The organism is Nocardiopsis oceani (genome assembly GCF_054777395.1).
In genome coordinates this window covers 1-57,671 of record NZ_BAAHAR010000032.1, presented here as the reverse complement: position 1 = coordinate 57,671, position 57,671 = coordinate 1, and the positions used below count along the sequence as shown (strand labels likewise).

43 protein-coding genes (1 of these 43 running past the window's edge) are annotated in these 57,671 nt (G+C 70.9%); 27 read left to right on the top strand and 16 right to left on the bottom strand.

Annotated elements, in window-relative coordinates:
- Positions 1 to 967, top strand: partial view of an ornithine--oxo-acid transaminase gene (gene rocD / locus ACYVDG_RS19900; protein ID WP_460755170.1) — the 3' portion only. Its footprint begins 308 nt before the window's first position; only the last 967 of its 1,275 coding nucleotides appear in the window; its start codon lies beyond the left edge, outside the window; the stop codon is at positions 965 to 967.
- Between the two features lie 111 nt (positions 968 to 1,078).
- On the opposite strand, the gene ACYVDG_RS19895 is transcribed toward rocD, so the two are convergent.
- Entirely contained in the window at positions 1,079 to 1,765 is a 687-nt protein-coding gene (locus tag ACYVDG_RS19895) for an ArsR/SmtB family transcription factor (protein WP_460755167.1), read from the bottom strand.
- 65 nt (positions 1,766 to 1,830) lie between these two features.
- On the opposite strand from ACYVDG_RS19895, the gene ACYVDG_RS19890 reads away from it, so the two are divergent.
- Positions 1,831 to 3,165 carry an isocitrate lyase/PEP mutase family protein gene (locus ACYVDG_RS19890; RefSeq protein WP_460755164.1) on the top strand — a complete coding sequence of 445 codons (1,335 nt, stop codon included), beginning with the start codon at positions 1,831 to 1,833 and terminating at the stop codon, positions 3,163 to 3,165.
- On the opposite strand, the gene ACYVDG_RS19885 is transcribed toward ACYVDG_RS19890, so the two are convergent.
- Positions 3,162 to 4,610 (bottom strand): SGNH/GDSL hydrolase family protein, encoded by a 1,449-nt coding sequence (locus ACYVDG_RS19885; protein ID WP_460755160.1) that lies wholly within the window; start codon positions 4,608 to 4,610, stop codon positions 3,162 to 3,164. The genes ACYVDG_RS19890 and ACYVDG_RS19885 overlap by 4 nt on opposite strands.
- Before the next feature lie 50 nt (positions 4,611 to 4,660).
- Positions 4,661 to 5,920, bottom strand: a complete 1,260-nt coding sequence (locus tag ACYVDG_RS19880) for an 8-amino-7-oxononanoate synthase (protein ID WP_460755157.1) — start codon at positions 5,918 to 5,920, stop codon at positions 4,661 to 4,663.
- Between the two features lie 275 nt (positions 5,921 to 6,195).
- On the opposite strand from ACYVDG_RS19880, the gene ACYVDG_RS19875 reads away from it, so the two are divergent.
- The 5 genes from ACYVDG_RS19875 (at position 6,196) to ACYVDG_RS19855 (ending at position 11,966) form a co-directional block, all read left to right on the top strand.
- Positions 6,196 to 7,560, top strand: a complete 1,365-nt coding sequence (locus tag ACYVDG_RS19875) for an adenosylmethionine--8-amino-7-oxononanoate transaminase (RefSeq protein ID WP_460755153.1) — start codon at positions 6,196 to 6,198, stop codon at positions 7,558 to 7,560.
- Positions 7,557 to 8,318 carry a dethiobiotin synthase gene (gene bioD, locus ACYVDG_RS19870; protein ID WP_460755150.1) on the top strand — a complete coding sequence of 254 codons (762 nt, stop codon included), beginning with the start codon at positions 7,557 to 7,559 and terminating at the stop codon, positions 8,316 to 8,318. The genes ACYVDG_RS19875 and bioD overlap by 4 nt, the downstream gene beginning before the upstream one ends.
- A 134-nt stretch (positions 8,319 to 8,452) precedes the next feature.
- Entirely contained in the window at positions 8,453 to 9,256 is an 804-nt protein-coding gene (gene fabI, locus ACYVDG_RS19865; protein WP_460755147.1) for an enoyl-ACP reductase FabI, read from the top strand.
- Positions 9,257 to 9,697: 441 nt separating this feature from the next.
- On the top strand, positions 9,698 to 10,543 hold the full coding sequence (locus ACYVDG_RS19860) for a hypothetical protein (protein WP_460755144.1): 846 nt from the start codon (positions 9,698 to 9,700) through the stop codon (positions 10,541 to 10,543).
- A 232-nt stretch (positions 10,544 to 10,775) separates the two neighbouring features.
- The gene (locus tag ACYVDG_RS19855) at positions 10,776 to 11,966 is read left to right on the top strand and encodes a hypothetical protein (RefSeq protein ID WP_460755141.1); all 1,191 of its coding nucleotides are present in this window, start codon (positions 10,776 to 10,778) and stop codon (positions 11,964 to 11,966) included.
- Here ACYVDG_RS19855 and ACYVDG_RS19850 read toward each other — a convergent pair.
- On the bottom strand, positions 11,932 to 12,225 hold the full coding sequence (locus tag ACYVDG_RS19850; protein ID WP_460755136.1) for a DUF3291 domain-containing protein: 294 nt from the start codon (positions 12,223 to 12,225) through the stop codon (positions 11,932 to 11,934). The two genes, ACYVDG_RS19855 and ACYVDG_RS19850, sit on opposite strands and share 35 nt — an antisense overlap.
- Before the next feature lie 315 nt (positions 12,226 to 12,540).
- Between ACYVDG_RS19850 and ACYVDG_RS19845 the strand changes: the two genes are divergently transcribed.
- Positions 12,541 to 14,016: an aminotransferase-like domain-containing protein gene (locus tag ACYVDG_RS19845; protein WP_460755133.1), complete on the top strand. Its 1,476-nt coding sequence runs from the start codon at positions 12,541 to 12,543 to the stop codon at positions 14,014 to 14,016.
- A gap of 121 nt (positions 14,017 to 14,137) precedes the next feature.
- Here ACYVDG_RS19845 and ACYVDG_RS19840 read toward each other — a convergent pair whose 3' ends face one another.
- Positions 14,138 to 14,758, bottom strand: a complete 621-nt coding sequence (locus ACYVDG_RS19840; RefSeq protein ID WP_460755130.1) for a superoxide dismutase — start codon at positions 14,756 to 14,758, stop codon at positions 14,138 to 14,140.
- 529 nt (positions 14,759 to 15,287) lie between these two features.
- Between ACYVDG_RS19840 and ACYVDG_RS19835 the strand changes: the two genes are divergently transcribed.
- The 6 genes from ACYVDG_RS19835 (at position 15,288) to ACYVDG_RS19810 (ending at position 26,470) form a co-directional block, all read left to right on the top strand.
- Positions 15,288 to 17,360, top strand: coding sequence for an acyltransferase family protein (locus ACYVDG_RS19835; RefSeq protein ID WP_460755125.1), 2,073 nt, complete (start codon positions 15,288 to 15,290; stop codon positions 17,358 to 17,360).
- Between the two features lie 217 nt (positions 17,361 to 17,577).
- A complete protein-coding gene (locus ACYVDG_RS19830; RefSeq protein WP_460755122.1) occupies positions 17,578 to 18,615 on the top strand; it encodes an O-methyltransferase in 1,038 nt (345 codons plus the stop codon).
- Between the two features lie 115 nt (positions 18,616 to 18,730).
- Entirely contained in the window at positions 18,731 to 20,758 is a 2,028-nt protein-coding gene (locus ACYVDG_RS19825) for a glycosyl transferase family 2 (RefSeq protein WP_460755119.1), read from the top strand.
- A gap of 104 nt (positions 20,759 to 20,862) precedes the next feature.
- A complete protein-coding gene (locus ACYVDG_RS19820) occupies positions 20,863 to 22,467 on the top strand; it encodes a glycosyltransferase family 2 protein (RefSeq protein WP_460755330.1) in 1,605 nt (534 codons plus the stop codon).
- A gap of 236 nt (positions 22,468 to 22,703) precedes the next feature.
- Positions 22,704 to 24,722: a glycosyltransferase family 2 protein gene (locus ACYVDG_RS19815; protein ID WP_460755114.1), complete on the top strand. Its 2,019-nt coding sequence runs from the start codon at positions 22,704 to 22,706 to the stop codon at positions 24,720 to 24,722.
- 140 nt (positions 24,723 to 24,862) lie between these two features.
- On the top strand, positions 24,863 to 26,470 hold the full coding sequence (locus ACYVDG_RS19810; RefSeq protein ID WP_460755327.1) for a glycosyltransferase family 2 protein: 1,608 nt from the start codon (positions 24,863 to 24,865) through the stop codon (positions 26,468 to 26,470).
- A 93-nt stretch (positions 26,471 to 26,563) separates the two neighbouring features.
- On the opposite strand, the gene ACYVDG_RS19805 is transcribed toward ACYVDG_RS19810, so the two are convergent.
- The 4 genes from ACYVDG_RS19805 to ACYVDG_RS19790 all read right to left on the bottom strand — a co-directional run bounded on the left by ACYVDG_RS19805 (position 26,564) and on the right by ACYVDG_RS19790 (position 31,083).
- Positions 26,564 to 27,019 carry a MaoC family dehydratase gene (locus tag ACYVDG_RS19805; RefSeq protein ID WP_460755108.1) on the bottom strand — a complete coding sequence of 152 codons (456 nt, stop codon included), beginning with the start codon at positions 27,017 to 27,019 and terminating at the stop codon, positions 26,564 to 26,566.
- 84 nt (positions 27,020 to 27,103) lie between these two features.
- Positions 27,104 to 28,231 (bottom strand): enolase C-terminal domain-like protein, encoded by a 1,128-nt coding sequence (locus ACYVDG_RS19800; protein ID WP_460755104.1) that lies wholly within the window; start codon positions 28,229 to 28,231, stop codon positions 27,104 to 27,106.
- A gap of 345 nt (positions 28,232 to 28,576) precedes the next feature.
- Positions 28,577 to 29,692, bottom strand: coding sequence for an alanine dehydrogenase (ald, locus tag ACYVDG_RS19795; RefSeq protein WP_460755324.1), 1,116 nt, complete (start codon positions 29,690 to 29,692; stop codon positions 28,577 to 28,579).
- Between the two features lie 161 nt (positions 29,693 to 29,853).
- Positions 29,854 to 31,083 (bottom strand): dihydroorotase, encoded by a 1,230-nt coding sequence (locus ACYVDG_RS19790; protein ID WP_460755101.1) that lies wholly within the window; start codon positions 31,081 to 31,083, stop codon positions 29,854 to 29,856.
- Between the two features lie 402 nt (positions 31,084 to 31,485).
- Between ACYVDG_RS19790 and ACYVDG_RS19785 the strand changes: the two genes are divergently transcribed.
- Together ACYVDG_RS19785 and ACYVDG_RS19780 are read left to right on the top strand one after the other, a co-directional pair.
- Positions 31,486 to 33,732 carry a cytochrome c oxidase assembly protein gene (locus tag ACYVDG_RS19785; protein ID WP_460755098.1) on the top strand — a complete coding sequence of 749 codons (2,247 nt, stop codon included), beginning with the start codon at positions 31,486 to 31,488 and terminating at the stop codon, positions 33,730 to 33,732.
- Between the two features lie 143 nt (positions 33,733 to 33,875).
- Positions 33,876 to 34,793, top strand: coding sequence for a TIGR03621 family F420-dependent LLM class oxidoreductase (locus tag ACYVDG_RS19780; protein ID WP_460755095.1), 918 nt, complete (start codon positions 33,876 to 33,878; stop codon positions 34,791 to 34,793).
- A 64-nt stretch (positions 34,794 to 34,857) separates the two neighbouring features.
- On the opposite strand, the gene ACYVDG_RS19775 is transcribed toward ACYVDG_RS19780, so the two are convergent.
- The 7 genes from ACYVDG_RS19775 to ACYVDG_RS19745 form a co-directional block, all read right to left on the bottom strand.
- Positions 34,858 to 35,376 (bottom strand): DUF3558 family protein, encoded by a 519-nt coding sequence (locus ACYVDG_RS19775; RefSeq protein ID WP_460755090.1) that lies wholly within the window; start codon positions 35,374 to 35,376, stop codon positions 34,858 to 34,860.
- A gap of 191 nt (positions 35,377 to 35,567) precedes the next feature.
- Entirely contained in the window at positions 35,568 to 35,996 is a 429-nt protein-coding gene (locus ACYVDG_RS19770) for a hypothetical protein (protein ID WP_460755321.1), read from the bottom strand.
- A 744-nt stretch (positions 35,997 to 36,740) separates the two neighbouring features.
- Positions 36,741 to 38,066, bottom strand: coding sequence for an HNH endonuclease signature motif containing protein (locus ACYVDG_RS19765; protein ID WP_460755087.1), 1,326 nt, complete (start codon positions 38,064 to 38,066; stop codon positions 36,741 to 36,743).
- An 840-nt stretch (positions 38,067 to 38,906) separates the two neighbouring features.
- Positions 38,907 to 41,897: an AAA family ATPase gene (locus ACYVDG_RS19760; protein ID WP_460755082.1), complete on the bottom strand. Its 2,991-nt coding sequence runs from the start codon at positions 41,895 to 41,897 to the stop codon at positions 38,907 to 38,909.
- Entirely contained in the window at positions 41,897 to 43,054 is a 1,158-nt protein-coding gene (locus ACYVDG_RS19755) for an exonuclease SbcCD subunit D (protein WP_460755077.1), read from the bottom strand. Before ACYVDG_RS19755 ends, ACYVDG_RS19760 begins: the two co-directional genes overlap by 1 nt.
- An 88-nt stretch (positions 43,055 to 43,142) precedes the next feature.
- Positions 43,143 to 43,802 carry an O-methyltransferase gene (locus tag ACYVDG_RS19750; protein ID WP_460755074.1) on the bottom strand — a complete coding sequence of 220 codons (660 nt, stop codon included), beginning with the start codon at positions 43,800 to 43,802 and terminating at the stop codon, positions 43,143 to 43,145.
- 105 nt (positions 43,803 to 43,907) lie between these two features.
- A complete protein-coding gene (locus ACYVDG_RS19745) occupies positions 43,908 to 44,624 on the bottom strand; it encodes a metal-dependent hydrolase (RefSeq protein ID WP_460755316.1) in 717 nt (238 codons plus the stop codon).
- Positions 44,625 to 44,861: 237 nt separating this feature from the next.
- Here ACYVDG_RS19745 and ACYVDG_RS19740 point away from each other — a divergent pair, with 237 nt between their 5' ends.
- The 11 genes from ACYVDG_RS19740 (at position 44,862) to dapB (ending at position 57,279) form a co-directional block, all read left to right on the top strand.
- Complete coding sequence (locus ACYVDG_RS19740) at positions 44,862 to 46,706, top strand: ABC transporter substrate-binding protein (protein WP_460755068.1); 1,845 nt, start codon at positions 44,862 to 44,864, stop codon at positions 46,704 to 46,706.
- Positions 46,703 to 47,773: an ABC transporter permease gene (locus ACYVDG_RS19735; protein WP_460755062.1), complete on the top strand. Its 1,071-nt coding sequence runs from the start codon at positions 46,703 to 46,705 to the stop codon at positions 47,771 to 47,773. Before ACYVDG_RS19740 ends, ACYVDG_RS19735 begins: the two co-directional genes overlap by 4 nt.
- Positions 47,770 to 48,720: an ABC transporter permease gene (locus ACYVDG_RS19730; protein ID WP_460755059.1), complete on the top strand. Its 951-nt coding sequence runs from the start codon at positions 47,770 to 47,772 to the stop codon at positions 48,718 to 48,720. The genes ACYVDG_RS19735 and ACYVDG_RS19730 overlap by 4 nt, the downstream gene beginning before the upstream one ends.
- Positions 48,717 to 49,772, top strand: coding sequence for an ABC transporter ATP-binding protein (locus tag ACYVDG_RS19725; RefSeq protein ID WP_460755055.1), 1,056 nt, complete (start codon positions 48,717 to 48,719; stop codon positions 49,770 to 49,772). The genes ACYVDG_RS19730 and ACYVDG_RS19725 overlap by 4 nt, the downstream gene beginning before the upstream one ends.
- On the top strand, positions 49,769 to 50,857 hold the full coding sequence (locus ACYVDG_RS19720) for an ABC transporter ATP-binding protein (RefSeq protein ID WP_460755052.1): 1,089 nt from the start codon (positions 49,769 to 49,771) through the stop codon (positions 50,855 to 50,857). Before ACYVDG_RS19725 ends, ACYVDG_RS19720 begins: the two co-directional genes overlap by 4 nt.
- A gap of 59 nt (positions 50,858 to 50,916) precedes the next feature.
- Positions 50,917 to 51,819 carry an arylamine N-acetyltransferase family protein gene (locus ACYVDG_RS19715; protein WP_460755049.1) on the top strand — a complete coding sequence of 301 codons (903 nt, stop codon included), beginning with the start codon at positions 50,917 to 50,919 and terminating at the stop codon, positions 51,817 to 51,819.
- A 194-nt stretch (positions 51,820 to 52,013) separates the two neighbouring features.
- Entirely contained in the window at positions 52,014 to 53,252 is a 1,239-nt protein-coding gene (gene egtA, locus ACYVDG_RS19710; protein WP_460755046.1) for an ergothioneine biosynthesis glutamate--cysteine ligase EgtA, read from the top strand.
- Positions 53,249 to 54,607, top strand: coding sequence for an ergothioneine biosynthesis protein EgtB (gene egtB / locus ACYVDG_RS19705; protein ID WP_460755043.1), 1,359 nt, complete (start codon positions 53,249 to 53,251; stop codon positions 54,605 to 54,607). Before egtA ends, egtB begins: the two co-directional genes overlap by 4 nt.
- The gene (gene egtC, locus ACYVDG_RS19700; protein ID WP_460755040.1) at positions 54,607 to 55,359 is read left to right on the top strand and encodes an ergothioneine biosynthesis protein EgtC; all 753 of its coding nucleotides are present in this window, start codon (positions 54,607 to 54,609) and stop codon (positions 55,357 to 55,359) included. Before egtB ends, egtC begins: the two co-directional genes overlap by 1 nt.
- A 65-nt stretch (positions 55,360 to 55,424) precedes the next feature.
- Complete coding sequence (egtD, locus tag ACYVDG_RS19695) at positions 55,425 to 56,399, top strand: L-histidine N(alpha)-methyltransferase (RefSeq protein WP_460755036.1); 975 nt, start codon at positions 55,425 to 55,427, stop codon at positions 56,397 to 56,399.
- Between the two features lie 136 nt (positions 56,400 to 56,535).
- The gene (dapB, locus tag ACYVDG_RS19690; protein WP_460755033.1) at positions 56,536 to 57,279 is read left to right on the top strand and encodes a 4-hydroxy-tetrahydrodipicolinate reductase; all 744 of its coding nucleotides are present in this window, start codon (positions 56,536 to 56,538) and stop codon (positions 57,277 to 57,279) included.
- Positions 57,280 to 57,671 lie beyond the last annotated feature (392 nt).

Below are 57,671 nucleotides of genomic sequence, written 5' to 3'. Positions count from 1 at the left end.
CCCGTGGGTGAGCGCCCTCGCCGACATGGTCGGCAAACAGAAGGTCCTGCCGATGAACACCGGCGCGGAAGCGGTGGAGACCGGCATCAAGGTGGCCCGCAAATGGGGCTACGAAGTCAAGGGCGTCGCGGAGAACCAGGCGACCATCGTCGTGGCCGGCGCCAACTTCCACGGCCGGACCACGACCATCATCTCCTTCTCCTCCGACATGGAGGCGAAGACCGGTTTCGGCCCCTACACCCCGGGCTTCCGCTCGGTGGCCTACGGGGACGCGAAGGCCATCGAGGAGGCCATCGACCACACGACCGTGGCCGTGCTCATCGAACCGATTCAGGGCGAGGCCGGTGTGATCGTGCCGCCCGCGGACTACCTGCCCCGCGTCCGCGAGATCTGTGACGAGAACCAGGTGCTGTTCATCGCCGACGAGGTGCAGTCGGGCCTGGGGCGCACGGGCACCATCAGGGCCTGCGAGCACACCGGGGTCGTGCCGGACGCCTACCTGTTCGGCAAGGCGCTGGGCGGCGGGATCATGCCCGTTTCGGCGATGGTCGCCGACGAGGACGTCCTCGGCGTCATCCAGCCCGGCCAGCACGGCAGTACCTTCGGCGGTAACCCGCTCGCCGGGGCGGTGGGGCACACGGTCGTCCGGATGCTGACCGAGGGCCCCTACTTGGAGAACGCCCGGAAGCTGGGGGAGGTCCTGCGCCGCAGGCTCGACGAGTTCGTCGGCGAAGGGGTGGTGTCGGCGCGCAGCATCGGCCTGTGGGCGGGGGTGGACGTCGACCCCGGACTCGCTTCCGGCAAGGAACTGTGCAAGCGCCTCGCCGAACGCGGGGTCCTGGTCAAGGACACGCACGGGTCGACCGTGCGGATGTCGCCGCCGCTCATCATCAGCGAGGAGGACCTCAACTGGGGACTGGACCGCTTCGGCGAGGTCCTCGCGGAACTGCGGTCCGAGCAGCCGTGACGCGTAGGGGATGAGGCGCAGCAGATGAGGCGCTTCGTCCCTGTGCGGGAAGGCGGGTGCCCCGCCTCGGAGGGATCCGGGGCGGGGCACCCCAGCGTCGGGCGGGATGCTTCAGGCCCGTGCGTGTTCGATCCCGAGCAACCGTTCCAGTGCTTGACCGCCGGCGGGCGTGACGACGACCGCCCGGCTGCTTCTCGCCGGTCGCACCCACAGGCGCTCGTGGAAGACGGCGGCGATGTGTGCGCCAACGGCACCGGCGAGGTGAACGCGTCGTTCAGTCCAGTCGACACAGGCCCGAGTGGCTGGACGACGACCCGGTGCGAACGGGGCTCCCAGGTCCTCGCTGAGCCACGTCATACCTTCGTCCGTGAGCGCCAGCGATTCCGCGACGAGCACGCGCTGTTGGACGAGTGCATCGGTGATGGTGACACCGAGTGCGCCGGCCAAATGGTCGTAGCAGGTCCGCGCGCGGGCGAGCTGTGTATTGACCGAGGCCTCCCGAAGGCCGCGCACGGGCGCTGTCGGCTGGTTTCCGAGGGCGGCGACGGATTCCACTACTTCGGCGATACGCGTTCCCGCCAATTGGACGTAGCGGTGGCGCCCTTGCCGGTGTTCGACCAGCAGACCCGAATCGACCAGGCGGTTCAGGTGCCCTGTAGCCGTCGACGGCGCGACACCGGTGTGGCGCGCGAGCTCCCGTGCCGTCCAGGCCCGACCGTCCATGAGCGCAACCAGGATGCGGGCGCGTGTCCCGTCCGCGAGGGCGGCCGCGACCGAGACGAGGTTCTCCGCTGTCACGAGGCCAAGTGTAGGACGATCACGGTTCGGCGTTCACCGAACTGAAGCGGGCCGATGATGGCCGCATGGGAATCCTCGATGACCCGCGGTTCGCGGTTCCGTCCGTGCCTTACTCGACCGGAGGAATCGCGTGGCTGCGCGCCCACGTTGCACGCTTCTCCGAAGGCGCCGACCACGAGCGTCGGCGCGCGCTGGCCCTCACACTGCTTCACGGGGTCGAGCCCGGATCGCTGCGTCGACCAGGTCACCCGGTGGCGACTCTCGCTGAGGCACTGGGACTACCTCGCGAGGTCGCCGGTGATGTCGACATCGTCGCGGAGGGATACCAGCCACACGATCCCGCGCCACCGGAGGCCGACGCGGCCGTCGCACGTCTCGTCGCGGCGGCCGGCGGCGACTGGGATGAGCTGACCGCGGCCCGGATCGGACTGCTGGTGCAGGCATGTGCCGCGACGCGGTCGCTCATCGCGGGCAACGAACCGCCCGTCCCGGTCACGCGCCGCGTTGCGCCCTCCGGTGAGGAAGTCATCGTTCCTCTCGAAGAACAACCCTTTGGTGCGGGACGGCACGCGTGCCCCGGCCGCGAACACGCACTCAGCCTTGCTGACGGAGCCCTGTCGTTCAGGAAGCTCCATCATGCTGCCGAACCGCTCCTGCTCCCCAACGCCTGGGACTTCGCATCAGCCGCGACCTTCGTCCAGCAGGGTTTCCACGCGGTCGGTACGACCAGTCTCGGGCTTGCCGCTGCGCACGGGCTGCCTGACGCCACGGGGGCCACTTGTCAGGAGACCCTGGCCCTCGCGAGATCGTTGGTCCGCCTGTCAGTCCCGGTCAGCGTCGATGTCGAGGCCGGATTCGGGGCCGACCCTCGAGCGCTCGCGGCCGAGCTGACGACGATCGGCGTCGCCGGCGTCAACATCGAGGACGGGCGTGCCAAGGATCTTGCGGCGATCGAGCAGCAGTGCGCCCTGATTTCGGCCTTCAAGGACTCGGCACCCGAATTGTTCGTCAACGCCCGCGTCGATACGTACTGGCTCCAGGTGCACAAGGAGGAGACGAATCGACGGGCACAGGCCTACGTCGACGCGGGTGCCGACGGCGTCTTCGTCCCCGGCCTCCGCGAACCGGGCGTGATCGACGGCCTCGTCCGATCGCTCGGTGCAACGCCGCTCAACCTCCTGGCCGAGCTACCGTTCCAGCAATTGCGAGACCTCGGCGTCCGGCGGGTGAGCACCGGATCCCTCCTGTTCCGGACCGCGCTGACCCAGGCCGCGAACGCCGTGAACGCCTACCGCAGCGGGGTTGCCGCGCCCACGGCCATGCCGTACGAGGACGTCGAGGAAACGCGAAGGTCGGTCGGCTCCGAGCCGCCGACGGTGGACCCGCACCCCTTGACCTAGGAGTCGGCAGCGTCGTCGTCCTCGTCGCCGTCCTCGTCTTCGTCGTCGGTGTGCACCGGGTCCAGGGGGCCGCCGAGTTCGGTGGTGAGGACATCTTCGTTCGCGTTCTCCAGGATGTCCCTGGACGCGTACAGGACCCGATCCGGCCCCTCCTCGACCTGGAGGCGCACGCGCTCGGCGATCGAGTTCTGGCCCTCGGCGGTGGGGTGGAAGCTCGCACGGTCCACCTGCATGCCCTCGCCCAGCTCACCCAGGACGATCCCGTTCAACCAGGCGTCGTCCTCGGTGACCTCGTAGCCGCTCAGCGCGCTGAAGACGTTGACGTACTCCACGCTGCCGACCTGGCGGGAACCGTACACGTCGCCGTCCACGGTGTAGGCGGTGTCCCGGATCCGGTCGTTGAAGCGCTCGCCGACCGTGTTCAGCCACTCCTGGTCGCTCGGGGACAGGGTGTAGTACATGCTCGACGGTTCCTCGGGGAACAGCCTCGGGTACCCCAGGACCAGGATGCGGGCGTTCGGACCGCGCTCGCGGATCTCGGTGAGCACCTCGGTGAGGGTCTCGTCGAACTCCTCCATCTTCTCGGTGACCTCGTCTTCCTGGTCCGTGCAGCCGGTCCGCTCCAGGAGCGGCATCCGCACGATGCAGGTGCGCAGGACGGGGATGAACCCGAGGTCGTTGCCGCCGATGCCGATCGTCACCAGGGACGTGTGCTCCGTGACGCGCTCGATCTGGGACTCGGGGGTGCCGATCTGTTCGAGCATCTGCGCGCCCCGGTGGGCACTGCACGCGTAGAAGGCCAGCGCACCCTCGAAGGAGAACTCCTCCTCGATGAGGTGGGCGTAGGCGTTGTCCGAGCGCCAGCACTCGCCGGGCTCCGCGGTGCCCTCCTCGTACTCGCCCGCGCCGTCCCCGGAGGAGTAGGAGTCGCCGAGGGCCACGTAGTTGCCCCACAGGGCGGCTTCCTCCGGCTCCATGCGGACCCGCCAGTCCACCTCCTCTTCCTCCGTGACCGGCGGCAGGGGTTCAGTGGGGCACACACCGCCGGTGACGTCGCACCACAGGCGCAGCAGCCCGTCGCGGGTGGTGGGCACGGACAGGGTGACCACCAGGACCAGAACGAGGACGGACGCGGTGACCAGGGTGATCCGCGCACGGCGGCGCCGTTTGGGCGCCTTGCCCTTGGCAGCGGGCTCGGAATTGGACTCGGACTCGGGGCCGTCGGACTCGGGGTTGCCTGCTCCGCCGTCGGAGCCGGACCGGTCGGATGCTGATCCGGGTCCGGATTCCGGGTCGTCGGACTCGGGGGTGTCGGGGTCCGGGTCGGCGGGGTCGTGCTTGAGTCCGAACCAGCCGCGGCGGACCTTTCCGCCGCGCTTCTTCGAGGGAGCAGGGCCTTCGGGGGTTTCCTCGGGCTCCGGGGGCTCACCGTCACGCGCTGACACGGCCGCTTACCGCCTCCCAGGTCAACAGGGCGAGTAGTCCATCCGCCAGACTACCCGGGGCGGTTCGCGGCGAGGACGTCCAGAACGCGGCGGACATCGGCGCCGTCCAGGGTGGCGCGGGCGGTCAGGCGCAGCCGCGACCGGCCGTCCGGGACCGACGGGGGCCGGAAGCACCCCACCCGAACCCCCAGCCCCAGGCAGGCCGCGCGCCAGTCCTGCGCCTCTTCGGGCGAGGGAGCCAGCACCGACACCACCGCGGCGTCCGGCCGGCTCGCCGACAGCCCACGCGAGCGCAGACCTTCGGACAGTTCGAGGGCCCGGGAGCGCACCGCCTCGGCCCTCCCCGGTTCGGCGCGTAGCACGCGCAGGGCCGCCAACGCCGCCCCCGCGGCGGCCGGGGCCAACCCGGTGTCGAAGACGAACGTGCGCGCGGTCTCCACCAGGTGCCGGATCACCCGGCGCGAACCCAGTACCGCGCCGCCCTGCGAACCCAACGACTTGGAGAGGGTCACCGACACCACCACGTCGTCGGCGCCGCCCAGCTCCGAACCGCCCACCGCGCCGCGCCCGCCCGGGCCCACCACACCGAGCCCGTGCGCGTCGTCCAGCAGCAGCGCGGCACCTTGGGCACGCGCCACCCCGGCCAAGGCGTCGACGTCGGTGAGGTCCCCGTCGACCGAGAAGACCGTGTCGCTGAGTAGGAGCCGCCGCCCCCGGCCCTCCGCGAGCAGCTCGGCGGCGCGCTCGGTGTCACCGTGCGGGAACACCGCCACCCGGGCGCCGGAGGCCTTGGCCAACCGGGTGGCGTCGATGAGCGAGGCGTGGTTGTACTGGTCGCAGACGACCAAGGGCGCCTCCACTTCGTCCGCGGCCGGGGTGACCAGCGCCGTCACCATCGCCAGATTGGCCGCGTACCCGGAGGAGAACACCAGGGCGGCCTCCGCGCCGTGGAAGTCCGCCAGCTCGCGCTCCAACTCACCGTGCAGCTCCGTGTCTCCGGTGACCAGGCGTGAACCGCCCGCGCCCGCGCCCCAGATGTGGGCCGCGTCGGCCGCGGCCGCCACCACGTCCGGGTGGCGCATCAGCCCCAGGTAGTCGTTCCCGGCCAGGTCCAGTACATCGTCCGACGGGGGCCTGGGCACCGTGCGGCGCGTCAGCCCGGCCCTGGCCCGGCTCTCGGCTGCCCCGTCCAACCAGGCGAGCGGGTGCCCGGCGGGCAGCGGCCCCGGAGAGGGTTCGGGACTGGGCCTGGTGGCACGCAGGGTCCACGGACGGTGGGCGCTGCGGGCACCGGCGTCGAGGCGTTCCATGCGGGTGCGGGCTCCTCGTGTCGTGGACGGAAAAAGCGGGCGCAAAGCGGGGGTCGGCCCGGCTCGCGGCCGGAAAGCGGGACAGAAAGCGGGTCGACCCAGCGGCGGCCAATCCCGCTGGGGCGACCCGGCCCAACCCATGCCAGGGAGGCGGTTACGACTCTGCCGGTCCGGGGACTGAGAGTCACCAGTGGAAGCCCACAAAGATTCCGCGGCTATTCCTGGCTTACTCGTATGGAGCGCCGGAGCCCGTACGCGGGGAACAATAGGGCACCATGTCCCGAACGAGCACCGAGACGGCCCACCCCGCCCGGATCCGCGCCGCCGACAGCGCGCACCTGTGGCACCCGTACACGACCGTCCCCGCCGCCGAGACCCCCTACGTGGTCACCGATGCCCGAGGCGTCCACCTGACCCTCTGGGCGGACGGCGAGCACCACCGCGTGGTCGACGGCATGTCCTCCTGGTGGTCGGCCATCCACGGGTACCGCCACCCGGAACTCGACGCCGCCGTGCACGCCCAGGTAGACCGGTTCAGCCATGTGATGTTCGGAGGGCTGACCCACGCCCCCGCCGCCGAGCTCGGCGAAGCCCTGGTCGGGATCGCCCCCGACGGCCTGGAACACGTCTTCCTCGCCGACTCCGGATCGGTGTCGGTGGAGGTCGCCATGAAGATGTGCCTCCAGTACCACCGCTCCACGGGCAGCCCCGGCCGCCGCCGCTTCCTCACCTGGCGGGGCGGCTACCACGGCGACACCTTCCACGCCATGAGCGTGTGCGACCCGGACGGCGGCATGCATTCCCTGTGGGGCGACGTCCTGCCCGGCCAGGTGTACGCGGACCCGCCGCCCGCCGGTTTCGACACCGAGCCGGACCCCGGGTACCTGGCGGCCTTCGAGGAGCTGGCCCGCGAGTACGCCGACGAGCTGGCCGCGATCATCGTCGAACCCGTGGTCCAGGGTGCGGGCGGGATGCGCTTCCACCACCCCGGTTACCTGCGCGAGCTGCGGCGGATCGCCGACGCCTACGGGGTCCTGCTGGTCTTCGACGAGATCGCCACCGGCTTCGGCCGGACCGGGGAGCTTTTCGCCGCCGACCACGCCGGGGTCGTCCCCGACGTCATGTGCCTGGGCAAGGCGCTCACCGGCGGCTACATGACGCTGGCCGCCACCCTGTGCACGGCTCGGGTGGCGCAGGGGATCGCCGGGGGAGAGGTCCCGGTGCTCGCCCACGGGCCCACGTTCATGGGCAACCCGCTGGCCTGCGCGACCGCGCTGGCCTCGGTGGAGCTGCTCACCAAGGGCGGCTGGCGGAGCGACGTGGCCCGGATCGAGGCCGGGCTCCGGAAGGGGCTGGCCGCGGCCGAGGGGTTGCCGGGCGTACGCGAGGTGCGGGTGCTCGGCGCGATCGGCGTGATCGAAACGGACCGTCCGGTGCGCACGGGCGAGGCCACCCGGGCAGCCATCGCCGAAGGGGTCTGGCTGCGGCCCTTCCGCGAGCACGTGTACGCGATGCCGCCCTATGTCTGCTCCGACGGGGACGTCGCCGCGATCGCCCGGGGGATGGTCGCCGCGGTCGAGGCGTCGCTGGCGGCCGACGAGGACGCGGGGGAGCGGGGAGACGAGGGGGAGCGGGGATGAGTGTGCTGGTGGTGACCGGTACCGGCACCGAGGTCGGCAAGACCGTGGCCACGGCCGCCGTCGCCGCCCTGGCCGTGGCCGAGGGCCGGAGCGTTGCGGTCCTCAAGGCGGCCCAGACCGGGGTCGGCCCGGGAGAGGAGGGCGACGCCGAGGCCGTGGCCCGCTTGGTCCCCGGCGTCACCGTCGCCGAGACCGCCCGCTACCCGGAACCGCTCGCCCCCGCGCGCGCCGCCGCCCGGGCCGGTCGGGAGGGTCCGGAGGCACGGGAGGTCGCCGACCTCGCCCGCCAGCTGGTCTTGGAACACGACCTGGTGCTGGTGGAGGGCGCCGGGGGGTTCTTGGTGCGGCTGAACGCGGTGGGGGAGACCCTCGCGGACGTGGCGGTGCTGCTGGCCGCCCCTGTTCTGGTGGTCGCCGACCCGAGGCTGGGAACGCTCAACGCGACCGCGCTGACCGCCGAGGCGGTGCGGACCCGGGGCCTCGCCCCGGCCGGGGTCCTGGTGGGCTCCTGGCCGGAGCTGGAGCCGGAGCCGGGCTCGGAGTCGGAGCCGGGACCACCGGGCGCTCAGGTACCGGCGGAGTTGGCCATGCGCTGCAACCTCGACGACCTGCCCGACATGGGTGCGGGCCCGCTCGTCGGCGTGCTGCCCGAGGGCATGGGAGCACTGGCCCCCGGCGCGTTCACCGCCGCGGCCCGCCTGGGCCTGGCCGCGGAGTTCGGCGGGACCCGGTCGGCACGGGAGGGGCCGGACGCCTGACCCGGCCGCACCGCCCTCTGTCGGCCCCCTTCAAAACCCGGGCCCGATTCTTTGTGCCCTTCCACGGCAGACGTGCCCGCCACCCGCCGATACGTTGCCACTGCCAGCCAGTACACCGCCTTCCAGGGGACCCCTTGAACCTGCTCATCACCGGCATCACCACGCAGTCCTCCATCGCCTACGCGATCGCGGAGGAAGCCATGAACCAGGGGCACGAGGTGATCCTGACCAACCCGCCCGGCCGCGCCTTCTCCATCTGCGAGCGCATCGCCAAGCGGCTGCCCAAGGAGCCCGTGGCCGTCCTGCCGATGGACGTCACCGACCCCGAGCAGATCGCCGCCACCGCCGAGGCGATCGGTGAGCACTGGGACCACGTCGACGGCCTGCTGCACGCCATCGCCTACGCACCCGAGTCCGCGCTGGGCGGCAACTTCCTCAACACGGAATGGGAGGACGTGGCCAAGGCGATCCACGTCTCCGGATACTCGCTGTCCGCCCTGACGGTGGGCCTGCGCGACCTGCTCGCCAAGGCCCCCGACGGCGCCGGGGTGGTCTCCCTGACCTTCGACGCCAGCGTGGCCTGGCCGGTCTACGACTGGATGGGCTCGGCCAAGGCGGTCCTGGAGAACTCCGCGCGCTACCTCGCCCGCGACCTGGGCCCGCAGGGCATCCGCGTCAACACGATCTCCGCCGGTCCGATCAAGTCCCTCGCCGGCGGATCCATCCCCGGCTTCTCGCAGATCGCCGACTCCTGGAGCGACAACGCCCCCTTGGGCTGGGACACCAAGGACACCACCGTCGTGGCGGGCCCCGCCCTCTTCCTGTTGTCGTCCGCGGCCCGCGGGATCACCGGCTCGGTCATGCACGTCGACGGCGGCTACCACGCCATGGGCGCCCCGCTCGCCCCCGCCGCTCCCGGGGACGCCGAACAGGCGTGACCCGCCGGGTGCCGAGGTGTCCCCCGGTCCGCTGGGGGACACCGTTGGACCGGTCCTAGCTAAGCTGGGGCACAGGTACCGGGAATCCAGAAGAGTGAGCGGGGCGTCATGCGGCTGACCCTCCCAGACGGGAGCCAGATCCAACTGTCGAATGACATGGTGCAGGCGCTCCGGGGCTCTGTGTCAGTGACGGGTGCGCGCGACTGGAGATCCCTGGACGTGGGTGTCCCGATCGCGACGGCACGGGCGTTGGAACAGCGCGGCCTGGTCTCCCGCTCGCCTGAGGAGCCGTGGTTACTGACTGCCGCGGGGCTGGAGGTGTTCGATGCACTGGAGGCGGACCACGGGTTCGGTGCGCGTGGATCGGAAGATCCACTCATCGAAGTCGGTACCTCGACGCCCCCCAGCGGGACGGTTGCACCCGGGACAGAGCACACACGTGTGACCGTGCACCCGGAGGTCTCCGCCGATCAGGCGCGACTTCTCCAGTGGGCGCTGAAGAAGGGCAAACAGGAGACGCTGGTTCCGACCTTGGTCCCGGCGGAGTACCTCGGAGGCCGCAGGGGCCGGGTGGCTTTGTGCGTTTCCGCCGCCATCGGCACGCTCCTCCTGATGGTGGTTGAAATCGGGGCCGGTCTCATCCTTGGTGCGATCTTCTGGGGCATCGTCGGATGGTCGTACGTCAAGCACAAGCATGCACGTGATCTCGCCATGGCGCGCCTGAGGAGCAACCCCTTCCACATCATCGCTGAGCACAAGGGCCGGTACGCCACCGGGGAGGCGCTCGACGACCAGGCCAGGGGCATGCTCGGTCGGGCGCAGGCGGCGGTCGACTCGGTGCTGGACTCCCCACTCCACCGCGAGGGTCTGCTGTTGGACGAAACCCGCAACCGGGTGGTCCTGACCGATGTGGAGTGGTCGCTGGCCCGCGACCTGTACTCGCAAGCGCCGGTCCGGAACCGCATCGAGAACACTCCGGCGGTCGGTGAGCGCAGTCGGCAGGCGGCCGAGCGGGCCCGCGCCGCCCTGGCCGAGGACTTGGCCCGGGTGGAGGCGCGTATCCGCACACTGGAGTCGTACGCCGACCGGGTGCGTGCGGCCGAGCTAGAGGCACAGGACCGGGAACTTGCGGCCGAACTCGACGCGATCGCGGACCATGCCGAGCTGGTCGGGGCGGGCCGGCCCGAGCACGACGCATCGCTTTCCGCACTGGTCCAGGCCCAGGAGCTCGCCTTGGAGATCGCCGCGCTCAGCGACGGCCGGGAGCCCCAGGAGCCCGCTCAGTAGGGCCGCAACCTTCCGGTCTTGGGACGCGGGCGTGCAGCAACCGGTCCAGTTCATCCCTGAGGCTTTCGCGGGCCCATGACCTCCGACGATGCATCGGAGCGGGGACAGCGGGCACCTGACCCCCACTCTGAGGGGGCATCCCGCCCGCCGGATTCGGGTACACCGTTCCTCAACCGTGCGACCGGACCTCGTAGGGGGCAAGGGAACCGGGCGCCGAAGGGCGGTGAACGGCGTGAGGGTGTTCCTTCTGGACGGGCGCTCCGTCCATCTCTCCGAGCCCATGGGGTGGGTGCTCTGGGGTGCGGTGCCCGTCGGTCCGCGGACCGGGTCCCGCCGACTGGCGGAGGGGACACCCAAGGACACGGCGCGTGCGCTCGAACGCCGCGGCCTGGTCCGGTGGCGGGAGCGGGACGGGCTCTGGGTGGTCACCGAGCACGGCATGAGGGCTCGCGGGGTGCTCCTGCGGATGGCGGAAGAGGCGGCCGACGGAGACCTGGGAGGGACCCCGTTCTCCGGGGAGCTGCCGAGGCGGGAGTCTGTGGACCCCGACATGTCCCGGGACGAGGTCGCCTACCTGCGCGAGTCCCTGGACCTGTCGCGGGCCACCTCGGGGCCTGAGTTGACCAGGGAGGACATCGCGGCCCGGAGCGCGCTCCTCGTGGGCCTCATGACCGTGACGAGCCTGCCCCTGTCGCTGTGGATCTGGTTCCCCGAATCCGCGGGGCTGGTCCTGCTGACGCTCGCCGTCATCGCGGGCCACATGCTGTTCGGCGCCGCCTGGGTGACCCTCTTCCACGAGGTGTGGTGGTCCGTCAAACTCACCCGGGCCCACCGCACCCTCGAGGCGTTCCGCGGCCGCTACGTCAGTGCCGACATGCTGGACCGGCGGGCCAACGACATGCTCGCCCGGGCCCAGCGGGCGGTGGACACCGTGCTGGACTCCCCGATCCACCGGCGGGGGCTGCTGCTGGACGAGACCCGCAACCGGGTGGTCCTGACGGAGGCCGAATGGGCGGTCGCTGACAGCCTGTGCGAACAGACGGAGACCCGCATCCGGCTGAACTCGACCACGACCCTGGGCGAACGGAGCAGACAGGCCGCCCAGCGCGTCGGCGCGGCACTCCTCTACGACGTGGAACGGGTGGAGGCGCGCATCCGCGTTCTGGAGTCCTACGCGGCCAAGGTGCGCAGGGCCGAGGACCAGGAACAGGACCGCCAGCTCGCCGCGCGGCTGGACGGCCTGGCAGACCGGATCATCGTGGACGGCGCCGCCCACGACCAGCAGGACGAAAGCGTGTGCGCCCTCGTCGACGCCCAGCGGCTGGCTTTGGAAATGGCCGGCCAGGGGCCGGACGACGAACTGGGGGCGACCGGGGACACCGACCCCCTCAGGCCGGAGGGGGGACCGGGGAGCCCAGGGTGAAGGCCCTCGGGCCCGGGCCGCGGACGCGCAAGTGCTCGGCGCGCTCCTCGGCCTCCTCCGGAGTGATCCCGGTACCCGCGGTGGACCACCACAGGGTCCGCTCCACCGTAGGGAAGCCGCCGGACCCCGCGCGGAAGGCGAGGAGTTCCCGGTGCGCCTCCTCCACGAAGGACCGCAGGTCCGTGGGGGAGCGCCACAGGCTCACCACGTGTACGTGGTCCCCCTCGTCGGAGAAGCGGACCTCTGCTAAGTGGCCCAAGTGGTCCGCGGCTTGTTCCCGGAGCGCCGCGACGAGGGGCCGGAGGTACCGGCGGTCACCGGTGGTGGTGCGAGACTCCACCAGGACCGGCCACTGGGGGGCGAGGTCCGGTTCCGGTGCGGAGCTACGGATCCTGGCGGCCTTCGTGCGTGCGCCGACGTGGTGGGGGGTGTGGCGGGAAAGCAGGGAACGCATGGGAACTCCTCACGCAAGTGGTCCTTGATAAAGGGTCCATTTTGGCTCTGGTGGTATCTGTGGATCTAGTGCCAGTATCGAAGCCTGGGCCGAGAACGAGTAGAGCCAATGGAGCGAGAAATGGACCCTGTTCGGCGTACCGATGAACTCGTGGACCTCGTGGGCAACTGGTCCAGCGGTACGGGCGCGCTCTACCGGCGCCTGGCCGCATCCCTGCGGGGGCTGGTCGACCAGGGCTCCCTCGTCCCCGGGGAACGCCTGCCCTCCGAGCGCAACCTCGCCACCGCGCTGCGGATCAGCCGCACCACAGTGGTCTCCGCCTACGACCACTTGCGCGACGAGGGAATCCTCGAGAGCCGCCAGGGCAGCGGCACCCGGGTGTGCAGCACCAGGGCGCCCGTGCGCGCGGACGGGTGGACCGCCAACGGCAACGGCAACCCCATGTACCGCAACCTCCTCCAGAGCGACGACTCCGTCATCTCCGCGTCGTGCCTGAACACACCCGCGCTGGGCAAAGTCGAGACCGCGATCCGCGAGATGGTCGCCGAGGACCTGCCCGCACTCATGGCCGAGAGCACCTATTACCCGCGCGGTCTGCCCGCCTTGCGCGAGGCGATCGCCGAGTACTACGAGCACCAAGGCCTACCCACGAACCCCGACCAGATCGTGGTCACCACCGGTGCCCACCAGGCCGTCGCCATGGTTGCGCAGCTCTACCTGCGCAACGGTTCGCCGGTGGTGGCCGAGGACCCGAGCTTCGCCGGATGCCTGGACCTCATCCGCGACCGGGGAGCCACCGTCCACCCGGTTCCCTTGGACGACCAGGGGATCGACGCCAACGGGGTGCGCCGCGCCTTCGCCGAGAAGGCGCCCCACCTGCTGTACGTCATGCCCTCGTACCACAACCCGACCGGCACGATGATGTCCGCGGCCCGCCGACGCGAGCTGGGGGAGATGTCGGCCCGCCACGGGGTGCCCGTCCTGGAGGACAGCGCCTACACCGGGATCCGCGCCGCCGACGAACCCGCTCCGCTGGCCGCGTACGCCCCGCGCGGCGCCGAGATCATCACCGTCGACTCGCTGTCCAAGGTGGGGTGGGCAGGGCTGCGCATCGGCTGGCTGCGCGCCCCCGCCGAGATGGCGCTCCGGCTGAGCCGACGCAAGGTCCTCGCCGACCTGGCCAGCCCCCTGCTGGACCAAGCGGTCGCCGTGCGCCTGCTCGACCGCTACGCCGAACTCGCGCACGAGCGCTCCGAGCAGCTACGCGTCGCGCTGGAGCACATGGAGTCGATGCTGCGCCGGGACCTGCCGGAGTGGGAATGGCGGGCCCCTGACGGCGGCGCCGCCCTGTGGGTCCACCTGCCCGGGGTCAACGCCCGCGCCTTCGCCCAGGTCGCGCTCTGCCACGACGTCGGACTGGTGCCCGGACCCGCGATGTCCTCCTCCACGGGTGACCAGCACGACGAGTACTTCCGTCTGCCGGTGGCCTTCGACCGCGACACTCGGGAGGAGCTGGTGTGGCGGCTGGTCCGCGCCTGGCGCGAACTGCACCGCCACGGGCCGGTCGAGAGTCACCCCGACGTCCTGGTCGTCTGACCCGGCGCAACAGCGACCACCGGGCCGGCCGGCAGCCACCCCCGACACACAGCGAGGGCGGCACCACAACCGTGGTGCCGCCCTCGGCGGTTCCCGCCGCAGCGGTCAGAACCCGGAGGTTCTAGCCGAGCGTGGTCTTGCCCGCGCGGGCAGCGGCGAAGCGCTCCTGGACGTCGGCCCAGTTGACCACGTTCCAGAACGCCTTGACGTACTCGCCCTTGACGTTCTTGTACTGGAGGTAGAAGGCGTGCTCCCACATGTCCAGCATGAGCAGCGGCTGCGTGCCGATGGCGATGTTGGCCTGCTGGTCGTACAGCTGCTCGATGATCAGGCGCTGGCCCAGGGCGTCCCAGGCGAGGATCGCCCAGCCGGAACCCTGGATGCCGGTGGCCGCGGCGTTGAAGTGCGCGCGGAAGGCATCGAAGGAGCCGAACTGGTCGTCGATGGCGGCGCCCAGCTCACCCTCGGGCTTGTCGCCACCCTCCGGGGAGAGGTTCTTCCAGAAGACGGAGTGGTTGACGTGGCCGCCCAGGTGGAACGCGAGGTTCTTCTGGAGCTGGTTCACGGTGCCGAAGTTGCCGGCTTCGCGGGCCTCCGCCATCTGCTCCAGCGTGGTGTTCGCACCGGCGACGTAGGTGGCGTGGTGCTTGTCGTGGTGCAGCTCCATGATCTGGCCGGAGATCCACGGCTCGAGGGCCGCGTAGTCGTAGGGCAGTTCAGGAAGCGAGTATGGCGCAGACATCTCTGACGCACCTTTCCAATGACGCGATTCGTCGGGCTTACCAGCGATGGGATCGCTAGGCAGCAAGCTATCAGCCAGGGGGCCGCACACCCGATGTCAGGCCGTTTGTGCCCGCTTCGGGAATAAACGGGACGGTGTCCGCCAGCGGGTGCTGCCTCTAGGCCACCAACCGAACACCCTCCGGTGTGCTCGGCGCCGCTTCCACTACGGCACCCGTGCCACCCGGTTCCTTCCTTCCTCTTCCCCACCGGCCGCCGTCCGAATCACCACCTTTCACGCGGAAACTCCTGGGTTTTTTCGATCCCGAGGGCGTCCCCGCAGCGGTCTTAGCCTGGCCGGGCCGTCCGTCGGCGCAACCGTCGCCGACCTTCCAAGAAGCGTTGTCCAGGAGTTCGCCCGCCATTCACCGCCGGGGCATCGGGGAAGGCGAGAATTCATCGCCGAATTCGAGTAAGCAAAACGCCTCATAAGTATCGTTCGGCGAATCATCTCCTGGAACTCCGTAGATCTCCCGAGGCCGCCACCGCTCATGCACACCACTTCGCCCGGGGCGCCCGCCGTGAAGGCGCCCGACATCCCGTCCGTAGCCGACACCGCCCGCCCGAACCGGGGCGGGGGAGGCTTCCGACCGGAGATCGAAGGGCTGCGCGCCGTCGCCGTCCTCCTCGTGGCCGTTTACCACATCTGGTTCGGCCGGGTCTCCGGCGGCGTGGACGTCTTCCTGATGCTCACCGGCTTCCTCATCACCGGGTCGCTGATCCGGGGCATGGAACGCGACGGGCGGATCCGCTTCGCCGCGTTCTGGACCCGGCTCGCCCGCCGCCTGATCCCCTCGGTGGTGGTGGTCCTCGTCGCGACCATGGCGGCGATGTACCTCTGGCTGCCCCGGTCGCGCTGGGGCGACATCCTCGCGGAGGTGCGCGCAGCGGCCCTGTACTACGAGAACTGGGCCCTCGCCCGGAACGCCGTCGACTACCTGGCACGGGAGGCCGCCGCCAGTCCGGTGCAGCACTTCTGGTCGCTGTCCATCCAAGGGCAGTTCTACCTGCTGTGGCCGGTCCTGCTCGCCCTGACCGCGCTGGTCGCCTCCCGGGTCCGGCTGCCCCTGCGCGCGGCGGTCCTCGGCACGGTCACGCTCGTGTTCGCCCTCTCCCTGGCCTACTCGGTGCACATCACCGCTCAGGACCAGGCCTGGGCCTATTTCGACACCGGCGCCCGGCTGTGGGAGCTGGCCCTGGGCGCGATCCTCGCCCTGGTCGTCCACCGGATCAACCTGCCCGTGCGGCTGCGGGTACTCCTCGGCTGGTTCGGCCTGGCCGCCCTAGTCTCCTGCGGCATGCTCGTCTCGGTCTCGACCCTCTTCCCCGGGTACATCGCCCTGTGGCCGACCGGCGCCGCCGTCCTGGTGATCCTCGCGGGCACGACCGGCAGCCGCTTCGGTGCCGACCGGTTCCTCACCTGGGCGCCCCTGACCGCCCTGGGCAAACTCTCCTACCCCCTGTACCTGTGGCACTGGCCGATCCTCGTCGTCTACCTGGAGGTCACCGGCCGCCCCCTGGCCTCGCCGCTCGGCGGGCTGGGCGTCCTGCTGCTGTCCATCGGCCTGGCCTGGCTCACCCACCGGCTGGTCGAGAACGGGCTGGACCGGTTCACCCGGCCCGCCCGCCGCCGCACCCCCGGATGGTCGATCGGCATCGCCGCGACCCTGGTCGTCCCGGTCCTGATCGCGTCCGTGATGTGGAACGACCGGCTGGACCGGGAACGGGTCGACCGCGCGCAGGAAGCCGGGTCACCGGAGAGCTACCCGGGCGCGCAGGTGGTCTCCGCGCCGGAGCTGTCCGAGGTGTTGCCGGAGGTCCCGGTGCGGCCCGACCCGGCCGACGCCAAGCAGGACCTGTCCTGGCACCACGAACAGGGCTGCCACGTCAACCTGGCCGAGGACGAGCTGGTGGTGTGCGATGTCGGTCCCACCGACGCCGAGCACACGCTCGCGCTGGTGGGCGCCTCGCGCACCGCGCACTGGTACCCGGCGGTCGCGGAAGCCGCCGAGGCCCAGGGCTGGCGACTGGTCTCCTTCACCAAGAGCGGCTGCCCGTTCGGCATGGACCAGTCCTACCGCGACGGCGAGCCCTTCGAGGAGTGCGAGACCTGGAAGGCCAAGGCCATGGCCGAGCTGGAGGAGCTCCAGCCCGACGCCGCCCTGCTGTCCTCGACCAGGTCCACCCGGGCGTCCGACGAGGTCCACCCCGGCTACACCGACGTGTGGTGGTGGCTGAACGACCTCGGTATCGACGTGGTCGGTATCCGCGACCTGCCCCGCCTGCCCTACCAGGGCGCAGAGTGCGTGGAGAGCTCTCCGCTGGAGAGCTGCACCGTCCCGGTGTCCGAGAGCCACGAGGACGTCGACCCGGCCACCCGGGTCGAGCTGCCGCCCAACGTGACCCTCGCCGACCTCACCGAACACGTGTGCCCCGACGATTCCTGTGACGCGGTGGTCGGCAACGTGATGGTGTTCTGGGACCACTCCCACGTCACCGCCACGTACGCCGAGACCCTGGCGCCGGTGATGGAGGAAACTCTGGTCCAGGCCACCGGGTGGTAGGACGACGGGCGTTCACGGGCATTGTGAGCGGCCCGTAAACGACATTCTGATGTTGCGTCGGTGAACGCCGGGGGAATTGATGGCCACACGGGTTTCGAATTCCCCGATGAAAGGCTCCGGGTGTGTTTTGAGGGGTTAGTGTCGAAAGGGTCCCGGGATTTAAAAGGTCCCGGGGCTCCCCCAGATCCCACTGCCACGACACCCGTGGAGGTCCCCCGTGCGCTCCCTTCGCCGCAGACTCCGGCCCCTCTTGGCGGTCGCCGCCGTTCTCGGCCTCGCCGTGCTCGCCGTACCGACGGCACTGGGCGCGCTCTCGGTACTCAGCTGGGCGGAGGCAGTGATCGTCGCCGCGCTACTCCTGCTGGGCGGGATGGTCTGCGCGCTCGGCGCGGGTCTGTGGCGCCTCAACCGGTCCGTGCGCGCCCTGTCGACCACCGTCAGCGGCCACACCCGGCGGGTCACCGAGGTACTCGGCCAGGACCGGCTCGAGACCACCCGCTCCCTCGAGGCCGTCCGCGACCGCCTCACCCGCCTCCAAGAGCACTCCCTTCCCAAAGCCACCCGCGAGATCCAGCACGCCGTCACAGTGCAGGGCCGCGACGACTACGAGCAGCAGGTCGCCTGGGCCGAACTGAGGGACCACCTGGACGTGGCCCCGTTCATGCCGCCCCTGCGCGGTTGGGCCGCCTCCCCGGACGTCCTGCGCCTACTCGTCCGGCTCATCGACCGCGACCGCCCCGAGCTGGTCGTCGAGTGCGGTAGCGGGGCCTCCAGCGTGTGGATCGGCTACGCGCTGCGCCGGGCGGGCACCGGAAGGCTCGTCGCCATCGAGCACGAGGCCCGGTACGCCGACCTCAGCCGCGACCTGGTCGCCGCGCACGGCCTCGACGACACCGTCGAGATCCGGCACGCCCCGCTCACGGAGGTCAAGGCCGAACTCTCCGGCCTCGACCCCGAAGACCCCGTCGAGTCCGCCCCCCAGTGGTACGACGTCTCCCGTCTCACCGACCTGGACGGCATCGGCCTGCTGTTCATCGACGGCCCTCCCAAAGCGACCGGTGCACAGGCCAGGTACCCGGCGGTCCCCGCACTCCTGCCGCACTGCACCGCCGACGCGGTGGTCGTCCTCGACGACGCCGCCCGCCCCGACGAGCGCGCGCTCGGTGAACGCTGGCTCTCCGAGCACCCCGACCTGTGCCGCACCGAGGAGCCGGCGGAGAAGGGCGCCCACGTGTTCACCCGCCACGGTCCCTGACCCGTACCCGGCCCGTCCCCTCGGCTCCCGTCCCGACTTTCCCGTACCGCGCCCCACGTCCCGACCTTCCCGCCGCACCGCCCAGCGCCACCGAACTCCGAGCGAAGGCCACCCGATGATCACCACCGTCCTTCGGCACGCCCTGCGCGCCCGCGGCCGCGAACCGGCAGTGCTCTGCCACACCGGCGCCGACACCCGCGCCGAACTGGCCGGGCTTCCCACCGCGCCGGGAGACGTGCTCCTGGACCTGGACGCCCAGCTGTTGGGCACCCCCGTACTCGACGGCGATGCGGTCGCCGGGCTGGTGGCGGTGGTCGCGGCCACCACCACCGACCTCAACCGCACCCTCACCGCCGCCGCCCGCCTTCCCAGGTCCGTGCACGTCGTGGCGGCCCTGGTGGCCACGCCAGGGCACCAGGAGCCGCCGATCCCGGTCGGCCCCGGTATGGGCCAGTGGCGCGACCTCCAGGAACTGCGGGTCCGCCGGGTGGACCGCCGAGGCTGGGTGTGCGAACTCTTCTTCCCCAACGCCACCGAGACCGCCCCGGTCCTGGACGCGGTCCTGCACGGCACCCGCGGGCGCCGCCGCGGTCCGGCGGTCACACCCCTGGCCGCCGTGAACGGCCGGGAGGCGGCACTGTGGCGCCCCGGCGACACCGGCGTCCACGGCGTGGCGACGGAAGGGCCGGTCCCGCTGCGCCGGGTCACCCCGGTCGCCGACCTCGCCCTGCGGGTCCACGACGGACAGAACCCCGCCTGGTCCGACGCGTCGGTGCCCGCCTTGGAACGGACGACCACCGACACCGACTCCTGGGCCGGGATCACCGGGGCGGACGGCCACACCCGGGCCGCCCAGCTGGCCGCCGTCCCGCGGACCGACCCCGTCCAGCGCATCGCGCCCGTCGACGAGGCGACCGTCAACCCCACCGGCTTCGGCAAGGCCGAGAACGGCCCCCTCGGCGACCTCACCCTGGAGGGCGACCGCGCCGTCGTCCGCGAGGGCAAGAAGGTCCTGGTCCGAGTAGCCCAGGACGGCACCGTCACCGACGTCGACCTCTCCCACCTGCGGCACCTGCGCGGCGTCCGGGTGGACTGGTCCGGGCACAGCGGCCCCCACGCCGCCGTGCGCACAGTCGCCTCCCTGGCCGCCGGCGGCGTCCCCCTGATCTGCGCCTCCGTCCCCGCTTGGGCCGCGGGGCTGGGCAACGCCCTCACCGCGCTGCTCACCCGGGCCACCGACACCGACCTCACCGACCGCCTCGCCCGCGAGGAACACAGCGTCCGCCTGCGCCGCACCGCCCTGCGCACGCACGGCCTGCGCACCCGGTGGCGGTCCCTCGCGGCGGAAGCCGGGATCCCCGTGCCGCCCCAGCCGCGGGTATCGGTCATCCTGTGCACCCGCCGCCCCGAAATGGTGGGCTTCGCCCTGGCCCAGATCGCCAGGCAGCGCGGTGTCGACCTGGAGGCCGTCCTCACCCTGCACGGGTTCCCCGCCACCCTGCCCGAAGTGCGGTCGGCCATCGACGCCTTCGCGGCCACCGGACTGCCGATCACCGTGCACGAGGCGCCCACCGAGCGGATCTTCGGCGCGGTCCTCAACGACACCGTCGCCCGTGCTTCCGGAGACCTGATCGCCAAGTGGGACGACGACGACTGGTACGGCCCCGAGCACCTGGCCGACCTCGTCCTCGCCCGCACCTACTCAGGTGCTGAGCTGGTCGGTACCGGACAGGACTTCGTCTACCTCCAAGAGGTCGACCTCACGGTGTGGCGCAGCCGGGAGGCGGAGACCACCACCCGCTTCATCGCCGGGGGCACCATCCTCACCGACCGCGTGGTGCTGGAGGAGACCGGCGGTTTCCGCCCCCTGCCGCGCGCCATCGACACCCAACTGCTCCTCGCCGTCACCCGTGGCGGCGGACGAGTCCACCGCACCCACGGACTGGGCTACGTGCTGCGCCGCACCGGAGGCGGACACACCTGGTCCGAGGACATGGCCTACTTCCTGCACAACTACGCCCGACAGTGGTCCGGTTGGCGGCCCAGCTCCCTCTTGGAAGGTGAACCCGCCCCGCTGGGACGCGGCGCGCCCTCCGCGGAGCAGCCGATCGGCACCGCACAGCACCCAGGGGGACACCCTTGACCAGTACCGACGAGCACACGTTCCCCGCCTCCGGCCCCTCCACCGGAGAGAGCACATCGGGGAAGGGCACCGGAACCGGAGGAGCCGCCGTCCCCGGAGAGCGCCTGCCGCGGGGAGAGTCGGACTTCACCGACCAGCCGCGGATCTGGCGGAATGATTATTCGTTGTTGGAGCCTGCGGTGTTGGGGGAGTGGGTGCCGGCGCTGTCGGTGAGTGTGGTGGTTCCGGCGCATGGGCATCCGGAGAAGCTGGCGCTGGTGTTGGCTTCGTTGGCTGCTCAGAGCTATCCGGCGCATCTCATGGAGGTGGTTGTGGTGGATGACGGTTCGCCTGAGCCGTTGGTTCTGCCGGAGGTGTGTCCGGAGAACACGAAGTTGTTGTCCTCGGCTCCGGGGGGTTGGGGTTCGGCGCACGCGGTCAATACCGGGGTTGCTGCTTCGTCGGGGCAGGTGGTGTTGCGTTTGGATGCGGACATGTTGGTCTATCGGGAGCATGTGGAGTCCCAGATGCGCTGGCATCACCTGATCGACTACGGCGTTGCTCTCGGGCACAAGCTTTTCGTGGATTTCGATCCGGCGGCTTTGACCCCCGAGCATGTTCGGGCGGAGGTGGGGGCGGGTCGTGCCGAGGAGCTCTTCGACAGGGAGAGCGCAGACCCGCACTGGGTCGAGCGCCACATCAACCAGCACAACCGGCTGCGTACCGCCGGACGCCTGTCCTACAAGGTCTTCGTCGGGGCCACCGGGTCCCTGCACCGCGACCTGTTCGACGCCGCCGGAGGCCTGGACGCCGCCCTCGTCCTGGGCGGCGACACCGAGTTCGCCTACCGCGTCTCCCAACAAGGGGCCGTGTTCGTTCCGGATCTGGACACCAGCAGCTGGCACCTGGGACGCACCCAGATGCAGACCCGACGGGACGCCGGAACCCGCTACCGATCGCCCTATGTCTCCAACCGGGTGCCCGACTTCCACCTGCGCCGCAAACGCCCCGAACGCCAGTGGGACGTCCCCCTGGTGGACGTGGTCCTGGACGCCGCCGACCACACGCTGGAGGAGGTCGACACGACCGCCTCCGCGCTCCTGGACGGTTCCACCCCGGACCTGCGCCTGTGGCTGCGCGGCCCCTGGGACGCTCTCCACGACGGCCGCCGTTCACCGCTGGACGAGGACCTGCTCGACCCGCGCCTGATCCAGGAGACCTTCCGAGGCGACCCGCGGGTGCGCTTCACCGGTACCGAGCCGCCTCTGGACCCGCGGGTGCCCTTCCGCCTGACCGTCGCCGCCGGCTCCCACCTGGCCAAGGACGCCCTACGCGACCTGGTGAAGGAGATCGACCGCGAAGGCGCCGGGCTGCTGTGCGCGCCCCTGCCCGGCGCCACCCGGGCCGGAGACGGGGTCCTGCGGCTGGAGCGCACCGCCGCCTATGCCCGCGCCCGCCACCTCGCAACTGAGGCCGCTGACGGCGGGCTCGACCGGGTCGTGGAGGAGACCCAGGGCACCCACTGGATCCCGGGGGAGCGGTTCGTGGCCGCCGCGAAGACCGAGCCCGGGAACAAGCCGGGAACCACACCCGAAGTACTCGAGAAGCGCCTCGAACGGGCCCTGGTCGAGGCCGACCGCCTCCGCGCCCGCGCGGAGCGGGCCGAGCGCAAGCTGCGCTGGTTCACCCCGGGGCTGGCTCGCAGGGTGCTGCGCAAACTGGCCCGCTGAACCGGACCCGCTGAACGGGGCCCGGCCGGGTCGGTCCCGCCGGCCCGGCGGCCCCGAGCCGTCGCCCCCTGTCGGACGATATCCCTGGTGTGTCGGGTGCGCAGGGCCTCCTCCCCACCCGACACGCCCATCACTAGGCATCACTGGGTGTAACCATCTTGGCTACGCTGTGTTTCTAGAGTGGCCCGCCCCCACGGGCGCCCGTCCCGCTCAGCCAACACAACCGAGGTCGCCCGATGATCACCTCCGTCGTTCGCCAGGCCCTGCGCACCCGCGGTGACGAACCCGCACTCCTGTGCCACACCGGAGACCACCGAGCCTCGCTCCGGGAACTCTCCAGACTGCGCCTGCGCCCCGACGACCACCTGATCGACCTGGACACGCACCGCCTGGGCGACCCCGTGGACGTGGCGGGGGTGGGCGGTCCGGGCGAACCGGAGGCCGTGGGCCTGATCGCCGTGGTCGCGGCCAGCTTCACCGACCTGCGCCGCTCCCTGACCACCGCCACCCACCTTCCGCCCACCGTCCACCTGGTCGTTGCGGTCGCCGACACCCCCGGCCACCAAGGGCCGCTCATCCCGGCCCCGCCCGGTATCGACGAGTGGCACGGCCTCCAAGAACTGAGGGTTCGGCGGGTCGGCCAGCGCGGCTGGCTCTGCGACCTGTACTTCCCCAACGCCATCGAGACCGCCACCGCCCTCGACCACGTCCTCAGCGGTACCGGCGGACGCAGGCGCGGCCCCCGGAACGTCCCGCTCGGCGCCGTCCACGGCCCCGAAGGTGCCCTGTGGCGGTCCGGCGACGTCTCCTCCACCGGGGTCGACGCCACCGGACCCATCCCGAAGCGCCGGGTCACCCCCATCGCCGACCTGGTGGCCCGGGTCGACGACAGCACCGGACTGCCGGAGTGGCAGGACCCGGCCGTCCCCCACGTGGACGTCGCCACCACCGAATCCCGCTCCTGGGCGGCGCTGGCCGTGCCCGGAGCCCGTGCCGCACGCGTCACCGAACCCGACCCCGTGACCACCGTCGCGCCCATCGACGAGCGCGCCGTCAACCCCGCCGGCTTCACCAAGAAGGCCGGCGGCCCCATGGGGGACCTCACCGTCCGCTTCGACCGGGCGGTGGTGTGCGAGGGAAAGCGGATCCTGTTCACCGTCCCTGCCGACGGCACCATCACCGACCTCGACATCGGCTACGTCCGCTACCTGCGCGGTATCCGGGTGGACTGGTCCGGGCACGGCGGCCCCACGGCCGCCGTCCGGGCGGTGGCCCACCTGGCCGCCGGAGGGGTCCCCCTGGTCAGCGGCCCCGTGCCCAGCTGGGCTGCGGGACTCGGGCAACCCCTGCGTGACCTGCTCACCTCGGTGTCCGAGACCGACCTGCGCGAACCCCTGACCCGCGAGGAGCACAGCGTCCGCCTCCGCCGGGCCGCCCTGCGCACGCACGGTCAGGCCGCCCGCTGGCGGGCACTGGCCGCGCGCGCCGGTGTGCCGGTCCCGCCCGAACCCCGGATGACGGTGATGATGTGCACCCGCCGCCCGGAGATGGTGGGCTTCGCCCTCGCCCAGATCGCCCGCCAGCGGGGCGCGCGGTTCGAGGTGGTCCTGGCCCTGCACGGGTTCCCCGCCGCTCTGCCGGAAGTGCGGTCGGCCGTCGACGCCTTCGCGGCCACGGGCGTGCCGATCAGCGTGTACGAGGCGGAGGCGGACCGGGTGTTCGGATCGGTGCTCAACGAGGCGGCGGACCGTGCATCCGGCACCGTGATCGCCAAGTGGGACGACGACGACTGGTACGGGCCGGACCACCTCGCCGACATGGCACTCGCCCGCGCCTACTCGGGTGCGGACGTCGTGGGCATCAGCCAGGACCTCGTGTACCTGGAGGAGCTGGACCTGACGGTCTGGCGCAGCTACCGGTCCGAGAAGCCCTCACCGGACGTGGTCGGCAGCACCATCACCATCGACCGGTCGGTCTTGGAGGAGGTGGGCGGTTTCCGCCCGATCCCTCGGGCGATCGACAGCCAGCTGCTCTTCGCGGTGCGCCGCAACGGAGGCCGGATCTACCGTACCCACGGCCTGGGTTACCTGCTGCGCCGGGCCGGCCAGGGCCACACCTGGTCCGCGGACCTGGGCTACTTCCTGCGCAGGAACTCCCACCAGTGGTCCGGCTGGCGGCCCAGCGCCCTGCTGGAAGGCGAACCCGCCCCCTTGGGAGACCACACGAGCGTCGAGTACACGGGAGGACACCGGTGACCACCTCAGACAACGCTCCGCTGCGTGAGTCGGAGCGGACAGAACCGGGGCGCCCGGGGCCGGGATCGACAGAACCGCGACCTGCGGAACAGGGGTTGCCGGAACAGCGATCAGCGGGCCAGGGAGCGCCGGGCCGGGGAATTCCGGAACGGCCCGCGACAGCCCAGCCGCGGATCTGGCGGAATGATTATTCGTTGTTGGAGCCTGCGGTGTTGGGGGAGTGGGTGCCGGCGCTGTCGGTGAGTGTGGTGGTTCCGGCGCATGGGCATCCGGAGAAGCTGGCGCTGGTGTTGGCTTCGTTGGCTGCTCAGAGCTATCCGGCGCATCTCATGGAGGTGGTTGTGGTGGATGACGGTTCGCCTGAGCCGTTGGTTCTGCCGGAGGTGTGTCCGGAGAACACGAAGTTGTTGTCCTCGGCTCCGGGGGGTTGGGGTTCGGCGCACGCGGTCAATACCGGGGTTGCTGCTTCGTCGGGGCAGGTGGTGTTGCGTTTGGATGCGGACATGTTGGTCTATCGGGAGCATGTGGAGTCCCAGATGCGCTGGCATCACCTGATCGATTACGGCGTTGCTCTCGGGCACAAGCTTTTCGTGGATTTCGATCCGGCGGCTTTGACCCCCGAGCATGTTCGGGCGGAGGTGGGGGCGGGTCGTGCCGAGGAGCTCTTCGACAGGGAGAGCGCCGACCCGCACTGGGTGGAGTCCTTCACACAGCGCAAGGACGGCCTGCGCACCGCCCACCACGAGGCCTACAAGGTGTTCGTCGGGGCCACCGGGTCCCTGCACCGCGACCTGTTCGACGCCGTGGGCGGGATGGACAAGGATCTCGTCCTGGGCGGTGACAGCGAGTTCGGCCACCGCGCCGCCCAGCACGGGGCCGTGTTCGTTCCGGACCTGGACACCAGCAGCTGGCACTTGGGGCGCTCGCAGATGCAGACGCAGCGCGATGCGGGCACCCGCTTCCGGAAGCCGTTCGTGGCCAACCGGGTGCCCGACTTCCACCTGCGCCGCAAACGCCCCGAACGCCAGTGGGACGTCCCCCTGGTGGACGTGGTTCTCGAGGTCGCGGGCCGCACGCTGGAGGAGGTCGACACGACCGCCTCCGCGCTCCTGGACGGTTCCACCCCGGACCTGCGCCTGTGGCTGCGCGGCCCCTGGGCCCGCCTCGACGAGGGGCGGCGGCCGCTGCTGGACGAGGACCTGCTCGATCTGCGACTGGCCCACGAGACCTTCCGAGGCGACCCCCGGGTGCGCTTCACCGGTATCGAACCCGGCCCGGACCCGCGGGTGCCGTTCCGCCTGTTCCTGGGAGCGGGGCCGACCCCGACCCGGGACGCGCTCGCCGAACTGGTGCGGACCGCCGACAGCACCGGAGCCGGACTGCTGTGCGCGCCGCTGCCGGGCAGCACGCTCGCCGACGAGGGTGTGCTGCGCCTGGAACGCACCGCCGCCTACGCCCGAGCCCGCCACCTGGAACCCGACGCGAGCGGTCGGGACCTGGACCGGCTGGTGGAGGAGCTCTTCGGCCTGCACTGGGCCCCCGCCACCGGGGTCATCGAGGAACCCGCGGAGCTCTCCGGGACACCCGAGGGCGAGGCGACGGAGAGCGTGGCCCAACTGCGCGCCCAGCTCGAACAGGCCACGGCCCGAGGCGACCGCATGCGCCGACGCGCGGAGCGGGCCGAGCGCAAGCTGCGCTGGTTCACCCCGGGGCTGGTCCGCAGGGCGCTGCGCAGACTGGCGCGGTAGAGCTCCGGCCAGCAGGGGCGCGGCAGTGCTGGGGCGCCGTAGCGGCGCGCACGGTTGCGGAGGGGCGGGAGACCCGCCCCCTCGAACCGTCGGTCAGGGCACCCAGAGCCCGAGGCTCTCGGCGACCAGGGCGGGACGCTCCTGGCCCTCGATCTCCACCGTGTGCGCGGTGCTGACCAGGTAACCCTTGGGGGTCTCCTTGACCTCGGTCAGCTCCACGCCGTCGCGTACCCGGGAGCCCACCGTGACGGGCTGGAGGAAGCGCACCTTGTTCAGGCCGTAGTTGATGGACATCTGGGGCTTCTTGGTGAGCGAGAAGATGCTCTGCGAGAAGTGGGCCAGCAGCGACAGCGACAGGAACCCGTGCGCGATGGTGGCGCCGAAGGGGCCCTCAGCGGCTCGCTCCGCGTCGAGGTGGATCCACTGATGGTCCTCGGTCGCGTCGGCGAACTTGTCGATGCGGCTCTGGTCGATGGTCAGCCAGTCAGTGTGGCCCAGGTGTTCACCCTGGGCGGCGATGACCTCGTTGATGTCGGCGAATACGCGCACCGAGAGCCTCCACGTTCATCGGGGGTTATGGTGCGCGCCACTCTACCTAACGGTGTTCGGTTAGGGGAGTGCAGGGCTGCTCCCTTACGGGGTGGCGGCACCCGGATTCCGCGTCGTCCGCGACTCCAGCACCACGGTCCGCGCCGTGTACCCGGACAGTAGCGAGCGGTCGACGTCGTGTCCGAGGCCCCGCTCCGCCAACGGCACCGGCACGACCCCGTCGTGCGCGCGGACCGGAGGGATCACCAGGTCCCGGCCGCGCGTCCCGGCCCCGGGCATCTCCACCGGCAGGGTCGCCCCGGAAAGCGACGCCAACGCGACCGTCGCGGCCCGCCCCACCCCGGTCAGGGCGGAGGAACCGCACCACACCTGCCAGCCCGCGTCGACCGCTTGATCCACCGCCCTCCGGGCCGCGGTCAGGCCGCCCACCCGGGCCGGGTCGACGTTCACCGCCCGGCCCGCCTCGGCCCGGACCGCGTCCCGGAGGTCCTCGATCGAGGAGAGTGGGCGGTGCAGCGCCACCGGCGTCCGCAACTCGGCGTTGAGCCGGGCGTGCGCGGCAAGGTCGTCGGGGGCGAAGGGGTCCTCGATCGCCAGCAGTCCCAGGCTGTCCAACGAACGCAGCGCGTCCAGATGGGCCTCGGACTCGGTGTACCGGCCGCCCGCGTCCACCTGGAGGACCAGGAACGGGAAACTGCCCTGTACGGCCCGGACCACATCGGTGTCCCAGCCCGGCTCGATCTCCAGCCGGATCCTCCGGAACCCCGCACCGACCTGGCGGTTCACCTCGGTGACCACGGACTCCACGGTCACCTGCCTGGGCAGGGAGACCCCGGCCGTGAGAGCGGTCCGCTCCCCGCCGAGAGCGTGCGCCAAGGGCGTGGAGCGCTGACGGCTCCACAGGTCCCAGCAGGCGGAGTCGAGGGCACCCACCAGCGCCGGGTCCCAGGGCAGGTCGGCGAAGGCCTCGGTCACCTCGGTCGGGCGGCGCCACGAGTGCTCGAGAAGCGCGGGCGCGAAGGTGCGGGAGAGGGCGTCCCACTGTTCGGGGGTGGCCCGGGACACCTCACCCCAACCGCTCACCGCGCCGTCCGAGACCCGGACCAGCACCGGAGCCGCCCGGCCCGCACCGCGACCGGCCAGCGACGGCCGGAGCCGCACCAGCTCGAGCTCGACGATCCGGGTCACCGTTACCGCGCCGGTGTGTGTCACTACAGTCCCATTTCCTGAGGTCGGGGCCCGGTCACAGGCCCCAAGGTCGGAGGGCCCACCATTCGACGGTACCCCCGCCGGGTCGGGCCGACCACCCCGCCGAGCCAACGGGCAGCCTGGTCGGACGGGCTTTGTGACTTTTCGTACGGATACCCGTACCGCCGAGGGCAGACCTCAACCGCGCCGAGGCAGCTCGGGCCGCGGGCCCCCACACGGCTGAGGGCCCACATGACGGTGGGGCGGAGGGGACGCGTACGCCCTACCTCCACCCCACGTAGTCCTGAGGCCTGCTTCCGCCCGGTAGTTCCCCCGGCCCGGTTGCTTCCGCGGCTCAGCCCCGCCGTGTCAGGCGAGAACCTCGGACAGTTCGCGGTACTTCATCTCGTGCGCCTCGGCAACGGGGGCGTAGACGAGGTCGCCGTCGAAGGTGTTGAGGCCCTCGGCCAGGGCCGCGTCGTCCCGCAGCGCCTGCTTCCAACCCTTCTCCGCCAAGGCCACCGTGTAGTGCAGCGTGTCCTTGGTGAGGGCGTGGGTGGAGGTGTTCGGCACGGCCCCCGGCATGTTGGCGACGCAGTAGAACACGGTGTCGTGGACCGTGAAGGTCGGGTCGTCGTGCGTCGTGGGGCGGGAGTCCTCGAAGCATCCGCCCTGGTCGATCGCGATGTCGACCAACACGGCGCCCGGCCGCATGCGGGAGACGAGTTCGTTCGTGATGAGCTTGGGGGCCTTGGCTCCGGGGACGAGGACCGCGCCGATCACCATGTCCGACTCCAGGGCGCACAGCTCCAGCTCGAAGGCGTTGGACACCACCGTCTTGACCATGCCCCGGTACAGCTGGTCCACGTGGCGGAGCTTGTTGACGTTGAGGTCGAGAACGGTCACGTCCGCGCCCATGCCCACCGCGATCTGGATAGCGCTCAGACCGGACACACCCGCGCCGATGACGGTGACCCGCGCCGGACGCACGCCGGGCACGCCGCCCATCAGGACGCCGCGACCACCGTTGGGGCGCTGCAGTGTCACCGAACCCACCTGGGGGGCCAGGCGCCCGGCCACCTCCGACATGGGGGCGAGCAGCGGCAGCGAGCCGTCGGACTGCTGCACCGTCTCGTAGGCGATGCCGGTGACCTTGCGCTCCAGCAGCGCGTCCGTGCACTCCCGCGACGCCGCGAGGTGCAGGTACGTGAAGAGGGTCTGGCCCTCGCGCATACGGTGGTATTCGGCGGGCACGGGCTCCTTGACCTTGAGGATCAGGTCGCCGGTCGCCCACACCTCGTCCGCGGTGCCCAGGATGGTGGCACCGGCTGTCTCGTATTCCTCGTTGGTGATGGAGGAGCCGAGGCCGGCGTCGTGTTCGACGAAGACCTCATGGCCCCGACGGGTCAGTTCGTGGACCCCGGCAGGGGTGATCGCTACCCGGTACTCGTGGTTCTTGATCTCACGGGGCACGCCGATGCGCACGGTTCCTCCAACTGGTATCGCCATCGATACCTCCCACTGTGACCTGCGAAGGCGCGTGAACGCTATCGCCATTGTGCATAGGTATGCGTTGCCATGTTGACAGGCTGTAAGTGCCTTGTGTGGGGTGTGACACGGGGATATCCGTGTGGATCCCCGGTGCCCTACACCGCCTCTCCCGAACCGTTCCCCTTCGGCAGGCCCGCCAGCCACACGCGCTCGACCCGTCCGGTCAGCCGCATCCCCGCGTAGGGGCTCGGGTCCGACCCCGGGACCATCACGGCCTCGTCCTCCGCGAAGGCCACCAGATCGGCGTCGAAGCCCTCCCGGATGCTGCCCCTCCCGCCCAAACGCATGAGCTCGGCCGGGGCGCGCGCGGTCCACCGGTTCAGGTCGACCAGGGACAGGCCCCGCTTGCGGAGCGCCGTCCACAGCGCGGACAGGCTCCACTCCAAGGTGTGCAGCCCGATCGCGGGCCGGTGGCCTGATCCCACGGTCCGGATCGCCGACCTGTCCTCCCGCAGCGCGCTCCACAGGGCCTTCCGGTTGGCGTCGGAACGCAGTGGCGGCCGACAGGCGTGCACCGGGGACTCCGGACCGGGGAATTCGGAGGGCAGGCACAGGTAGTGGGGACAGGTGTGCGCGGTCAGCTCGACACCCACCGAACCCGCGGCCGCCAGCAGCGCCGCGCACTCGGCCGCGGTGAAGGGGGACACGTGGGTACGCGCACCCACCACCCGGGCCGCCGCGATCACCCGTTCCAACCCGCGCCGTTCGGCCCGGGGCGGCCGCTGGTCCGCCGACACCGGCGGGGTGCCCAGCTCCCGTGCGTCCTCGGCGTGCACCAGCAGCAGGGCGTCCAGCGTGGCGATCTCAGCCATCGCCTTGCGCAACCGGGCGTCGCCCAAGGCGCCCATGTCCGGGGCGCCCCCGTCCGACAGTGACCCCTGAAAGGCCACCACCCCGCCCGCTTGCAGGTCCGCCAGGTCCAGCGGCCCCGTCCCCTGGGTCACCCCGCCGAGGAAGGCCACGGGGACGGCCGACCTCGCGGCCGCCCGCTGGTGCACCTGGAGGGTGGCGGAGCAGGTGATGGCGGGACGCCCAGGGGCAGGAGAGGCCACCACACAGGTGACGCCGCCGCGCAGCGCCGCCTCGCCCACCAGACGGTAGGACTCGGACAACTCCTGGCCGGGTGCGTGCACACCGGTGTCCAGGTCGATCGCGCCGGGCAGCAGGGCGGTGGTTCCGAGGTCGACGACCTCGCGCGCGGGCAGATCGGACTCGTACGGGCGCACGGCCTCGATCCGGCCGTCGCGGACACCCACCGCGGCGGCCCGGACCCCGTCCGGTGCCACCACGCGCCTCGAACGGATGACACTGTCGAACTCGGGCATCGCCCTCCCCCTTCGTCGTGCGCTTGCGGTGCGGCTGAGAGGCGGGTGCCGTCGCGAGGCCGCGCAGGGGCACGGCAGCGAGAATCGCGGTATCGAGGGGGCGGTTCGCGGCCTCTCCCGGGGAAGCCGAGCCTATCGTGCAGGCCTCTCGGAGAAGGGGGAAACGTCACTTTCCCCACCCGCCCGGTTCCGGGCGCCCACGACCGCACGCGAAGCCGGTGGGGAAAGGGGGATTGGCGCGGGGCACCCAGTCCGACACCGTGTAGTCAACGGTCTAACCTTGATCGAGGTGTTCCTCCGTGCACGGCCCCTGCCGGATCCCTGCCTGGACAGCAGTGGGGTGGCCACCACGGCCAAGAGCGCTGACCTGCTAGCTGACCGCAATCGACAACGGAGTGTTGTGTGGCTCCTCCCTCTGTGAAGGACACATCCTTGGAACGCCAGGACGAGGCCCCCGGCACGGCCAACGTCCCCCTCTACGTCCTGATTGCCGCGCTCGTGTGCACGACCGCACTGGGCGCCACCCTCATCCTGGGCGGCTCGGTCTTCCCCGAGGTCATCCCAGGTCTGCCAGACGCCGGTGAAGCTGTCCGCTGGGGCATGCCCATCGCGAAGACGGTCATGGACGCAGCCGCGGTCCTGACCATCGGCCTCCTGCTCATGGCGGTCGTGATGCTCGCCTCGGAGAAGGGGCGCCTGACCGAGCAGGCCACCGGTTACGTCCGCGGCGCGACCTGGACCGCCCTCGCCTGGACCCTCGGCACCGTGGCCACCCTCTACTTCCAGGCCTCGGAGTTCCTCGCCAAACCGGCGGGCGAGGCCACGATCGACGAGGTCACCGCCTACGCCGGCTCGGTGTCCGGCGGCATCGCCCTGATGTTCGTCATCCTCATCACGACGGGCATCGCGCTTTTCGGCCGCACGACCACCACCGCCACCGGCGCCCTCTGGCTGCTGGGCGCGGCCCTGGTAGCGGTCACCCCGCCCGCCCTGACCGGGCACTCGGCCTCCTCCGGCTCCCACGAGCTGGCCGTCACCGGGCTGGCCCTGCACCTGATCTCCATCTGCGTGTGGGTGGGCGGCCTGGCCGTGGTCACCTACCACGCCACCCGCAAGGACGGCCAGGACCCGGCGGTCGCCGCCCACCGCTTCAGCCGCCTGGCCCTGTGGGCCTACGTCGGTGTCGCGATCAGCGGCGCGGCCAGCGCCCTGGCGCGCCTGTACTCCTTGGAAGACCTGTTCGGCACCGAGTACGGGCTCATCATGGTCGTGAAGGTCGTCCTCTTCGGTGCCCTGGGCGTGTTCGGCTACGCCCACCGCACCCGTGCGCTGGTGCGCATCGACGGGGCACCGGAGGGTAAGGCCGGCCACCCGTTCCGCCGCCGGATCTTCCTGCGCCTGGCCGCGGTCGAGGTCCTCATCATGTCCGCCGTCATCGGGATCTCCGTCGGCCTGGGCCGCACTTCGCCGCCCCCGCCGATGGAGGACACCGTGGACCCGGCCGCCGCCATCCTGGGCTTCCCCATCCCGCCCGAGATGAGCGTGCAGACGATCCTCACCCTCTGGCGGCCGGACCTGTTCTTCATCATGTTCGTCGTGATCGCCGGAGCCCTGTACCTGGGCGGCGTCTACCGGCTGGTCAAGCGGGGAGACAAGTGGCCGGTCGGCCGCACCGTCGCCTTTGTCTCGGGTCTGCTGACCATCGTCGCGGTCCAGCTCAGCGGATTCGCGACCTACGCGATGATCATGTTCTCCATGCACATGATCCAGCACATGGTGCTGGCCATGGTCACCCCGATCCTCCTCGTGCTGGGCGCACCGGTGACGCTGGCCCTGCGCGCGCTCCGGCCCGCCGAGAAGCGGGGCGACCGGGGACCGCGCGAGTGGCTCAACGCGTTCCTGAACAGCCGGTTCTCCCACTTCGTGACACACCCCGCGGTGGGCGCCCCGATCTTCGTGTTCAGCCCGTACGCGCTGTACTTCACGCCGCTGTTCCCCATGATGATGAACGACCACCTCGGTCACCTGCTCATGGGCTTGCACTTCCTGGTCTCGGGCTTCCTCTTCTACTGGGTGATCATCGGGATCGACCCGGGCCCCCGGAAGCTCCCGTACCTGCTGCGCATCCTGTTGCTACTGGTGGTGATGGGCTTCCACGCCTTCTTCGGCATCGCGATCATGGAGCAGGCGGCGCCGATGGCCATGCAGTACTACGGCCAGTTCGAGATCCCCTGGATGACCGACCCGGCCATGGACCAGTACGCGGGCGGCGGGATCGCCTGGGCACTCGGCGAGATCCCGACGCTCATGGTGATGCTCGCGATGGTCGTGCAGTGGTCGCGCGACGACGAACGGCAGGAGCGCCGCAGGGCGCGGCACAGCCGCCGCGGCGGCTCCGATGACGCCGACATGGACGCCTACAACGAGTACCTGGCCGAGCTCGACCGCCGTTCGCGCGGTGTTCGGGCCCCCGGCGCCCAAGAGCAGTCGGGCCCGGCGACCACCACGCTGGAGGCACCGGAGACCGAGAACCCGGAAGCCGAGGGCTCCGAGAACGGGGGCTCGGGGACTGACGGTTCGGGGACTGGCGGCTCAGGGACTGGCGGCTCAGGCACCGGTGAGGACCCCGAAGGCCGGTCCAAGGACTGAACCGGCCGGACAGCAGCAGCCGAACCCGTACGGGGGCGCGCCCGACCGGGCGCGTCTCCGTCGCTCTTTTCTGAGGGCAGAATCGTTCTCCGGACAGCCAAGATCCCTGGACCTCGCGGGAGATCCGGTGTTGGCTCAACGCCATGACACCTTTCCGCTTCGGGATCAACACCGCCAGAACCGACCTCGAATCCTGGGCCGAGGCCAGCCGGACCGCAGAGGAGCAGGGCTTCGACGTGCTCCTGGCGCCGGACCACCTGGGATCGGCCTCGCCCTTCGTGCAACTGGCGGTCTCGGCCGCCGTTACCGACCGGATCCGCCTGGGCACCTACGTGCTCAACAACGAGTTCTGGAACCCGGCCCTGCTCGCGCGCGAGGTGGCCACCCTCGACCGCCTCTCCGGAGGGCGGTTCGAGCTGGGACTCGGCTCAGGGCACATGAAGTCCGAGTTCGAGGACGCGGGGATCCCGTGGCTGCCGCACGCCGACCGCACCGCGAACCTGGAAGCCAGCCTGGAGGAACTCGACCGCCGCCTGACCGAGGGCGGGCAGGAACCCCAGCCGCTCCAGCGGCCCCGCCCACCGCTGATGATCGGCGGACACGGGCCCAAGACCCTCCGGATGGCGGCCGAACGCGCGGACACCGTCGCTTTCAGCGGCCTGACCCAGGTCCGGGGCGAGCAGATGGGCGTCTTCGGTGTGGCCGGGGCCGAAGAGACCCGCCAGCGCGTCGATCTGGTACGCGAGGCGGCGGGGGAACGTGCGGACGGGATCGAGTCGAGCGTGCTCGTCCAGACCGTCGTGCTCACCGACGACGCCGAGAAGGCAGCCGCGGAGATCGCGGAGAAGCTCGGGGCTGACAGGCTGCCCCAGGGCGAGTCCCTGCTGGACTGCCCGTATCTGCTGGCCGGTACGGCCCAGGAGATGGCGGACACGCTCCTGCGGCGCCGCGAGGAGTACGGGTTCACCCATGTGGTGACCCACGGACCCTTCCGGGACGCCCTCGCCGAGGTGATCCCGCTGGTCCGTGCCGCGGAGGAGAAGGAGCGGGCCGCGGGCTAGGTCGCGTGCTCGGATGTAGGGGATCGCAGGAGGGCGTTCTGGCGGGACGAGGGACGGCCGCGGGTCAGAGCTCGGGGGAGTTGGCTATGACGGCAGCGGCGACCTCCACCGCGGTCTCGCAGGCGTCGTCCGCGCTGACCTGCACGAACAGCTCGTGTTCGTCGGAGGTGGCCACGTTGAGGTTGCAGGAGTCGGGGAACTCGGTGGTGAAACCCGGGTAGCCCTCGACGCTCGCGAACTCCTGGTCGTCCTCTCCAGCGAAGGCCGCGGCCACGGTGGTGGCGACCACCGTCTCGTCCGCGTCCTCGAACTCCTCCACCCGCACGTCGACGCTGGAGTCGACCTGGTCGGTGTAGAAGCAGTTGGTGTCGGACTGCGGGCTGCCGCCGCCGCCCTCGGCGAGGATGCCCAGGTCGGCAGCCGTGTCGTCGGGGAGCAGGTCGCAGGGGTGATCGGCGGTGGGTTCCAGCGGTGCCACCTCGAACTGGCTGATGGAATCGCGGTCGGCGAGTTCGACCTCGCCCGCACAGGCGCCGACCAGTATGACCGAGGCCGCCGTGACGGCCCATCTCCACCCGCGCACCGTTGCTCCGCCCGCTCTTCGTCGTCTGGGTCCGGGACTCCCTACCACGGAGTAGGCGAGGAGCCCCGGCACGAAGCTACAGAGCGGCACGGTGTGCTGTGGAAGATGTGGCCGGATGCGGCCACAGGGGTGGACAGGAGCGCGTGGCCCGGTTTCTGACACGCCGTGTGACGTGGTGCGGGCAGCGGCAATCAGGCGACGAAGGCCGTCACACCCGTCACGAGCAGCCCCAGAGCCAGGCAGACGCCCAGCCCGCCGAGCAGCACCGGGGCCGAGGGCTTGATCCGGCTGAGCCCGGACCGGCCGCTCACCAGGGCCTGACGGCGGGCCAGGACCGGAAGGAGCGCGACGTTCACCGCGTACATCAGGGCGGCCACCGTGCTCGCGGAAACGAAGCCCATCCAGAAACCGGCACCGTTGGACATCACGTTCAGCGAGGCCAGCGCCGGCAACAGCACCAACAGCACCACCGAGGCGGCCCCGAAAATGGTGAAGAGCCGGGGCGAGGCCCCGCGCGCACTCCCGGAGACCACGAGGAGAAGACCGACCAGGGCCGCCATCATGATGGCGCCCCCGATTCCGAACACGGCGATGTTGACCAGCGAATTCACGCTGGCAATTGTCGCACCGCCCGCCGGGTGCCCCGACCCGGGGTGCCCTTGGCGTCGGCCTGGACGGGAGGGTCGGAGAGCACGCCGAAACGCCTATCGGGCGTGCTATCGGTTCGGGCGTGCTCGGTCTGGTGAACCTGTGCTCTGGGGCTTGCTGGTGCTGCTGTCAGTGGCCTGTGTGTCAGTGGCCTGTGTATCAGTGGTCTGTGTGGGTGTGGGGTCGTGCACCGGTGTGGGGTTGACCTCTGTGACCTGGGTCAGCGGCGCGTGGAGGACCGCGGTCGGGTGCGGGTGGTTTCCCCGTTTCCTGCCGCCCGATGGTGGCCGTCTCCGCTGCGCGCGTCAAGGTCGTCGCCGTCGAAGCGCTGGCGCGCTATCGCAGGCGCTCCACCTTGACCCGCTTCGCTACGACGGCGGGTTGGCGGCTATCAGGAACGGGGGAGGTGTGGTCGGGGTAGCAATGGTCCGGCCTTCGGCCGGGCCTCAACTGCACGGCCTGACGGCCGTCAACGGCCACTGCGCCGGAGCGTTGACGCCTGGCGGTGTCGCGGCTGGTCATGCTCTGCTGCGAACCCCGAACGGCACGGCCTTCGGCCGGGTGGGCCACTGCGCCGGCGCTTCGACGCCTGGGGGTGTCGCGGCTGGTCATGGTGGGCGGCGGACACCCGGGGGTGGAGGACTCGGTGCCTGGGCATGGGCGTGTGCGGGTAGGGGCCCGGCGGTGACGGGGCCGACCCTGGGGTTAGTGGGTGGTTAGGGGTGTGGGGCTGGGTCCCCGTCCCCATCCGGGTCCCCGCCCCGGCCCTGTCCTCGGTTTCGGGTGCGACCGGCCCACATGCGGCGGTCTTTGCGTACCGCCCACCGGTGCTTGATCTGGTTGTGGGTCGCGCAGAGCGGCTGGATGTTGGTGGCGCTGGTGGTGCCGCCCTGCCAGAACTCCACGATGTGATCGGCCTGGGTCCAGGGCAGCGGCACGTCGCACCCGTACTGCCAGGCGCAGCTGGTGTGGCCGTGGAAGGCGGCCGCGCGGATGCGGGGCGGGGCCAGCCGGCAGGAGCGGCCCACGTCCAGGACCTGGCCGTTCTTCTGCTCCACCACCAACCGGCGGATCCAGCTCTCACCGAGGAGTTCACGCACCACCGAGATGGGCACGACCTGCCCGGTGTCGGTGGTGGCCGGTGCCGCGTCTTCGGCTTCCTCGTTGCCGGCCAGGGAAGTGGCGGGCACGGTGATGTTGATCAACGCCGTGGCCGTGGTGGGGGTGTCACACCCCTGGTGGGACTGGGCGAAGCCCAACGCGGCCATCAGGGCGTCGTAGGTGCGCTCGTACTTGGACAGCCCGTCCTCGGGGTGGAAGGGCACCTGGTAGTTGTCCAAGGCCACCTGGATCCGCAGGGCGTCAGCGGGCGAGCCCCACACCTGGAAGAGGAAAGTTTTGTCGAAGGTGGTGACCAGTTGGGCGCCCCGGGCGGCGTGGGCGGCCGCGTGGTCCTTTTCCACCTTGTTGGGGTTGAGTCGCATGCACAGCTGGTGGGCGAAGTGGGTGATCTGGCCCACCGACATGTTCGGGCGTGATTCCTTGAACCCCAGGATTCCGCATTCCATTTTCGCCCGGAACAGCTCCGGGTCGGGGTGGTCACCCTTCTCCCTTTTCTCCACACCCGCGTCGGCGCCCTTGATGACGGCGGCGGCCTCGCCCACCGACAGCATTCCTTGCGCCAGTGCTTCCCGTGTGGGGGTCATTTCCTGGCGGAATTCGGCCCGCCCGATCAGGGCCAGGTCATTAGCTTGCGCGGCGGGGATGCCGAAGGCGTGGCGCAGCCACGCCTCCAGGCTCTTCTGCCCGCCCTGCTCCAACAGCTGCCCGGTGGCCTCGAGCTGGGCCAGGCGGGCGGCCATGGACACCTTGATCTGGTCGAGCTGTTCCCACACCCGGGTGGCCTGGTCCAATACCTCACCTGCCGCCCCGAGGGGCACGTCGCGGCCGAAGAAGCCGGCGCTCTCTTCCCGGGCAGCGTCCACCGCGACATCCACCGGGGTGTGCCCGGTGGGGGTGGGTGCTTCAGGAGAGATCGTCATGATTCCATTGTAATCGAAAAGGCGCGAGAAAGGGAGTGTTACCTGCGGTAACTTCAGATCCCTTTCCCCGGAGGTGCGCCCCGGAGGCCTTTTCGGGTGCCCTTTTTCGGCCATCCCCCAGGGCTTTTATGTCCGCGCCTGTCCTGGTGTTTATATCCACTTGGAATTCCAGGTCGCTGATAGGGGATGACCTTGCCCCTGTCTCCACTCTCGACGGCCGAGGGTGGAGACAGGGGCAAGATCATCGGGAAAAGGCCGCCGAGAGGTGTTCGCAGCAGAGATTGACCGGCCGCGACACCGCCAGCCGTCACAGCGCCGGCGGAGTGGCAGGTATCGGCCGCCAGGCCGACCGGGGTTCGCAGGGGTGATTGACCGGCCGCGACACCCGACCCGTCAACGCTCCGGTGGAGTGGTGGCTGACGGCCGCCAGGCCGTGCTTGTGCCTTTGGGCCCTCCGGGCCCAAAGGGCCCATCGCCACCCCGACCACACGTCCCCCGTTTCCTGATAGCCGCCAACCCGCCGTCGGAGCGAAGCGGGTCAAGGTGGAGCGCCAATGATGCGCGAAGCGCTCGATGGCGACGACCTTGACGCGCGCAGCGGAGACGGCCACCATCAAGCGGCAGGAAACGGGGAAAACCACCCGCACCCGACCGCGGTCCTCCACGCGCCGCTGACCCAGGCCACAGAGGACAACCCAACTCTTCGAATCAACACCACAGACCGCTCTCCGGACTACCCACGGGCTCTGCTGTGGTGCTCCACCTCTGCTGTGGTGCTCCACCTCTGCCGTGGTGCTCCACCTCTGCCGTGGTGCTCCACCTCTGCTGTGGTGCTCCACCTCAGCCGTGGTGCTCCACGCGGGAGCCGCCAGCACCCTTGACCACCGTGAGCCGGGTCGTCACCCGTTGGCGCAGGTCGGCGACGTGACTGACTACCCCGACGGCGCGTCCGCCGTCGCGTAGCCGGTCCAGTACGTCCAGGACCTCCTCCAGGGTGTCCTCGTCCAGTGTCCCGAAGCCCTCGTCCACGAACAGGGTGTCGATCTCGGTACCGCCCGCCTCGGCAGTGGCGACGTCGCCCAGGCCCAGCGCCAAGGCCAGTGAGCTGAAGAAGGTCTCACCACCGGACAGCGTCGCGGGGTCGCGCTCCGCGCCCGTCCAGGCGTCCACTACACGCATTCCGAGGCCGCCCGCGGAACGGGCCCTGCCGTCCCCGGCGGCCTTGTCCACCGTGTACCGCAGCTCGTACCGTCCGTCGGACATGGTCAGCAGCCGTTCGTTGGCGGCGGCCACCACCTGCTCCAAGCGGGCAGCCAGCACGTACGCGGACAGGCGAACGCTGTCGGTGTTGTCCGGAGACGTACCGGCCGCCAGGGTGCTCAGCCCCTGTGCGACCGCGTAGCGGCGCAGCACCGGCTCCGAACCGGCCAGCTGGTCGGCGAGCTCGGCGCGCAGGTCGGCCAAGCGCCGGGCCCGCTCGTCGAGCATGCCCTGCCAGGCCACCGCACGGTCCGCGCGGCCCGCGGCCTCCTCCGCTGCCGTGCCCAGCGCCGCCAGGTCCGGTACCGGCTCGGTCCCGGCGGCAACCAGGTCCGGGTCGGCCAACTGGGCCTCGGCCGCCGCCCACTGGTCGTCGAACTCCCGGGCCCGCGCACGAAGGTCGCTTCGGGCCCGCTCGTCCAGGGCCGCCGCCAACACCGAGGCCTCGTCCTCGAAGCGGGCATCCGCCCGGTGCCGCTCCGCCTCGACCTCGGCGGCGCGCACCTCCTCGGCGGCCCGGCGGCGGTGGTCGACGGCGTCCGCCGCCCCGCGCAGCAGGTCGGCCTCGCCGTGCAGCCGGGCGATCCGCTCGGCCAACCCCGGGTCCGCGCCCCGGGCCCGGTCCAGCAGGGCAGTCAGGCGCTCGAACTCCTTGGCGCCCTCCCCCCGACGGGCCACCAGCTCGCTCTCCTCCCGAACCAGCTCACCCTCCTTTGTGCGTGCCCGCTCCAGGTCGGCGGTGACCTGGGCCAGCTCCTCGTCCAGGCGCTGGGCCTCACGGGCCGCGGCGCGGGCTTCGGCCAGCTCACCCTTGCGGGCTTGGACCTCCTCGTCGGCCGAAGCCACCGTGCGCTCCTCGGCACGCTCGGCGGCGGCCGACCGCCGCTCCCGCAGCGACACCAGGGCGTTCTCGGCCTCGGTCCGCCGGGTGGCGGCCTTGTCGGCGGCAGCCTGCGCGGCCCGCTCCTCCGCCGCCGACACCAGGCCCGCCTCGCTGGGTTCGGCGGGGGAGGGGTGTTCGGTCGCCCCGCACACCGCGCAGGCGACACCGTCCGACAGGTCGGCGGCGAGCTCGGCCGCCATGTGACCGATCCGGCGCTCCCGCAGCTCCTGAGCCCGGTCGCGTGCGGCCTGGGCGGCATCGACTGCCTTCCTGCGGGCCTCCTCCGCCCGTTCGACCTCGGCACCGAGCCGCTCGTGCTCCACGGCCGCCCCGCGCCGCCGCTCGGCCAGCTCCAAGGCCGCCTGGGCGGCGTCGACCAGCCCGGTCCGCTCACGGGCGCGCCGCAGCTCGCCGGTGACCGTCTCCACCCGGGGCGGCAGTGCTTCGACGCGCTCGCGGGCCCGGGCTGTCTCGGTGCGCAGGGCGGTGAGCCGCCGGTCCAACCCGGCGATCTCCCGGTGCAGCGTGCGGCGGCGCTCCGCGTCGCCGCGCAACAGGTCCAGCTGGGCGAGTTCGTCCCGGCGGGAGCGTTCCGCCGAGCGCAGTGCGGAAGGGGCGTCGGGACCGCCCAGGGTGTCCGCGTCCACATCGGACAGGCCGCCCACCAGGGACAGCCGGTCGGAGACCGCCACCACGGCCTTGTCGAGTTCGGTGCGGCGCTGGTCGCGGGCACGGAGGAACGGCAGTACCGCGTCGGCCCGCTCGGCGGCGGTCAACCGCTCGTCGAGGCCCGCCCGGTGCTCGCGCTGCTCAGCGAGCAGAGTCCGGCGTTCGCGCGCCCCGGCCAGCCGCTCCTGCCGGGTGCGCAGTGCGCGACCGGCGGCCAGCGCCTCCTGGGTGCGGTCCCGGGTCTCGGTGAACTCCCCGGTGACGTCCTCGGCGTCCCGTGCCGTGGCGGTCTGCACCGAGGCCAGCTCCGCCGCCCAGGCGGTGAGCTCCGCGGGTGTCTCCGGGGCGGCGGACCGGCCGACCTCGGCGATCCGACCGGACACATCGCGCACCCGCTCGTCGGCGGCACGCACCTCGCGCTCCAGCTTTCTGGCGTGCCCGCCGAACCACTCCTCCACGTCCCGGAACACCCGGGTGTTGAAGATCCGTTCCAGGGACTTGCGGCGGTCGTCGGACTTGGCCCGAAGGAACTGGGCGAAGTCGCCCTGGGGGAGCATGACGATCTGGCAGAACTGGGTCAGCGTGAGCCCGACCAGGTCGCCGATGAACTGTCCGGCCTCGTCGGGGCGGGTGGTCACCCCCTCCCACTTGCCTGCCACCAGTTCACTGACGATCACCTTGGCGTTCTGCGAGACCGTGCCCGCGCCCCGCTTCTTGGGGCGCTCCCAGCGGGGGCGGCGCTCGATCCACAGCCGACGGCCCCGAACGGTGAACTCCAGCGTCACCACGGGTTCGAGAGCGGGCGGGGAGTGGTCGCTCTTGGGCGAGCGGTCCTTGCTTCGGGCTCCGGGTGCGTTGCCGTACAGGGCGAAGCAGACCGCGTCCAGCACGGAGGTCTTGCCGGCGCCCGTGGGGCCGTGCACCAGGAAGAGCCCGCCGTCGCCCAGCCGGTCGAAATCGACCTCCTCGGTCCCGGCGAAGGGCCCGAAGGCCGTCATGGTGAGGGTGTGCAGCCGCATCAGCGTGCCCCTTCCTGGAGCCGGACCTCTTCGACCGCCCGGTCCACGAGCTCGCGCTCCTCGGGGCTGGCAGCGGTACCCCGCGCCCACTCGACGAAGTCGGCGACAACCTCGCGCTCGGGGCGTTCGGCCACCGCCGCGGTGACGGTGCGCCGGTCGTCCGCGTCCCCTTCGGGGGCGAACTCCAGCAGCAGCGTGTGGGGGAAGCGTTCGCGCAGCCGGTCCATGGGCTGGGCCGGGCGGCGCGGGTCGGTGAGGGTGATCTGCAGCCAGTGGCCGGTGTAGCGGCCCCACTCGTCGCCGGTGAGGAGGTCGTCGAGGCGGCCCCGGATCCGGGCGAGCGGGCGGGGGACCGGTGCTTCGACGAAATCGGCGCCGGCAAGCCCGTCGGCGTCCAGCTCCACCACCCAGTACCCCTTGCGGTGGTGCTCCTCCGAGAAGGAGTAGGCCAGCGGGCTGCCCGGATAGCGCACCGACGGGGTGATGGTCTGGCGCCCGTGCAGGTGCCCCAGGGCCACGTAGTCCACACCTTCGTAGGCAGAGGCGGGAACGTGGGAGGTGCCGCCCACCGAGATGTCGCGTTCGCTGTCCGAAGGCTCGCCGCCGGTGACGAAGGCGTGCGAGAGGACCACCGACCGGGTGCCCGGTCGCCCCTCGAGGTCGGCCCGGACCAGGTCCATGGCGTGCCCGATCGCCGCGGGGTGGCCGCGGTCGGGCAGTTCCCAGTGGTGGCGGGCGATCTCCGGTTCCAGGTAGGGGATGCCGTAGAAGGCCACCGGCCCGTGCGCGTCCTCGACGACCACCGGGGTGCCGATCCCGTCCAGGGAGCTGCGCAGGTGGACCCCGGCGGCGTCGATCAGGTCCGTGGCGAAGGCCATCCGGGTCAGGGAGTCGTGGTTGCCGCTGATCAGTACCGCTCTGGCGCCGGTGGCGCGGATGCGGCCGAGCGCCCGGTCGAACAGGCGCACGGCGTCGACCGGTGGCAGGGCCCGGTCGTAGAGGTCGCCGGAGACCACCACCACGTCGATCCGTTCGGTGTGGATGGTGTCGACCAGGTGGTCGAGGAACGCGGCCTGGGCCTCGATGAGGTTCTCCCGGTGGAAGGAGCGGCCCAGGTGCCAGTCCGATGTGTGCAGCAGGCGCATGGAACTGGACATTACCCAAGATGCACCCGGTCCCGCCGGGAGAACGGTGACGCCTGTGGATAAGACGCCTGTCGACAACCGGTGGCCCGTGGACGACCGGTCAGAGCTTGCGGGCCAGGGTCAGGCCGTCACCGATCGGCAGCAGGACCTGGGCGACGCGGTCGTCGGCGGTGAGCCGGTCGTTGAAGTCCCGGATGCCCTGGACGTTGGGGCTGTCCTGCTCAGGGTCCACCACGCGCCCGTGCGAGAGGGTGTTGTCGGCGAGGAGCAGCCCGCCGGTCCGCATCCTGGGTACGAGCTCCTCCCAGTAGTCGACGTAGCCGGTCTTGTCCGCGTCGAGGAAGGCGATGTCGAACTGGGGCTCCTCGGGGAGGAAGCGCAGCGATTCCAGGGCCGGTCCGATCCGCAGCGTGATCTTGTCCGCGACCCCGGCCCGCTCCCAGTAGCGGCGGGCCACCGCGGTCCACTCGTCGCTGATGTCGAGGGTCAGGAGCGTGCCGTCCTCGGGGAGGCCGCGGGCGAAGCAGATCGAGGAGTACCCGGTGAAGGTGCCGATCTCGACCGCGTTCCGGGCTCCGGAGAGCTGGGTGAGCAGGGTGGTGAACGCGCCCTGCTCGGGGCCGATCTGCATCCCTTGGTGGTCGGGGAAGCGTCGGGCGGTCTCGTCGGCCAGGTCGGCCAGGACCTCGTCCACGGGCTCGCTGTGGGCGACGATGTAGGCGTGCAGTTCCGGGGTGATGCTTTCTGAGGTTCGAGTCACGCACGTCAGCCTAGAAGGCACCGCCCCGCCATGCCAGGAAGCCCGACCGGGCCGCGGCCTCCGGTGCCCCGGGCCCGAAGCTGTTCCGGGAGGAGCCGCCGCGGATCACTGGTGGTCAGGGAGCATTTCGGGCCAGTCGAAGAGGTAGATCGAGCCGATGATGATGCCGATGGTCAGCAGGGGGGTGACCACCTTCTGCTCGACCGGGCCGTCGGTGGCGAAGCCGCGTCCCTGGCCGATGCGCTTCTTCCAGAAGGGCCAGAAGATCGGTACGCCCATCCTGGTGACCATGTCGCCGAAGAAGTGCAGGACGATACCGAAGGCGACCGCCAGGCCCAGCCAGGTGTAGTTCACGCCGGAGGAGAACAGGGCCAGGGTGATCGCCGCCGTCGCCAGGGCGTTGATCACCCCTGAAGCCGTCCGGTTCCTGTCCATGCCGAAACCCAGGCCCTGGAGGGCGATACCGATCAGCAGGAACACGAAGATCTGGACGGCCAGCTCCGACCACAGGGCCAACGCCTGGACCAGGACACCCATGAGCACGGCGAAGAAGAACGAGTGCGTCCCCATCCGGTGCCCGCCGAAGGCCCAGTTGAGGATGTCGCTCAGAATCTCGGTGAACTTGCCGTAGGTCTTGGTCACCGTCGCGCTCTTGTGGTCGACGTCGGGCAGGAGCGCCGCACCCGCACAGACGAGCGAGCCCGCGACGATCTCACCGGGACCCAGGTCGAAACTGAGCCCGGGGAATTCCATGCCCTGAACGAGTGGTACGACCGCCATCCAACCGACCACGCCACTGAGTGCGTGCGAGTGCCCCATCATGGCGGGAACCGTAGCGGAGTCCGTCATTCACCGCGAATCAGCGAACGGATTCGGTCAGGGAACAACAGCCACTTAACTCCCAGTAAACAGCAATGTCACCCGCGCTGGAGTCGAATGTGTTGCGATATGCCGCCTCACCTCGAAGATCATTGACGCTCTGTGCGCCCAGTTGGTAGACAACCAACAACCCCCACGGTGGCCACGCCACCACCCCACGAGAACCTGACAGGGGCCGCTATGCATACCCATCAACCTCCCTCCGGCACCCTCCTCCGACGGACAGCGGCCTCCGGCGCTTCGCTGCTCCTGCTCGGGGGCCTGACGGCCGCCCCCGCGGTCGCGGATGAGACCGACGGCACAACGCTGACCGTCGCCATCGCGCAACAGGTCGACTCCTTCAACCCCTTCACGGCCCAACTCGCCGTCACCACGAACATCCTCCGGCACGTCTACGACAGCCTCACCACGGTGGATCCGGAGACCAACGAACCGGCGCCCTCGCTCGCGGAGAGCTGGGAGACCTCCGACGACGGTCTCACCTGGACGTTCAACCTCCGTGACGACGCCTACTTCACGGACGGCGAGCAGCTCACCGCCGAGGACGTCGAGTGGACGTTCACCACCATCATGGAGAACGAGGCGGCCGGGATCGCCTCCGGCAACTACGTCGCCGGGTTCGAGAGCGTCACGGCCGAGGACGACACCACCTTCGTCGTCGAACTGGACGAGCCCCAGGCCACCATGGAGTCCCTTTCGGTGCCGATCGTCCCCCAGCACGTCTGGGAGCCGATCGTCGAGGAGGAGGGCGACGCGTTCTCCGACTACACCGCCGAGGAGTTCCCCACCGTGGGCAGCGGCCCCTTCGTCCTCACCGAGCACTCCCGGGGTGAGCACATCCGCCTGGAAGCCAACCCCGACCACTGGCGGGGCGCTCCCGGCTTCGACGAGCTCTACTTCCGCTACTACTCGGAGAAGGACGCCGCCGTCGAAGCGCTCCGCGGCGGCGAGGTCTCCCTCGTCTACGAGCTCACCGACGCCCAGGTCACCTCACTGGAGGGCGTCGACGACATCGAAGTCAACATCTCCGACGGCAAGCGGTTCCAGGCCTTCACCATCAACCCCGGAGCCGAGACCCAGGACGGCGAGGAGTTCGGCGACGGACACCCCGCGCTGAGCGACCTGACCCTGCGCCAGGCCATCGTCATGGGTATCGACAACGACGAGATCGTCGACCAGGGCGCCAACGGCCAGGCCGTCGCTGCCGGCGGCTACATCCCGCCGCGCTACGAGGACTTCCACTGGGCGCCCGAGGGCGACGAGGCCATCCTCGACTTCGACCCCGACGCCGCCAACGAGATGCTCGACGACGCGGGCTACGACCTCGGTGACGACGGCGTGCGCGTCTCGCCCGACGGAGACCGGCTCGAACTGCGCATGCACGTCCACGCGGACCGCCCGGACAACGTCCAGGCAGGGCAGGTGATCGACGAGCGCCTCGCCGACATCGGCATCGAGATCGACAACCAGACCGTCGACCCGGGCATCCTCAGCGACGCCCTCTACGACGCCGAGTACGACCTCATCTTCACGGGGTGGACGGTCAACCCCGACCCGGACTACGTGTTCAGCATCCACACCTGTGACGGGTTGCCCACGGAGCCGGGCACCATGCAGGGCGACGCCTACTTCTGCGACGAGGAGTACGACGAGCTCTACGAGGCACAGCTGGGCGAGTTCGACGACCGGGATGCCCGGGCGGAGTACATCCACCAGCTCCAGGAGGTCCTCTACGAAGAGGCCGTGGTCAACGTCCTGACCTACCCGAACATCATGGAGGCCTACCGGACCGACCAGATCGCCGACATCCAGCTGGAGCCGACCGAGGGCGGCAACATCTGGGGCCAGGACGGCTACTGGGCCTGGTGGTCCGCCGAACCCGCCGATGCGGACGCGGCCGAAGCCCCCGGACAGGGCCTGTCCACCGGGGCGGTCATCGCCATCGCCGTCGGAGTGCTCCTCGTGGTGGGCGCCGCGGGCTTCTTCATCGTTCGCCAGCGCTCCACGGTGGGGGACCGCGAGTGACGACGACGCCCCCAGAGGCGGATGGAACAGCCGGGGCGGGGACCACCGACGTCCCCGCCCCGGCGGGCCCCCAAGGGCCCGGCCGGGCGGTGCGCGTGCTCCGCTACGTGCTCGGCCGCCTCACCACCGCGGTGGTGTCCCTGTTCGCCGTGATCGTCGCCGGGTTCTTCCTCTTCCGGATCCTGCCCGGCGACCCCGTACGCGCCATGACGGAGGGGCGGGAGGTCACAGCGGAGCAGCGCGAGGAGCTGCGCCGCCAGTTCGGCCTCGACCAACCCCTGTGGCGGCAGTTCCTCGACTACGCCGAGGGCCTGCTCCGGCTCGACCTCGGGATCTCCTTCCAGTACCGCGAGCCGGTCGTCGACCTCATCCTCGAGCGCCTGGGACCGACGATCCTGCTCGCCGGGACCGGAACGCTCGTCGCCGCGCTCCTCGGCCTGTTCCTCGGAGCCCGCGCCGGTTGGAAACCCGGCGGCCGGGGGGACCGGGTCAACACCGCGGTGGCCCTGTTCTTCTGGTCGGTGCCCACGTTCTGGCTCGGCCTGCTGCTGATCGTGCTGCTGGCTTCCGGGCGCGGCTTCGTCCCCGGCCTGTTCCCGACCGGGGGCATGGTCGACCCCGGGGTGAGCGGCCCCCTGGCCACCGCGCTCAGCACCGCCCAGCACATGGTGCTGCCCGTCACCACGATGGTCGCGGTGATCTACGCCCAGTACCTGATGATCATGCGGTCGTCACTGATGGACGAGAAAGGTGCCGACTACCTGACCACGGCGCGAGCCAAGGGCCTGCGGGACACCATCGTGCGCCGCAAGCACGCCGTGCCCAACGCCCTGCTGCCCACCGTGACGCTCATCTTCCTCAACCTCGGCCAGGTCGTGTCCGGGGTGATCCTCGTGGAGACGGTGTTCTCCTGGCCCGGCCTCGGCCAGCTCTTCTACTCCGGCCTGCGCGTACCCGACCTCGGCCTCGTCCAGGGCCTGTTCGTGGTCTTCGCGGCCTCGGTGATCCTCATGAACCTCCTGGCCGACCTCGTGTACCCGCTGCTCGACCCGAGGGTGCGCCCATGACCGCAGCCACCGAACCCGCCCCGTCCGCGCCGCCGGTCTCCTCGCGTGCCCTCGCCCGCAGAAGGCGCCGGGAGGCGCTGGTCCGGTTCGCCCGCGAGTACGCCCGCAACAAGGCCGGCCTGTTCGGCCTGGCCTCGCTGCTGACCATCGCCACGGTCGCCCTGACCGCCCCGCTGTTCGTCGACCAGGCGCACCTCACCGTCACGGGGGGCCAAGGCGACTCCTACCAGCCGCCCAGCTGGGAGTACCCGCTCGGCACGGACAACTTCGGCCGCTCGGTCCTGGACCTGGTGATCTGGGGCGCCCGGGTGTCCCTGGTGGTCGGCCTGCTGGCCACGTTCGTCTCGGTCACACTCGGCACCCTGATCGGCATCACCGCGGGACACTTCGGCTCCTCCGGAGGCTTCGGGGGCCGATTCGTGTCGTCGGTGCTCATGCGCGTCACCGACTGGTTCCTGGTCCTGCCCACGCTGGTCCTGGCGGTGGCCCTGGCCGCCGTCCTGCCGCAGGGCACCGGGACCATCATCGTCGCGATCGGCCTCACCGTCTGGCCGCCCACCGCACGCTTGGTGCGGGCCCAGACCCTGGCCGTGGAGGCACGCCCCTACGTAGAGCGCGCCCGGGCTCTTGGAGGCGGCCATGCGCACGTCATGGGCTGGCACGTCCTGCCCAACGTGATGCCGGTCGTGCTCGCCCAGACCACCCTGTTGGTGGCCACCTCGATCATCGCCGAATCCACACTGGCCTTCCTCGGCATGGGCGACCCCACGACCATCTCCTGGGGCGGCATCCTCGAGGCGGCCCGCACCGCCGGAGCCATCAGCGCCGGGATCTGGTGGTACATGATCCCGCCCGGTCTGGCGATCGCAGTGGTCGCGCTGTCCTTCACCCTGTGCGGGCGCGCGGTCGAGTCCGTCATCAACCCAAGGCTCAGGGGGCAGAGTTGACCGGTCTTCTCGACGTACGCGACCTCCAGGTCACCTACTCCGGCAGTGGCGGAGACATCCCCGCGGTCCGCGGCGTGAACCTGTCGCTCGACCCCGGCGACACCCTCGGTATCGCGGGGGAGTCCGGGAGCGGCAAGTCCACCGTGGCCCTGGCGCTGCTCCGCTTGCTGCCCGCCAACGCGCGCGTGACCGGGAAAATCCTGCTGGAGGACGAGGACGTCCTGCAGATGCGATGGGGGCGGTTGCGCGCCGTCCGCTGGGTGGGTGCCTCGGTGGTCTTCCAGGGCGCCATGCACTCGCTCAACCCGGTCAAGCGGATCGGCGACCAGATCGCCGAACCCCTGCTCATCCACCAGCTCGTCACCCCGGACCGGGTCGAGGCGCGCGTGGTCGGGCTCCTCGAACAGGTCGGACTGCCGCCTTCCCGGCTCCGCGACTACCCCCACCAGCTGTCCGGGGGGCAGCGGCAGCGGGTGATGATCGCGATGGCGCTGGCGTGCGAGCCGCGCCTGATCATCGCGGACGAGGCCACGACGGCTTTGGACGTCATGATCCAGGCCCAGATCCTCACCCTGCTGGAACGGCTGGTCGAGGAGACCGGGATCGGCATGCTGATGATCAGCCACGACCTGTCCGTGCTGGCGGCCAACTGCGCCCGGGTCGCGGTCATGTACGGGGGCCGGATCGTCGAGCAGGGTCCGGCGCAGGAGGTCGTGCACGAACCCGCGCACCCCTATGCGAGCGCGCTCAGTGCCGCCTTCCCCAAGATCGGGGACCCGGCCTCGCGCCTGGCGCCCCGAGGGCTGCCCGGAGACCCGCCGGACCCCTCAGACCCGCCCTCGGGCTGCGTGTTCCGGCCGCGCTGCGCCGTCGCGGAGACGGTGTGCGCCACGGTCGACCCACCCCTGTGGCCGGTACACCCCGACGTGAACGGGCAGTCCACGCGGCACGCGGCGTGCGTGCACGTGGGCTCGGGGAAGGGTGTCGGAGAACCGCACACTCCCGTTCAGGCAAGTCCTGACCAGACGAGTACAGAGGAGACGAGCCGTTGAGCGCCGACACGGACTCACGACAGTCCGCCTCAGAACCCGGCTCCGAAGGGCGCCCCGAACCGCTGCTGAGCGCCGAAGCCGTGGAGGTGGCCTTCACCGCGGGGTTCGCCCCGGGTGGCAGCCGCGGTACCGCCCGCGCCGTGGACGGGGTCAACCTGGACGTGTCGGCGGGGGAGATCATCGCCCTGGTCGGTGAGTCCGGCTGCGGAAAGACCACCCTGGCCAGGGCCCTGCTCGGCCTGGAGCGCCCCACCGGCGGCCGGGTCGTGTTCGAGGGCGCTCCGCTGGGCTACCGCTCGCGCGCCCTGCGCTCCTACCGGCGCCGCGTTCAGCTCGTCCAGCAGGACCCCATGGGATCGCTCAACCCGCGCCGCACCGTGTACGAGTCGGTAGTGGAGGGCCTGCGGATCCACGAGGGCACCACCGCGGACGAGTCCGAACGGGTCGGACGGGCCCTGGCCCAGGCAGGTCTGCGCCCGCCCGAGCGGTTCTTCTCCAGCTACCCGCACGAGCTCTCCGGCGGCCAGCGCCAGCGCGTGGTGATCGCCGGGGCCCTGGTCCTTGACCCCGAGGTGCTGGTGGCCGACGAACCGGTGGCTTCCCTGGACGCCTCGGTGCGCGGCGAGATCCTGCGGCTGCTGCTGGAGCTCCGCTCCGACCTGGGCCTGTCCGCCCTGGTGGCCACGCACGACCTCGGCCTGGCCTGGAACATCGCCGACCGGGTGGCCGTGATGTACCTGGGCCGCGTGGTGGAGCTGGGCACCGTCGAGGAGGTCCTGTCCGCCCCCGCGCACCCGTACACGCGGGCGCTGCTGTCGGTCCTGCCGGACTCGGGGATCGAGGAGGGCCCCGTGGTGCTCTCCGGCGAGCCGCCGGACCCCAAACAGGTCCCGTCGGGCTGCCGTTTCCACCCGCGCTGCCCGGTCCTGGCCTCCGGCGAGGCCGAACGCGCCGGGGTCGCCGAGCTCTGCGCGACCGTGGACCCGGCCGTCCTGGGCGGCGGCGCCGAACGGCGGGTCGCCTGCCACTGGGCCGCCGCTGACGAGACCGGCCGCCTCCGCGAGGACGGGCCCCTGACCGCGTAAGTCTCCCGGAAACCCCGGGTATCCGGAACAGGCCGCCCCAGGGGCTCGTTGGCAGGGACATGTCGACCAACGAGCACACCACTCCGCAGGCGCCGCCGCCGGAACGGGTCTTCACCGACCGCGACTTCTGGCGCGGCGGCGACCTGGACCTGGACGCCTACCTGACCCGCACCGGCCTGTCCGGGGACCTGCCGCCTACCCTGGACACGCTCACCGCCGTACACCGCGCCCACCTGGCCGCGATCCCCTTCGAGAACCTCAACCTGCTGCTGGAGCGGCCGGTCCTGCTCGACGTCCCCTCCCTGGCGGACAAGATGGTCCACGGGAACCGGGGCGGGTACTGCTACGAACAGAACCTCCTGCTCGCCGCCGTCCTTGACCGGCTCGGCTTCATCCTGACCGCGTTCACCGCGCGGGTGCTGATGGGCGGGGACGGCAGGCCGCGTCCCTCGACCCACGCCCTCCTGCGGGTGGAGGTGGACGGCGACCACTGGCTCGCCGACGTCGGATTCGGCGGTGGCGGCCTCGTGGAGCCCTTCCCGTTCGTGGACGGCCACCAGGTCTCCCAGGGCGGCTGGAACTTGCGGCTGGACCGGATCGCGGAGGTCGGCGACGAGGAATGGCTGCTGAGAGGGATCGAGGAAGGGCGCTGGCAGAACCTGTACGCGTTCACCACCGCGGGCAACCTGCCGCAGGACTACGGCATCTTCAGCCATTACCTCACCAGCCACCCGCGTTCCCCCTTCCGTAACCGCCTCATGGTGGCGCGGACCGAGGGCGGGACCCGGTACGACCTCGACAACGCGACCCTGATCGTCGAGCGGGCCGACGGCACATCCGAGGTGCGCGAGTTGGCCCTGGAGGAGGTGGGGCCGGTGTTGCTGGAGGTATTCAACATCCGCCTTGACCAGGAAGAACAGGGGATCATCGCGGACAGGGTGAAGGGATTCCTCGACGTGTAGTAGATGTGATGCTCTTCACGTTTAGCTGGATGTGCGCGGTGCGGGGCACCGCGAACCCCAACGCCAGCGGGTGTACCGGCCGACTGGCGGTACACCCGCCCGGCCGGGGCTGGGGGATTTGGGGTGATCCCACACGTTCACCGCCCTGAGCCATGGGGCAGTACCTGGGAAGTGTCACTCCGAGGGAGCAGCCCATGGCGTACCTGACCACGGAAGACGTTCACGAGTACATCAACGGGGTCTGTTTCAAGACCGGACCTCCCGGAAAGGTCGGGGCCGAGACCGAATGGCTCGTCACCGACCCGGAACAGCCAGACCGACCCGTCCCCATCGAACGCCTCGCGGAGCTCTTGGAGGCCTGTGGCCCCCCGCCCGCGGGAAGCCGGATCACCTTCGAACCCGGCGGCCAGATCGAGCTCAGCTCCGCCGCCCTCCCAGGTCCCGCTCGAGCACACGAGGCGCTCGCGGTAGACCTCCACCACATCCGCAAGACCCTCGCGGACGCCGGACTCCACCTGGCCGAGACCGCTCTCGACCCTGTGCGGCCGCCCGTCCGGCAGCTCCGCCTGCCCCGCTACACGGCCATGGCGCGCTACTTCAGCAACCACCGCCACCGCAGCGGCCACACCATGATGTGCAGCACCACCTCGCTCCAGGTGTGCCTGGACAACGGTGCCGACGCCGCCGACACGCGCGCCCGCTGGGAGTTCGTCCACCGGATCGGCCCCGTCCTGGTGGCGGCCTTCGCCAACTCGGCGGTCTGGCGCGGCCGCCCCACCGGCTGGAAATCCACCCGCTGGGCGATCTGGGCGGCCACCGACGCCACCCGGACCCGGCCGGTCCTGGAAGCGCACACCCGCACCGATCCGGCCACTGCCTGGGCCGCGTACGCCCTCGCCGCCAAGGTGATGGCCGTACCCGAGATCCCCGGCGGGGGAGGCGCGTGGACCGCGGACCCCGGGATCACCCTGGCCGACTGGGCCGAAGGACGAGGGCCGCGCCCCCTTACCCGCGCCGACCTGGAATTCCACCTGACCACGCTCTTCCCGCCCGTGCGTCCGCGCGGCTGGTGGGAACTGCGCATGATCGACTCCCTGCCGGAGCGGTGGTGGCCGGTCCCGATGGCGTTCGCCGCCGCCCTGGCCGACGATCCCGGGGCCCGGGCCGTGGCCGAGGACGCCACCGAGCGCCTGTGCCGGGGCCCCGTCCCCGAAGCCTCGCTGTGGATGCGCGCGGCCCGCCTTGGCCCCGCGGACGCCGACATCGCCGCCTGCGCCCAGGTGTGCTTCGACGCCGCCATCGGGGCCCTGCCCCGGATGGGCGCGGCCGGACTCGCCGTCCTTCTGGACGACTACGCCGAACACTTCGTCCGGCGGGGGCTCTGCCCCGCCGACACGCACACGCACGCGCAACACCCTGGAGGTGCGTCATGAGCCACGAGCAGGAACGCGCCAAGGAGCGCATCGCCGCGGAACTCGACCGGAGCAGGCGGCGCAGCATCGGCCTGACCCTCGACACCCTGGACGAGGAGGAGCTGCTGGCGCAGCACTCCCCGCTGATGTCGCCGCTGGTCTGGGACCTGGCACACATCGGCAACTACGAGGAGCAGTGGCTGCTGCGCGCCGCCGGAGGTCGCGAGGCGCTGCGCCCCGACATCGACGACCTCTACGATGCCTTTGAGAACCCCCGAGCCGACCGCGTCACCCTGCCGCTCCTCCGCCCCGAGGAGGCGCGCGCCTACAACGAGCGGGTGCGCAGTGAGGTCCTGGACACCCTGGACTCCGCCGACCTCTCGGCCGTGCCGAACCCCGTGCCCGCCCCGCGCGGGGCCTCGGGGGAGCGCTCGCTCCTGGACGCCGGATTCGTGTTCCACATGGTGATCCAGCACGAGCACATGCACGACGAGACCATGCTCGCCACCCACCAGTTGCGCAAGGGTGCCCCCGTGCTGCTGGCGGAGGAGGGAGGGGCCCCGCCCCTGAGCCCGCCCGGCAGCGGCGAGGTGCTGGTCCCGGCCGGCCCCTTCACCATGGGCACCAGCGACGACCCCTGGTCGTTCGACAACGAGCGCCCAGCCCACACCGTCGGCCTGGACGCGTTCTGGATCGACACCGCCCCGGTCACCAACGCCGCCTACCAGGAGTTCATCGCCGACGGCGGCTACCGGAACCCGCGCTGGTGGACGGCCGAGGGGTGGGAATGGCGGGCCCGGAGGGACACCGCGGCCCCGGCCTTCTGGACCGCGGACGGCGGAGGATGGTCGCGCCGCCGGTTCGGCCGCCACGAAGAGGTACCGCCGAACGAGCCCGTGCAACACGTCAGCTACTACGAGGCCCAGGCCTACGCGTGCTGGGCGGGAAAACGGCTGCCCACCGAGGGCGAATGGGAGAAGTCCGCCCGCTTCGACCCCGCCACCGGACGCTCACTGCGCTTCCCCTGGGGTGACGAGGAGCCCGCTCCGCACCACGCCAACCTCGACCAACGGCGGCTCGGGCCCGACCCGGTCGGAAGCCGTCCCGACGGGGCCTCGCCCCTCGGAGTACGGCAGCTGATCGGCGACGTGTGGGAGTGGACCTCCACCACGTTCGACGGCTATCCGGGATTCGCTGCCTTCCCGTACCGCGAGTACTCGGAGGTCTTCTTCGACGACGGCTACAAGGTCCTGCGCGGCGGGTCCTGGGCCACCCACCCCACGGCGGTGCGGTCCACCTTCCGCAACTGGGACCACCCGGTCCGGCGGCAGATCTTCACCGGGTTCCGCTGCGCACGCGACGCGGACCGCGACTGATGTGCCGCCACCTCGCCTACCTGGGGCCGCCGCGCACGCTGCACGAACTGCTGTACGCGGCGCCCCACTCGCTGCACGTCCAGTCCTGGGCGCCCCGGCAACAGAGGCACGGCACCGTGAACGCCGACGGTTTCGGGGTGGGCTGGTACCCCGAGCACGGCGAGCCGCTCCGCTACCGCCGGGCCATGCCCATCTGGGGTGACGCCTCCTTCGCCGACGCCGCCCGGGCCATCACCTCCGGGTGCGTGGTCGCGGCGGTCCGCGACGCCACCGTCGGTTTCGGGTCCGAGGAGTCCGGTGCCCAGCCCTTCCGCGCCGACCGCCTCCTGTTCAGCCACAACGGCGCCGCCAAGGACGATGAGGCGCTCGCCGCAGCGCTCGCCGCGCCGATCCCGAGCGGCGCGCTGGACGCCCGGTCACCCGTGGACTCGGCACCGCTGTTCGCGCACACCGTGCGCCTGTGGCGGGCCTCCGGCGACCTCGCCGGAACCCTGTCCGCGGTGGTCCGCCACGCCCGAGAGCACTCCGAAGGCAGGTACAACCTGCTCGCCAGCGATGGGGAAGCGATCGTCGGGACCACGGCCGGGGACACCCTCTACACCCTGCGCAGGCCCGGGGAGGGTGCGGAGGGCGGGGGAGGCGTATGGCTTGCCTCCGAGCCCTTCGACGACGGGCGCGGCTGGCGGCCGATCCCCGACCAGTCGGTGGTCGTGGCCACCCGAGAGCACACCGAAGTCCACCCCCTCGGCTGAGCACGCACCTCCGGCCACTGCCGGAAGCGACACCGGCCACTGCAGGAAGGGACACAGGAGGCACCATGTTCCGGATCGACCGCATCCTGACCGCAGACGACCTCGACAAGGCCCTGCGCGCCGATATCGCCGAAGGGCTCACCTCGAATCCCAAGGAACTACCGCCGAAATGGTTCTACGACGAACGCGGCAGCCAGCTGTTCGAGGACATCACCGGGCTCCCCGAGTACTATCCGACCCGCGCCGAGCGCGCCATCCTCGAACGGCACTCCGCGGAGATCGCCGCGGCCGCGGACGCCGTGGCGCTCATCGAGCTCGGTTCCGGCGCCGGGGTCAAGACCCGCCTGCTCCTGGACGCCATGCGCGGACACGGCCGGCTCCGCAGGTTCGTCCCCGTCGACGTCAGCGGCGACTTCCTCGACAGCTCCGCGCGCCCCGTCGCCGACGACTACCCGGGCCTGGACGTGCACGCGGTCGTCGGCGACTTCGAGCACCACCTCGGCCTCCTGCCCGTCAGCGAACAGGACGGCCGCCAGCTCCTGGCCGTACTCGGCTCCACCATCGGCAACCAGGCGCCCGGACCCCGTGCCGCCTTCCTCCGGGACATCCGCGCCGTCCTGTTCCCGGGGGACTCGCTCCTGCTCGGTGCCGACCTCGTCAAGGATCCAGAGCGGCTCGTCAACGCCTATGACGACGCCCAAGGGGTGACCGCGGCCTTCAACCGCAACGTGCTGTCGGTGATCAACAACGGGCTCGGCGGGGACTTCGACCCCGACGCGTTCGACCACCTGTCCCGGTGGAACGCCGAGGACGAGTGGATCGAGATGCGCCTGCGTGCCCGAAGCGCCCAGCATGTCCGCGTGGCCGATCTCGGCCTCGAGGTGGACTTCGCCGAGGGGGAGGAGATGCGCACCGAGATCTCCGCCAAGTTCCGCCGCGAGGGGCTGTCCGCCGAACTCGACAGCGCGGGGTTCACCACCACCCGCTGGTGGACCGACCCGGCCGGTGATTTCGCGCTGACGCTCGCTGAGGCGCGTTAGACCCCGGCCGCAGAACCCGACAGCGAGCCCACCCGTTTCTGGGACCGGTCGTTGTCGTCCTGTGCCATGCCGCCAGAGTTACACGCGCACGTCGGTAAGCACCGGCACACCACGCCAGGTCCGGTACGCTCGACCCGTGTTCAAGGTAGGAGTTTTCGGCGCCGATGGGCGCATGGGGTCAGAGGTCGTCAAAGCGGTTCAGGCCGCGGACGACATGGAACTCGTCGCGGGCGTGGACAGCGCCGACGACCGTGAAGCTGTGCTGGGAGCCGACTACGTAGTCGACTTCACGCACCCCGACGTGGTGATGGACAACCTCGAGTGGCTCATCGCCAACGGGATCCACGCCGTCGTCGGCACGAGCGGCTTCGACGAGGGCCGCCTCGCCCAGGTACGCGCCTTCCAGACGGCCAAGCCCGGCGCGAAGGTGCTCATCGCACCCAACTTCGGCATCGCCGCCGTCCTCATGATGCACTTCGCGAAGCAGGCCGCGCCCTACTTCGACTCCACGGAGATCATCGAGCTCCACCACCCCAACAAGGCGGATGCCCCCAGCGGCACCGCCTACCGCACCGCCGAGCTCGTCGCCGAAGCCCGCCGCGAAGCCGACACCGGGCCCATGCCCGACGCCACCACCTCCGAGATCCCCGGAGCCCGCGGCGCCGACGTCGAGGGCGTCCGCGTGCACGCCCTCCGCATCCAGGGCCTCATCGCCCACCAAGAGGTCGTATTCGGCACCGACGGCGAAACCTTCAAGCTCCGCCACGACTCCATGAACCGCACCTCGTTCATGCCCGGAGTTCTCCTCGGCATCCGCAAGACCGCCGACCTCCCGGAGGCCCTCACCCTGGGCCTGGAGCCCATCCTCGGCCTCAAATAAAGCAGTCAGGGAAACGGGGATTCCCGAATCGGGGATTCTCACATCGGGGCTTCCCGAAACGGGGCCATCCGCATAGCTTGGGTTATGCCGGTGGCCCCTTTTTGGAGCGGGGTACTTGGTTCGGGGCTCCTTTTGAGTGGGTATCCCTCTTGGGTGGGAGAGCCCTCCTTTCCCGCCGCTCGATTGTGGCCGTCTCCGCTGCGCGCCTCAAGGTCGTCGCCATCGAGCGCTTCGCGCGTCAACGGCGCTCCACCTTGACCCGCTCCGCTGCGACGGCGGGTTGGCGGCTATCAGGAAACGTTGTGTCCTGAACGTGAACCAGAGGAGGAAGTAGGAACTCTCTAGGCAAGCGGTGCTGCACGCAAAGATGAAGGATCTGGCCCTTCGGAGCC

Bases quoted from the DNA above. Each gene is read 5' to 3' on its own strand.
- ACYVDG_RS19890 (WP_460755164.1), top strand. From the start codon at position 1,831: ATGGGAATCCTCGATGACCCGCGGTTCGCGGTTCCGTCCGTGCCTTAC.
- ACYVDG_RS19880 (WP_460755157.1), bottom strand. From the start codon at position 5,920: ATGGAACGCCTCGACGCCGGTGCCCGCAGCGCCCACCGTCCGTGGACC.
- ACYVDG_RS19875 (WP_460755153.1), top strand. From the start codon at position 6,196: ATGTCCCGAACGAGCACCGAGACGGCCCACCCCGCCCGGATCCGCGCC.
- bioD (WP_460755150.1), top strand. From the start codon at position 7,557: ATGAGTGTGCTGGTGGTGACCGGTACCGGCACCGAGGTCGGCAAGACC.
- ACYVDG_RS19845 (WP_460755133.1), top strand. From the start codon at position 12,541: ATGGACCCTGTTCGGCGTACCGATGAACTCGTGGACCTCGTGGGCAAC.
- ACYVDG_RS19840 (WP_460755130.1), bottom strand. From the start codon at position 14,758: ATGTCTGCGCCATACTCGCTTCCTGAACTGCCCTACGACTACGCGGCC.
- ACYVDG_RS19835 (WP_460755125.1), top strand. From the start codon at position 15,288: ATGCACACCACTTCGCCCGGGGCGCCCGCCGTGAAGGCGCCCGACATC.
- ACYVDG_RS19825 (WP_460755119.1), top strand. From the start codon at position 18,731: ATGATCACCACCGTCCTTCGGCACGCCCTGCGCGCCCGCGGCCGCGAA.
- ACYVDG_RS19815 (WP_460755114.1), top strand. From the start codon at position 22,704: ATGATCACCTCCGTCGTTCGCCAGGCCCTGCGCACCCGCGGTGACGAA.
- ACYVDG_RS19790 (WP_460755101.1), bottom strand. From the start codon at position 31,083: ATGCCCGAGTTCGACAGTGTCATCCGTTCGAGGCGCGTGGTGGCACCG.
- ACYVDG_RS19780 (WP_460755095.1), top strand. From the start codon at position 33,876: ATGACACCTTTCCGCTTCGGGATCAACACCGCCAGAACCGACCTCGAA.
- ACYVDG_RS19765 (WP_460755087.1), bottom strand. From the start codon at position 38,066: ATGACGATCTCTCCTGAAGCACCCACCCCCACCGGGCACACCCCGGTG.
- ACYVDG_RS19760 (WP_460755082.1), bottom strand. From the start codon at position 41,897: ATGCGGCTGCACACCCTCACCATGACGGCCTTCGGGCCCTTCGCCGGG.
- ACYVDG_RS19755 (WP_460755077.1), bottom strand. From the start codon at position 43,054: ATGTCCAGTTCCATGCGCCTGCTGCACACATCGGACTGGCACCTGGGC.
- ACYVDG_RS19745 (WP_460755316.1), bottom strand. From the start codon at position 44,624: ATGATGGGGCACTCGCACGCACTCAGTGGCGTGGTCGGTTGGATGGCG.
- ACYVDG_RS19740 (WP_460755068.1), top strand. From the start codon at position 44,862: ATGCATACCCATCAACCTCCCTCCGGCACCCTCCTCCGACGGACAGCG.
- ACYVDG_RS19730 (WP_460755059.1), top strand. From the start codon at position 47,770: ATGACCGCAGCCACCGAACCCGCCCCGTCCGCGCCGCCGGTCTCCTCG.
- ACYVDG_RS19715 (WP_460755049.1), top strand. From the start codon at position 50,917: ATGTCGACCAACGAGCACACCACTCCGCAGGCGCCGCCGCCGGAACGG.
- egtA (WP_460755046.1), top strand. From the start codon at position 52,014: ATGGCGTACCTGACCACGGAAGACGTTCACGAGTACATCAACGGGGTC.
- egtB (WP_460755043.1), top strand. From the start codon at position 53,249: ATGAGCCACGAGCAGGAACGCGCCAAGGAGCGCATCGCCGCGGAACTC.
- egtC (WP_460755040.1), top strand. From the start codon at position 54,607: ATGTGCCGCCACCTCGCCTACCTGGGGCCGCCGCGCACGCTGCACGAA.
- egtD (WP_460755036.1), top strand. From the start codon at position 55,425: ATGTTCCGGATCGACCGCATCCTGACCGCAGACGACCTCGACAAGGCC.